A 47,429-nucleotide genomic window follows, 5' to 3' on the forward strand; every position below is an offset into this window, starting at 1 on the left:
CGTAGCCAGGAGTCTCCGGGGCGAGCGCGGCGAGCCCGTGCAGGTACCACGCCGTGGCAAGGGTCTCATCCTCGATCTCCCGCTCACCGCGGAAGGCCGCGACCTCTAGCTCGGTCATCGCCGCCAGCAGGTCCTGTGCGCTGGGCAGCACCCCGCCCGCCCGGTGCTCGCCGAGCGCGGACGCGAGTACCTCCGGGTCTAGAGTGCGCTCCACACGTACCTCCTCACGTCCTTCGCGAAGTCTTCAAGATCCTCGATCGCCACCACCACGCCCTGCAGCGCGCCCGGGTGGGTGTGGGTGGTGAAGTGCTGGTGCGAGCGCTCGAAGGCCGTGTCCGGGGTGTATGCGGCGTCGAGCGCGATACTGACCCCGCCGTTCCCCGACGCCTTCGCGTCCACCCATTGCCTAGCCATTGAGGCGACGAACTCCCGGGTGTCGGGGGCCAACTCCCGGCCTCCCCACGAGATCTGGCCCAGGTACCGCGCCCCCCAGGTGTTCAATTGCTGCCATGCCTTGCGGATCGTGTCGCTCGGCTTCGTCTTTTCCGCGGTGAATTTCTTCATCTCCCACAACCGGAAGACGAACCCCAGCTCGCTGCCGGGCACTCGGTGGATCACCAGCCCGTCCGGCCCGCTGTCCGTCACCGTCGATGAGGGCGGGTCCAGGATCTCCACGCTGCGCCCAGGCTCGGGGGGAAGGTCGCGGGTGGAGAGGTACCAGAGCCACTCGCCCACATAGCCAGTGACGCCGGTGGGGTCGTTGGCCTCGAATACCGGGCCGGCGTAGAGCAGGACGTGCGCGCGATCGGGGCCGGTCAGCGGGGTGCCGGCCAGGGCACTGTCGCGCCAGAGCCGGTATGCGAGGTCGTCCAGGTCGGTGCGGGCTCGCATGATCTCGTCGGCGATGATCCAGGCTGCCGCATCACGGTCCTCGGGCTCCGGCCCGATGGTTACCACCAAGTCCCACGGACACACCTGTCCGATGCCGCGGCTCTCCCGCTGAGTGAAGTCCACGAGGCGACCTCCGGCGGCCCGGGCGCGCTCCATAGCCTGCAGTGCGGGTATCGACATCCGTCCCCACCTCCGCTCCTGACTCGGTGCCGAGCCCTGCGGCAACACGGATCACCCTACCCAGCAAGATCCGGCCTGTGAGGGGGGTTCTGCGTGCGCGTGGCCGTGGGCCTGCTGCGGGCGCGGCTGTCCGGGAGCCGGGCTCGCGTGGCAGCGGACCTGGGCGCGGCGGCCACCGGCCGTACGGCACAGCGACTGAACGGCCATGATCGGTGATGGCTACCCCCCCGTCACCGCCGACTACGGGCCAGACCTACATCTCGAACAGTTGCAGCTGCCCTTCAGTGTCGACGTCGAGTGCCTCCAACTCCAAGTTCGGCACAGGCTGTTCCACCGGCGATGCGTCCTGCGCGTCATCCCAATCGTCCGAAGCACCGGATTGGACCGCGGCCCCTGCGTCTCCCGTTTCCGCCTCGTCGTCCTTCGGTGTCGGCAGGACGTACTCCTGTGCCAGGCCGGCTAGGTGAAGTGGCAGGGGCAGGGCAAGGGCCTGGTCGTAGTCCGAGGGCTGGCGCAGGATATGGGTGAGAAGCGCGAGGGACGTCGGGTCGTCGCCGTCGTCCCGATGGCAACCGACGACGGCGATCTCCAGCAGCCCCGGCATCCAGGCCGCCTGGCCGGTGTCGATGGTGGGTTCTCCCTTGCGCTTGCCCTGAGCGATCGGCCGGGGCGAGAGCTTGTCGGCGGTCACCGCCGCGTGCTTGAACTGCACGGGCTTGGCCGTCGTACTGAAGAACACGCGGGCGTCTTCAGCGGCATCCTCTGGCACCCACAAGCCCTGCTGGATGCCGTTCGCCTTGCCCTTCGGGGCTCTCCCCCACCACTGCGGAGTCTCGTTCCGGGCGCCTGCGCGGACTCGGACCATCCGCAGGTCGGGGTCGAGGCGACGAGCGGGAGCGAGGCCGTCCTGCAGGCGATCCCGTTCGATCCGGCCGTCCTGGAGCCAGGTCCAGTGCGAGCGGGCGTTGTGGGCCTCGGCGAACAGGACGGTTGGTGCGGTGCGCAGGGAGGCACGCAGACCCTGAAGCCACTCGGCGGCCTCACGGCGCTGCCGTTCGCGTTCTTGGTAGCGTTTCGGGCGCTCGGTCCCACTTTCCGTCTGCACCTCCGAGGTGTCGGCCTCGTCGTCCTGTGAGCTGCGCTGGCTGGGCAGAACGGGCTTGACCTCAGCTTTTGTGGTCAGCCTCAGCAGGAGTTCGGGGTAGGGGACCCAGGCGCCTGCGCCGGAGCGTGCCTCGGGGTCCCAGCCTTCGACACGGGCCGCGTCGGTGCCGGCCGGATCGGGGGTGATCATGACGCCGACCGGGAGGTACGCGGCCCAGCGATTCCGGGTCGTACGGTTCTTACGGACCATCCACAGTGCGGCATGCCGTAGTCCGTCGGGTAGTCCGTCGTGCTCAGCGAGCCGGGGGAGGGTGCGCGCGCCGAGCTGCCGCAGGCCGTCGTTCCAGGCACTTAGCGTGCGGTGCCGCAGGCTGGACGCTGTTTCCGCGCCCTTGCCGTTCCCGTCGCCTGCTTCGGGCACCGTGGTGAACTGTGTGACGAAGCCTGCCTTGGCACAGCCGAGTCGCATGGCGAACTTCGGGTCGTGCAGTCTGCTTGGATATGACGCGACGCGGCCGATCTCTACAAGGGCGAGGGCCGGCGCTTCGCTAGTGCGTTCCGCGGCCAGCCACTGTGCGGCGCTGTCGCGGCGGGCCACTGTCGCGGCGGTCACCTGGACGTCCTTGATATGGGTGCCGGTGGGCAGGTCGAGCGGGGCAAGGAGGCTGTCGGCGGTACGGTCACCGAGCGCGACGAGGGGGCGCATGCAGCGGACCCGCACGGTCAGCTCCGGAGCGGACCACTCGTGCACGACCGGCGCGCCGGCCGTGGCGTCGTCGTACTGCTGCGCGGTGAAGGACCCGCCGTCACCCTTGAGGCCCAGATGCTCGGCGAGGGAGGCCAAGGCGGCGTCGCGCAGCCGCGGCGACTGCCACAGCAGCCGTGCCTCAAGCACGGGAGTGCCGCCCTGGCGCGCCACGCCGTCGAGAGCGTCCAGCGCGTAGGCCGTCGCCAGTCGGCGCTGAGCGCACCGTTCCGCTTCGACCGTCTCCTTGTCGCCCTTGGGGATGTTCGCGGGCGTGCCACGGTCGATCAGCGAGAGGTCCGGGGCACGGCGAAGTTCGGAGGTGAGGGCGCCTTCGGCCCATGCTGTGAGCTGCGAGAGCTGGTGTGCCATGAAGCCGGAGCCCACGTCGTGCCGGCCCATCGCGGTGCGGTACAGAATGCCAGCTCGGGCGTCGTCGCGCAGCCAGGACGCGGGGGCGGTCAGGATCGCGTCAGCGTCCGGGAAGGGCTCGCCCAGGGGCAGCCCGGCGAGCATCGCTGCGGGGCCGCCCGCGCGCCATCGGTTGGCGAAGTCGCCCTTCTCGCCCAGGTCCTTGTCCCAGTAGCGCTCCAGAGCGGCGACGGCGAACCGCTCGCTGCGGGGGGTGCCCGGCAGAAACGGCCTGCGCGGACGCAGCAGGACGGTGGTGCTCGCACCCCAGGGCAGGCGCAGGCGGCCCGTCTTGGCGCTGGTACGAGTGGCCCAACGGCGAACCGACCAGCGGAGGTTGAAGCGCGGCAGCGGGTCGAACGGCACGGTCTGGAGCGTGATGGACAGCGTCACCGACCACCAGGAGTCCTGCTTCTCGTCCGGCCCGGGGAACCGGATCGGCTCGGAGACAAGTTGGGCACCCTGGTCACGCGGTCCGCGTGGCATGGCCCGGAAAGTGAGCTGCCCACCGTCGAACAGGTATGGGCCCAGGGCGAGGATCCGGCGCGCCAGCCAGTCGGAGCTGAGGCTGTACTGGTGCGGTGACGGACGTGCGGTGCCGCCATCGGTCGGGGCGTCACGCGGCATGAGTTCATGGTGGACGGTTTCCCAGCGCGGCGGATGGGCGGCCAGTTCTGCGATGGTCTCCTTCAGCAGGCTGCGGTACTCGGGCTCGGGCCGCAGGTCACGCAGCCAGTGCTGGAGCACGGTGTCCAGGACCGGGCCGGGGAGCGGGTCGGGGAGGTCGGCGGGCGCACACAGCCAGTGGGCCGGCGCACCCGGGTCGCGGTCGTGGAAGGGGCGTGGCAGCGCGAGGACGTCGGGTGCGAAAGCCTGCAGGACCTGTTCCAGGCGCCAGGTCGGTGCTGTCTTCCACGGCTCCTTGCCCGCTGCCACCCGGGGCGCGTTGCACAGGGTCAGAACGGCATCCCGCCACTGCTCGGGGAAGGGCAGGACACGGTAGGGCGCGGTGTGAGAGGCCAAGGCGTCAGCCGGACGCCAGGCCGTGGTGCGGGCGGAGCGGTAGACGGGTGGCATGGGACGGCTCCTCGCGAGCAGAGTCGGAAGTCAGCGATGGGTCATTGTGCGCAGGGCGTTGTAGAACGGCTGGTACAGGAGACGGACCAGTGAGCGAGCCGCCGGGTCGGGGTGGGGTGGGGCGGTGTCGGGCCGGTCCGTCAGGTAGGGGTCGAGGATGCCGGCGAGGGCGTGGAGCAGGCCGTCGGTGCCCGGCACATCGGTCCCGGAGGACGGTTTGGCAGTGCTGCCGGGTGCGAGCTGTCTCGCCAGGCGAGGCGAGAAGGCGGCATCGACGAACACCACGCGGGCGGGCACTCCGCCGCGTACCAGACGGCCAATGACCTGCCAGAGCGTGACGAGTTGGTCCCAGGCGAAGGCGCGCTTCTCCCAGGCGGGCAGTGAACTGTAGGCGTATCTGCGGTTGAGCAGCCGACGCCATTCGCGGCGGCCCTGTTGGCGCAGGGCTCCGGCCGCTTCGTCCAGCGATCCCGCTTTCTCCATGAGTTCGGTGAGCGTGTGCGGGCCGTCGAGGGTGTCGCGGCGCGGCTGGTCGCGCAGCATGCCGCTCAGCCAGTCGTTGACGGCGAAGACGGACAGGTCAAGGTCGTCGGGGCGGGGGTGCGGGCGGACCAGGAACAGGGCTGTGCCGAAGGCCGCTTTGCCCTCCTCGTTGAGGATGTTGTGGCCGCGCTCGACGGCCAGCAGCGGAGCGACCAGGACTTCTGCGGTGTCATCGTCGGCGAATCGGGCGACGTCGCCACGCCGTAGTGTCGCCGGAGTCTCGTCCTGCTGCCCCGGTGCGGTGCCGGCCGGTACGCCGCTGCCGCGGGCCTCGTCGTCCGGGATCAGCGCGCTCACCTTGCCGCGCCAGGCGTCGAACCGGTGCAGGGCCTCGGCCACCGCAGCGGCTTCCCGGTAACTGCCCACAAGGATCAGCGCTCTCCGCCGCGTCATCTCAGGGATACGGCTGATCTCCTGACCCAGCACCGAAGAGCCGCCCGGGCCCGGTTCACCGAGCCGTCGGGCCATCGCGACCGCCTGGGCGAGCCGGTCGCGCGGCGGTGTGCCGGAGAGGCTCATCGGGCGCTCGTCACGGTCGTAGAGGAAACGGGTGGCGAACGAGGTGCGCGCCACGGCAGCCAGGGACGCGTCGGTGGGCTTGAGGACGAGGCTCACCGGGACGCGGACGTGGGCGCGGCTGGACTCGCCAGCCCAGCTAGTGCCGGACATCAACACGACGTGCGGGCCGCCACGGCCGGTGGCCGGGTCGGCGCCGAGGCTGTTCAGGTTCAGCAGCAGCTCGCGCCCGACTCCGGCACACCGGAAGAAGCGCAGGGTGCCGCCGCGGCGGCCAGCGTCGTCGCGTTCCTCGCCGTCCGGGAGGTATTGGTAGCCGAGGATGTTACCCATGGGCGCCTCGGGCACCAGCGGGGCGTAGTCCAGCGGGACGCGCCGGGCCAGCTCCCTGCCCTGGGAGTCCAGTCGCAGGGCGGCCTCCACATGTGGCCATAGGAAGGTGAGCCGCTCCAGCCTGTGGTGGAGGGTGCTGAGCAGCAGGAGGAAGGAGAGCCGCAGGCACAGGACGTCCCACCAGTCCTTCGTTGGCTCGGGCGGGGGCGTGGCGGATGCGGGCTGTTCGGCTCGTACTTCCTCCGTCACCCGGTCGACGAGCTGACCGGCCAGCTCACGCACCCGATCCCTCGTGCGGCCTGCTGCCATGTGGTGCAGGAGGGCGTCGGCCGTGTCGGCGAGGACGCCGGTGAGCGGGTCGGTGGTGTCACCTTCTCCGAACGGATCGTCGCGGAAGGCATCCCAGGCCGCCTCGAGCAGGCGGCGGACCGGGGAGAGCGCGAGGTGCGGGGAGGGGCCGGGCTCGTGCGCCACGTCGTCATAGCCCTCGTAGAGGTCAGCGCTGTCCTCAGCCATGTCGGCCGCGGCGGACGCCTCCCGTTCCGCCTGGTACTGCTCGCCTTCGCGGTGGCGCCGCGACACATCGCGGAACAGGTCGTCGAGCAGGTTCTGCTGGAGGGTCCACGGGCTGAAGTAGGCGGGATCAGCCCACTCCCTGAGTTTCTCGTCCTTGATCAGCAGAGCGCAAAGCGGATCGACGGCAAGGGTGACGGTTCCCAGGGCCCTGTTCCACTGAGCGACCTGGCCGTCGGTCAGCGGCAGGCGGGCGCGCCTACTCAGCTCCTCGATCTTGTAGCGGTTCAGCTGGTCGAGCCAGGAGTCGGTGTCGGGGCGAACCAGCGTGCCGGATGGTGTGAAGAGGCGGTCCAGTGACATCTGGACGCTGTCGGCCTCGTCCACGAATATCAGGTCGCTACGCAGACAGGCCAGTTCCAGCTGTCGCAGCCGCTCGTCGTTGAGGTGCGTGGGCACCTGGCTCTGTACCAGGCTGGCCGGGTTGGCCACCCAGATCAGAGCGTCGACCTGCGCGCGGGCAGCCGCATGGCGCGGGCACTCGGCCCACAGAGGGCAACCGTGCGGGCGACCGGGCAGGCGGTCCGGGGCGTGGGCCTGGCGGGGTGCGGTGTTCCTCCGGTCGGGATTCCATTGCTCCAGGACGACCGATTCCGGTTCCTTCGGGTCGCTCTGTGGCTCGGGATGCAGCCGAGTGCATGGTGCGTCGCGGTATTCCAGCGGATCGCCGTCGACGCCGCGCAGACCGCTCACTGCGCAGGCGGTGCTCAGCAGGTCGAAGCCGGGGTCGTCGTGGTCGAGGAGGTTGTCGAACCCTCGGGCGGAGAGCCGCCGATGCGACCGCTGGACGTGCTGCTCGCGTGTGGTGGTGCCGAGCACCGGCGCGACGGCGATGTCGAGTGCCTCGAAGAGACCGCACAACCGTAGCTGTTCGGCGACGTCTCCGACGACGAGCGTGGTGCGCAGCGGGATCTCGCGTCGGGCGGCCCAGACCGCCACCAGAATCATGAACGTACTCTTGCCGGCACCGACCATGCCGGCCAGGTGCACCATGCCGGTCAGTTCGACCTCGTCGGCCTCGATGTAGTCCGTTCCCGCGGCATTGCGGGGCGCGAACCTGACTCCCTCCAGCCGCTGTTCCCAGCGACCGGGATGCGGGACCTCCGCCTCGCGCTCGCGCTTGTCCATCCACCGGGCTGTTGCCTGCAGTTCGGCGCGGCACACGCTGAGTGGCTCGCTGCCCCCGGGCCGTCCTGCGGCGAGGTCGTGGCCGGGTGGGTTGGCGCGGACGAGTTCGTCGGGAATCGAGACCGAGGCGTTGCGGCGGCGTTCCTGGAAGGAACTCGTGCCTGCAGGGGCCAGTTTGAGGGTACGGGTAACCAGGTCCGGCAGCCGGCTGAGGGCCTGGTCGTAGACGTCCATCCGACGCCCGGCCACCATCGGCACCACGGGTCGGGGGCCGCCGGGGGTTCCGGCTGGCGGGAGCTCGTAAGCCCGCAGCCTGTTGGCGACCGACCGGTAGGCGTCCAGCGCCTGCCGCCAGGCGCGCCGCCGCAGCGGCCACAGGAGGTGCCGGGCGGCGGTGAGGGCCGTGCGCTGCCACGGATGTTGCGCCAGCCCGGCGTGTTGCGCGAACGGGTAACCGCCGAACAGCGCATAGGCGTCCACGGCATCCGCCGTAGGTGCAAGCCGTTCGAGCAGCCGCAGCCCCAACTCGACGCGGCACAACTCGACCGGGCCGAACCCGTCCGGGGCTCCGGCCTCGGGCCATTCGGGCCTCAACTCCCCCGCTACCACCTCGCACCAGGCTTTCTCATCACGCATCTGTGTCCTCCTGGCTGTCGGCGCGGGTGCCACGGCGCGACTCGGCCAGCCGCTGCCGGGCAGCCCGGATCAAATCGTCGTCGGTGAGCAGGCGTACGGCAGCGGCCGCCGCGGGCCGGGCTCGCTGAAACGCCTGCTGATATCCGGGGCGCTCGCGTACCCGGTAGACAGGCACCACCCAGAACGCCTCGTCGTACGGAGGCTCGGGCCGCACGGGCCGGGCGGCTCGGCCGAGGAAGGCCGGGTGCGCCCAGTCTTTGACGTCGACGGCCCAGCGGTGGCCGTCAGGGAAGACCACCAACAGGTCGTAGGCATCGAAACCGGGCCACATGGTGACGTCGAGGCCCAGACCGGTGAGCCGGTCCTCCAGTTCCACCTCCGCCAGTCCGGGCCCGGTGACGTGTCGGCGCAGCGGGCGCTCCAGCTGGTACACAGTGCCGGCGTGAGCCGCTTCGATCAGACGGCCGACCGGCGGGTCTCCCTGTCGTCGGCAGCGATCCCGCTCGCACCACCACTCTCCGCCCGCAAGCGGCGTCAGCAGTGTTCCGCAGCGACCGCACACCGCGTAGCAACCGTCCCGGCTCCAGGAAAGAGGGACCTCCGGGTAGATCAGGTCGATGAGCTCCCAGACCGGCTCCAGCGTGAAGTCGCCGTGCAGGGCGAAGAGTTCCTGGGCAGTCAGCACCGGCCGTCGCACCAGCAGGCTGCGGAACTCGGTGTATGCGCCCTCCTCTCCGTGGCTGCGGCAGCGGTCCAGAGCGGTCCGCATCACCTGCTGGTCGCGATGCCGCACAGCCGGGTCGGGCGCCGAACGTTCCCATTCGCTCCACTCATGGCACAACTGGGTGGGGCGATGCGAGTACGGGTCGAGCAGAACGTCATCCGGGCCGACAGCGTCCGACGGCAGCGACAGCGGCCAGTCCTCCAATGGGATGTCGGCACACCGCTGGACGAGTTCGGCGAGTGAGGCGGGCGGCCGGAGTCCACCGCGCAGCCAGGCGACGACCGCCCGGTCCAGGGCGAGTTGGACGACGGGAGGGTACGGAAGGCAGAAGGCATCCAACCCAGTGGTGTGGTCCAGGACGCACAGGGCACGGGCCACGGTGGCCAGTAGCGGCACGCCGTCATGGGCAGCCCAGGCATCGAGCGTTTCGGCGGACGAATCGAAGGTGGCAAGGGGACTCGCGGGCACGGTTTCCACTCCAGGTGGTGCGACGAGCGACATGACGGCGACATGACGGCGACATGACGGCGACAACGGGAACTTGCCTCAACCTGCGGAAGCCACGCGTTCTTTACCAGTGGCACACCAGGACAGTGCCTCGCAGCCCGTGCAGTCGTAACCGGGCCGGGGCACCGCGTCGTAGCGGGTCTCGATGGACCAGGGCACGGTGTACGAGGCAAGGACGGTACGGGCGTGCTCGACCGTGGCCTCATCGCCCGGGTCGAACTCTTCAAGGGACACCCCGTCCGGGCGCAGGACCTCCAGTTCCACGCGGGACCGTCGCGAATCGCCGCCGAGCACGCCGGCCGCCAGAAGCAGTACCGAGAGGGCGAGCTGCGGATGCTTTTCCAGCAGAACGGACCGGCCGCCCAGTGGAAATGCGCTGGTCTTAGTCTCGCGAACGACTACGCCGCCACGTTCCTCGTAGACCAGATCGCACGAGGCGATGACCACGACGTCGGACTGCGGGTCGTGGGCCATCACTCGATGCTGCGGGCGGAAACGCGTTGCCGCCGGATTGTCGAGCGGGCACCTGGCCCGGTGGGCCCGGAGCATGCCGAGGGCGGGGGCCAGTTCGTCGTCTGCGAGGCCGGGCAGGTGCGCGGGCAGAGGCACTTCGCGGCACGGCGGGGCGTCCGCCGAGGCGTGCCGGGCGTTGAGCCAGCTGTCGACGGCCCGGCCTCTACGCACGGCCTCGTTCTCCTGAACGGGATTCGGCAGCTTGAGTACGCGGGTCAGGTGGTAGCGGGCGGGGCAGTCGTGGTGTGCTCTCAGGTCGCTGACCGATACCGTGCGCCGCTTGCGAGGCCGCATGGGAGGTGGAAGAGCGAGGAGAGCAGGCGCCCGCGGTACGACGGAGCACTCGGGTAACACCTTGCAACCCGCGCAGTGGGCACCGGCGATGCGTTCGCGGCTGTCGAGGACACGGCCGAGCCGGGGCACGACGTGCTGCTCGTGCAAGGCCGTGATCTCTTCAGCGGTCCAGTCCGCTAAGGCGTCGGTCTCCGTTGTGCGCAGAAGGCGGACCCGGCCTTCGGTGAGGCCGGCGGAGTAAACCCGGACGCGTTCTGGCCGCGGCGGTGGCGCCGGGTGCCTGAGGGCTGGGGAGTGATGCTCGAAGGAAGGGATGCGGGCCGGAGTCCCGTAATACAAGACAGAGGCGACAGCGGCGAGTTCGGGCAGCGAGAGTCGCTCCTTGGCATTTCCTTTGGTGGGAATCACGAGTTCACGCAGCCTTGCGTCGTCCGAGACGTACGGCCTCCCCCAGACGGTGCGCTCGTAGTCGGTGATGCCGCGCTTGTCGGGTTCCTCGATCGTGCGGAACGCGATCCATGCGTCCGGGGCGCGGAACGTGCGGGGGAGGTCGGCGCCGTTGCGGTTTTCCTGGTTCCTGCTCCAGGCGTCGAGGTAACGCTCGGCGGCCGCCACCGACCAGGTCACGTGCTGCGGCAGGCACCGGGACCGCGTCGGGCGACACCGTTCCAGGGCCTCTTCGATGCTCTGCGCCGCGCTGGACTCCAGTTGGTCGAGCAGTTCCTGCACGAGCGCGAATGGGAACTCCTCGCGTGGGGTCTTGGACGGAACCCGCTTCGCAGCGAACACGTCGCGGCGGACACTGAGAGCACGGTTCATCGGACAACCGGGCTCCTCGTCGCGCAGGTGCCGGACCGGGATGCGGGCCAGGCGCCCGACGCCGACCGTACCGGGAGGGTTGTCCCAGGGCTGCACGGTGCCGACTCCTTGCAGTCTCGACGGTGATGGCATCACCGTGACAGAGCCCTGTGAACAAAGTCAAGGCACACAAGAATCTCCTGTAGCTTGATGTCTGACGGTTCGCCAGGAGAGGCAGGGAGTGTGCGTGGTGGAGCCATGGCCGGCGGGGAAGAAGCTCGCGGGCAGATTCAGCCGCGCCGGCGAAGGCGCCTGGGGTGGCATGGGGGTCGTCTATCGGGCGACCGACGACAGGCATGCCGAGCGGGCTGTCGCGGTGAAGTTCCTGTGGCCTCGAGATCCGGAGGCCACCCTGCGCGGGTACCGGACTCCCATCCCACAAGAGTTACGACGTTTCGACCGCGAGTGCGAAATGCACCAACGCTTCGGTGGCCGGGGCGTACCAGCCTTCGTCCATGCAGATCTCTCCCTGCCGCGCCCGTACCTCGTCACAGAGTACGTCGATGGCGATGACCTGCATGCTTTTCTCACTCGGAACAGACCCACCCTGTCGGCCGCGGCGTGTGTGATCGTCCCGCTGCTGGAAGTGCTGGGGCGGGTGCACGGCGCGGGCGTGGTGCACCGGGACGTCAAGCCAGCCAACATCCTGCTGGCCCGACGCGACGGCGTCATATACCTCACCGACTTCGGCATCGCCCTGCCGAAAGATCCGGCGGCCACCCGGTACACCAACGGCCGGACGCCCGGCACGATCGGCTACATGGCCCCGGAGATCCACCGCGGCGAACGCAACCCGGGCCCGGAGGCCGACCTCTACAGTGTCGCCTGCATCGCGTTCCAGATGGTGACTGGACGGCTGGTCTTCGAGGCCGGCCACTCCGACTACGACTTGGCCCGCCTGCACTGCGAGGAGCGGCCGCCGCTACTCAGCGACGATGTCCCCGGCCTGCCGTCCGAGATCGTGGACATCACTGACCGTATGCTCGCCAAGTCCTCCGCCGATCGGCCGCCTCTGGAACTGGCGCTTGAGATCTGGCGGCCCCTGCTGCCCTCGCCGGGCGACCCCGCTCCCCGCCCCGCCCTCGACCCGGACCCGACGCTGCCCCATCGCGCCCCGGAGACCGCTGTGGCCCCGCTCTCGGAAGCACCACCGACGGGTCCGCGCCGCCCTCGGGTACATCGCCGACCCGTCGGCGGTACCACCCGGTCCGCGCTACGGAATCTGTGCGCCGAGGCCGAGATGGAAATCGAACGCGGCGAACCGGACAAGGCCGTCGACGAGCTGACCGCAATGCTGGTGCGCGCCGAGCAGTACCTTCCTGGGGCGGTGCGCGAGGTGCAGGGCGCGCGCCTCGTCGTGGCTCGTGCTCAGATGCTGCGCGGAGAGACTGCCTCCGCAGGCCGCATCTGCCGGGATGTCGCCAGGCGGCTCGCGGACGCATCGGCCGGCACGGATACCGGTGAACTGCGAGCCCGGGCACGGCTCGGCGCGGTCCAGGTGATGACTGCAGAGGGGAGCCCGGTCCAGGCGGTGGCCGAGACCTGGCTGAATCTGGCCGAGGAACTCGCGTCCTGGCCCGGGACGGGACCATCCCCCCAGACCGTGGAATTCTGCCGAGAAGTGGGAGTCGAAGTGAAGGAACTTGTTCTGGACGCGAGGAAAGGTGAAGTGTCCCCGGCGCTGCCCGAGGCAATCTGCAAGCTGCTGGACCGCCTGCCAGGGCCAGCTTGACGAGCTCTGCGGAAACTGGGGCCCGGCCTCTGCCGGACCCCGCCCCTCACTTCTCCGTCAGCCTGCCCTGGGCCAGCAGCTCCGACAACATGGCGGAGAGCACATCACCGTGCCTGCCCAGGTCGGCCACCGCCTCCCGGAACCGTACGAGTCGGCGGTGGACCTCACCGATCCGCCGCTGCTGCGTCGCCGGCGCGCGCAGGACGCGCAGTCGGCGTACGTCGACCCGAGAGGAAGAGGAGGCACGCGTCCCTGCCCGCTGGTCGTTACCTGGCGCGCTCAGACACGCGGCGAGGAAGAACGGGTCAAGCAGTGCAGGGTCGGTCCGCAGCCGGACGGTATGGGCACCGAGCAGTCGCGGTCCGGCCGTCTCGACCCAGACGTCGAATCCGCTGGCCGCGGTCACGACCACGACATCGCCGAAGGACGTCAGAACCCCCTGCCCCTCAGCCTCCAACTCGGCGGCCTGCGCCGCGGCAACCCATGGCTCCTCACCCCGTACGGCCCATGGGGTGACGACGCGCAGAGCATCCTCGGCCTGCGCTCCCTGCTGAATCAGATCGTCAGCGAGAACCTTGCCGGGCGTCACGTCCAGAGCACCGGAACGCTCCAGATCACCCACGAAGATGTAGCCGAAGTCGTCCGGCACTGCAGCGCTCGCCTCGTGCTCGCGAACGGCCTTGGCCGCATCGTCCACGTCCATCAGCGCCCTGTCCCAGCCGGTCCAGGCGCGGCGCAGTTCCACCGGCCCCAAGGACCGGTCGGTCACGGTACGGCGAGAGGGCGTCAGGTCGGTCCTGTCACTGAGCAGTTCCGCGGTCGGCACCCGCGAGACGCCAGGTAGGTCACTGCCACGCAGGGCCGCCACGGTGCGCTCACGCAGACCGTCCCAGTCGACGGCCATGCCACGACCGGTGAGCGCGGTCGTCCGGCAGTCCGCAGCGTCGACGAAGATCACCTCGTGCGCGGGGTGTTCACGGGGCGTCGCCAACAGCCACAGATGCAATCCCACCCCATGCGGCGGCGCGCTCCCGGGCGGCAGCGCGACTACGGCTCGCACGGCTCCGGTGCGCACCAACCCCGCCCGAATTCGCCGTCCGGCCCGCCGCGAAGCGACACCCGGCGGTAGAACCAGCACTGCGACTCCCCCAGGTTCCAGCACGGACAGACAGTGCTGCACCCACGCCAGCTCAGGCTCGGTCCGTGGTGGCGTGCCATACGTCCAGCGAGGATCGGTCGCCAGTTCGTCGTGCCCCCAGGAACGCTCGTTAGACGGTGGATAGCTCAGAACCACGTCTGCGCGGGAGGCGTGCCACAGGGGGGCATCAAGCAGTGTGTCCCCAGACTGCACGTGTCGCTCACAGCCCGGGAACTCCAGAGCCAGCCTGGCTCGGGTCAGGCGAGCCACAGCAGCATCATTGTCGACACCTGCCAGCGCAGGCGAAGGTACCTGCCCCGACCATCGCCGACCGGACGCAGCCAGGAGCGAACCCATTCCGCACGCAGGGTCCAGCACCCGGCGCACCGGCGCACTGCCGTCACGGAGTTCGGCCGCCAGAGCCACCATGGTGTCGGCCAGTTGGCGGGGAGTGACGATCAACTGACGTACGTGGACAGCGTGCCAACGATCCAGCAGCACGGCGAAGGCTTCCTTCGACGACTGACGAAGGGCCAGCCGCACGACCTCGTCCGCCAGCTTCCGGTCGACAGCACTGGGTTCCGGGGCTCCACGCGGCGGGTTCATCGCCGGGATCGCCAGGCGCTCCCCCGCTGAGGCCAGTAGATGAGCCATCCCGTCCCGGTCGCCGAGGTCCTCGATCCGCGGCCAGAGACGGTCCCAGCCACTGGAGGACTCGTCGATCTTGCCGTGTCGTAGAAGCCAGGACTCCGCATCCGCCAGGGAGAACATGGGGCTGGCGTCAGTGCCGCCGACCGGCTTCGGGAAGTCGCTGTGCCGCCGCCTCCAGTTGCTCACGGCGGCACGACCGACTCCGGCAAGCCGCGCGATCCCTGCAAGGCTGAGCGTGACCGGTTCATCGTGCTGCTCCATGGTCTCTCGTTTCAGGGATGGTTTAGCTGGATATGGCAGGCAACGATGCACCCGAGGCACGGTGCAGCCGGCGAGCGAAGCCTACGCGTTGACTCTGTCAATGTACTCAGGCTCAGGGTGCACGAGAGCCGTGCCCAGCAGCGAGGCGCACGCACCGCTGTCATTCCCGACGCCATGCCCGCTCCAAAGCAGATGCCACAGCGGAAGGGCAGTGCCTGGATTCGGCGGGCTCTCCGCCTGGACAGCTCAGTGCGTGGGTCCCCGGCTACTCCCCCACCAAGCTGCTCGTGCCGTGGCGCTCCGGGGGCCCACGGAACCCTCGTGCGGTTCGTTCCGGCCGTGCGTACGTTGAGCGTGCCGAAGGCATGACCAGGTCCTCGGCTTCGGCTGGATGAGCGGGGCCCGGCAGCAGCGCCCGCTGGCCGACCCTATCGTCGAGGCCACCGGGGACAGCCCCGTGGACAGCTTCGCCTCAATCATCGTCACGGCCTTCGAGAACATCATCGCGGTCCCCTTAGCCGCCCGTTCAAGAGTCGCCACTCACTGCACATGATGCGTCATCGGCAACACGTCGGCCCGCTGCTCACGCGGGCGTCACCGTCCGCCTAGACGCTCCGGTCCATCGGGACTCCAACCCCTGAGAAATGGCTTGAGTTCCTCACGCGTGGGCTCATGGGTGTGCGGCAGTCCTGGAAGCGGAGTCAAGGGGTCGATTGACCTCACGTACTCCCTTGCCCACTCCAGCCACAGTCGAGCTGAGTCCAGAGCCGACTCGTCCGCAACACCGTTCAACTCGCCGATGCGACGTTCCAATGCATTGCAGTACGCACTGAGGGCAGCGGCCTCCTGCCAGCGCGCAGCCTCTTCACACAGCGCCTGGGCAAGCTGTTCACGGACAGCTTGTTCCTTCGCCACATCCATGCCCGCTTGCCAACGAAGTTCGCGTGCTACGTGGGCCTGCTGCTCCTCCTGCCTACGCCGAGCGTCCTCTACCGCCCGCGCCTCGATCTCTCCAAGGATCACGCCCAAGGCTTCCTCGAGCGTCCGGGTCTTCCGATCCCGCCAGCGACCGGGCCGACCGGTCAGGCCATGGGCCAGCTCCACGACAAGACGAACGGAACGCTCCGGATCTGTGGACTCCGGGAACTCCTGTCTCACGGTGACGGTATAGGCGAAGCCGTCGACAGCGACGTCCACTCCGCCCTCGCGCGGGTAGAAGGACGACCCGGCCTTCCGCACCTCGTACCCTCGCCGGACCGCCTCAGCCGCCAGTCCCTGCAACAGCAGGAGCGACCTACGGCGCAGCGCAGACGGCATGACGAGTCGACGCTCGTCGTCTTTGAGCGCGGTCACGATCGGATGGAGGTTCCCCAGTCGTGAGGGAGCGGGAACCGGATCCCCGCCCGCCTTCGGCCGTTGACTCCGCGCATTGGGATGCGGGCCATCCGCAAGGAACAGCTCCAGCCCCGGCCCACCGTACGGAACCTTCTCAATGCGCTTGCCCGCTGGTTCCAGGCCGTGCCGTTTCGCGTAGTTGACGACGCGCCGCCACTCCGCGACTTCGTCGTCATCAGGGTCGGTGATCCGAACGCGGCCCTCGGCGACGAGCCGCTCGATCAGCTCTTGAGCCTTCGCCCGCCGGGCCCGCGCGACGGGCCTCTCGCTGTAGGGCGTCCGAGGGTTGGCGGGCACTGCCGGCTCACTGCCACCAGCGACCGCAGAGTCGTCGATCATCAGGACCCCACCATCCCGCAAGGCATCGGCCGAGCGCCAGTCACTCGGCATCTAGGCTCCACCGCCCTCGCTGGAATCGAGGCCGTTCGACGAGCCCGTACTGCCGTATAGAGCCGAAAGACACCCGTCAGCAGTGGGAGTCCTCTGGGACTTTTCTGGGACTTCCGGCCCCATCAAGCGGCACGAGCGTGAAACAGCCGAAAGGCCATTCGCGCAGGTCAGCGACCATCAGCCATTCATCGGGGCAGGTCACCGCATTCCCTGATCTCTTCCGCGACATCTGATTGACCGTCCGCCGGCCCAGAGCCCTCCGGCGAGGCGCTGTTCGGTACGGCGGCCGGCGTGTATGCCGGCCGCCGGCCGGGCATACGCGCCGGACGCAGCCGTCCGCCTCCTCGCCGCGACCTTGCACGGGGTGCCCGCACCGGCCCTGCCGGACCTGGGAACCGGGGCCGCTCAGGTACGCCGCGCGCTGCTCCCTGCCGTCCCAGGCATGGCGCACGGAGACCTGGCCGCCATCAACCAGCAGACGGCAGGACGGCGGTGTCTCACCGGGCCGGGGTGCGTCAGTCATGGCTGTTCATGGCGGCACGTACCTCGGCAAGGGTGCCATCGCCCACGGCCCTGGCGCGCTCGTTGCCATCGTGGAGCGTCTGGCGCAGGTAGGTGCGGTCCTGCGCGTACTCGGTCCGGCGCGCCCTGATCGGGGCCAGGTACTCGTTGACCGACTCGGTCACGGTCTTCTTCAGCGCCGCGGCTCCCGCCGAGCCGATGCCCTCGGCCACCTGCTCGGGGGTCCGGTTCTGGCAGAGGGCTGCCAGCAGGAGGAGGGAGGAGACCTCGGGGCGCGTGGCCGGGTCGTAGGTGATGTGGCGCCCGGCATCGGTCTTGGCACCCTTGATCAGTCGGGCGGTCTCGTCGGCGTCGGCCGCCAGGGCGATGGCGTTGCCCCGGCTCTTGCTCATCTTCGTGCCGTCCGTCCCGAGCAGGAGCGGAGCGCTCGACAGCAGGGCGTCGGGCTGCGGGAACACGGCGGTGCCGTTCCCGTAGCGGTCGTTGAAGCGGCGGGCGATGGTGCGGGTGACCTCGAGGTGGGGGAGCTGGTCCTGGCCGACCGGGACCAGAGTGGCCTTGCAGAAGAGAATGTCGGCGGCCTGGTGGACGGGGTAGGTGAACATCAGGCCGCTGACGGCGGACTGACGCGAGTGGGTGATCTCGTCCTTGACCGTGGGGTTGCGGTTGAGCTCCGCGACGGAGACGAGGCTGAGGAAGGGCAGCATCAGCTGGTTGAGCGCGGGGACGGCGCTGTGCGTGAAGATCGTGCTGCGTGCCGGGTCCACCCCGATGGCAAGGTAGTCCAGTACCAGGTCCTCGACGTGTCCGGCCGGGTTGTCCGCCACATCGCGGTCGGTCAGGACCTGGTAGTCCGCGATGACCACGAACATCTCCACACCGAGGTCCTGGAGACGTACTCGGTTGTGCAGCGTTCCGAAGTAGTGCCCCAGGTGCAGGCGGCCGGTGGGGCGGTCGCCCGTCAGCACACGGAATCGTCCGGGGTCCTTGAGGATCTGCTCTTCCAGCGCCGCACTGCGGGTCTGCGCGGCAGACGTCCCGAGCGTGTCGGCAAGAGGAGCTGGGGCGAAGGCGTCGGGGGCCACGGTCGGAGAAGTGGTGTTCACAGGGTCTCCCTGGTGCGTCGGCTCGCCGTCAGGAGGGCGCGAGCCCTGGTCCAGGGGACACGAACGGGCCGTCCATCCGAACGGCCCGGTCATGCATGAGATGCGGCCGCTCCTACGAGGAGCGCCACCAGCTCAGACATGAAGAAAGATGCATGAGCCCATCATAATGTCCGCCGCCTGGACCCTGGCGACATTGCCGGACGGCGCCGCGCCGGCGCCTTGTCACCCAGTCACTCCGAACTGCGGGACACCTGCCCATCCGCCGGCAACCGGGCCCGGTGGGGCCAGGGAGCGCCCCGGCTCGACTGCGTCCGGCACGGACGGCGAGCCGGTGGGTGGTCGCGCCCACGCGCCGGGGCGTCCGGTGCGACGGTGGGGCGGAGTCGGCTGTTTCACGCCAATGACCAGCGGGTTTTCGGCAATCGAGCAGCCTGCTGTCGGAGGCGTTCGTTACGCTCGCCGGTCCGTGTGTCCGCCGCACGGGGAAGTAAGGGGGACGAAGTCCTGTGAGCACCATCCACACCGGCCCGGCCGACGCAGGCCACCGCATCACCGTCGTCGACGAGGACCCGCTCCGCGCCCGCCGTGATGCCCGCGAGTTGCTCGCCGCCCTGAGCGAGGCCGACCGCACGGCCGCTCTCGACGCCCCGCGCCCGAGGACGGGCGACGGCAGTGCGAAGGGCGGGCCGGTCGCCGACGTCATCGGCCTGGTTTTCAGCGGAGGTTCACTCGTCGCCGCCGCCGTCCAGGTCTGGCTGGCCCGGGTACCGCAGCGGACCATCGTCGTCACTCGGGCCGACGGGGCGACGCTGCGCGTGTCCGGCAAGCAGGCCCGTGCCGACGACGGGCTGATCGACCGGTTCCTCGCCGGCGACCCGGCCCCGGACGGCACCGAAGGGGACGGCGAGGCGGGACCGGACGCGGAGTGAGTGACAACGACCGGTACGCCATGCTCATCGGCGTATCCACGTACGACAGCGAGCACTACCACGACCTCCCGCCCGTCCGGGCCGACCTGCACTACATGCGGGCAGTGCTGGAGAGCACCGAGATCGGCATGTACAACGACTGCGCGATGGTCGCCGAGCCGACCCGCGCCGAAATGCTCCACGCCATCGAGGAGTTCCTGGAGGAGCGGCAGCCCAGCGAGACGGCGCTGCTCTACTTCAGCGGGCACGGGGAGTTCTGCGAGGCCGACGGGCAGCTGTACTTCCTCACCAGGGACGCCGACCCGGACGATCTGCCCGGGACCGCCGTGCCGGCCGAGTTCCTGGAGCGCATGCTCCAGTCCTGCCGGGCCGCGTCCAAGCTGGTGCTGCTGGACTGCTGCTCCAGCGGATCCGTCGTCCAGGGGTGGACGGCCAAGGGCGGCCCGGCCAGCGGCGGGCGGCCCGCGCCCAGCACGCTGCTGCGACCGACCGGCGTGTACTTCATCACCGCCTCCGACGCCCTCCAGGAGGCGTCGGCGATGGCACCGGACGGTTCCTCCCTCGGCACCTCCCGGTTCACCGGCGAGATCGTGGAGGGGCTGCGCACCGGGCGTATCAAGGAGGGCGGCTGGATCACCCCGGACGATCTCTTCGCATACCTGACCGCGCAGATGGTGCGTAAGGGCGTCCCGGAGGAGCAGCGGCCGACGAAGTCCACGATCCGGGCCACGCACTCGCTGCCCTTCGCCCGCTCGGTGGCCCGCCCCGTGCGCCTTCCCGATGCACCACGGGACGCGTCGGCCCTGTCGGCCCGGCCCTCCCCCGCGCTGCTGAAGGCCCGGGAGCTTGCGGGGCTGGACGCCCACGACGGCGTCGACTGGCAGCGGCTGCTGCGCTACTACGCGCACTGCCTGGGTGCCCAGGCGGCGTCCGGCATGCGTCCGGACCGCGGCAGCGGGCGCGGGTCCGCCTATTTCCTGCTCGGCCAGGGGGCGGAGACGATCCAGTCCGGACTCGGCCACGCCTTGCCCGCCCCCACACAGCTGCCGAAGGCCCAGAACAAGGGCGCCCAGGCCGACGGGGCGGGTCTTCAGGAGTACTGGTACGGATATCCCGCGATCACCCTCCCCGAGCGGGGTGGCGGCGGGCGCCGACGGGCCGCGGTGCGGATCGCGCCGCTGCTGGTCCAGCCCATGGAGCTGGGCCCGGACGAGAACGGCCGGGACCTGCTGCGCCCGAGCGGCGTTCCCTCCCTGCACACCGGCGTGGTCACGGAGCTGCTGTCCGACGACGAGGCCGCCGAGCTGCTGGGCCGCTGGCAGCCGAGCTGGCAGGAGGGCAACAGCACGCAGATGGTCAAGGCGGTACGGGAACTCCTGACGGAACTCGGTGTGCCGGAGCTGGAACCCCTCGACCTCTCGTCGCTCAGCGAGCGGTCCGCGATGGAGTCGCTGCGGCTCGGCGCGCACAACGCCGCCGTGCTGCTCGCCCCGTCGGGCATGGAGCGGGTGGCCGCCGAGGGCCTGGTGGACAACCTGCTCCAGATGTCGACCCGTACCGGGCAGATCACCGGCACCGCGCTCGACGCCCTTCTGACCGGGGGTGGTGATCGCGGCGAGTCGGGCCGTGACGTGCCGGTGGTGGTCGCGCCGGGGCCGTGCAACGAGAGCCAGGAGCAGGTGATCGTGTCGGCGATGACCCGTCCGCTCACCGTCGCCACCGGACCGCCGGGTACCGGCAAGAGCGAGGTCGTGACGGCCGTGGTCGCGACCGCCGTCGCCGCCGGGCAGTCCGTCCTGGTGGCGTCCACGAACAACGAGGCCGTCGACGTGGTGGCCGAGCGCTGCGACGAGATCTCGCCCGGCCTGCTCATGCGGACCGGGAACGTGGAGGCGCGGGAGCGGGAGGCCGAGAAGCTGGCCGGCCTGCTGGCGGAGCCCGCCGCGGCCCCGGACCGCGGTGCGGCGACCGTGGCCGGTGAACTCCGCAACCGGCACGCACAAGCGGCCGCGCTGCGGGCGGAGGCGGCACGACGGGTCGGCGAGGAGACGCGGCTGCTGGAGCTCGTACGGGAACGCTCCCGGCGGGCGGACGGAGTCGGGCTGCCCGTGGAGCTGCTGGAAGCGGTGTGGGCGGGGCGGGAGGCGTCCGCACTCACCCGCTGGGAGGACCGGGCCCGCAGGGCGGCCCGGGCCGGGTCGTTCACGCTCGGACGGTGGCGCCGCGGACGGGCCCTCGCCGCCCTCGTCGCCTCGGCCACCGCCCGGGAGACCGCTGCCTGGCCCGCCTGGGCGACGGAGCGTCCGGCCCCGCCCGAGCTGCTGTTCGGGCTGGCGGATGCGGTGGCGGTGGAGAGGGACGTGCGGGAGCTCGTCCCCGGGCACCTCGCCTGGGACGAGGAGGCGCTCCGGCGAGCACGGCTGGAGAGCGCCGAAGCGCTGTCCCGGGTGTCGGGCGAACTGGCCCGTGCGGCCGCCGCCGAGGCACTGGTGCGGGGGCGTTCGCTGATGAACCAGCGGCTCCAGGCACTGCGCCGGAGGTCCGGTTTCCAGAAGAGCCAGCGCAACCTGATGGCTCACCTCAAGGGATGGGCCATCAGCACGCACTCGGTGCGACAGCTCGAACTCGTCCCGAAGCTCTTCGACCTGGTCGTGATCGACGAGGCGAGCCAGTGCTCGATCCCGTCGGTGCTGCCGCTGCTGTTCCGGGCGAAACGGGCGCTGGTCATCGGCGACCCCATGCAGCTCGGACACATCCCGGGGATCAGCGCCGAGCAAGAGCGGCAGGCCCGGGTGCGGGCGGGACTGAGCGCCGCTCAGCTGGAGGACCACCGGCTGGCCTACCACGTGTACGCGGCGTACCACGCGGCGGCGCAGCACGGTGAGGCGGCACTGCTGCTCGACGAGCACTACCGGTGCCATCCCCGGATCGCGGAGGTGGTCAACGGTTATTGCTACGCGGGGCAGTTGGAGGTCCTCACCGATGTCCGGCGGCAGGTCCCGCCGGTCGACCCGGCGGGGGCGTCCGATCCGGCTCCGGTGCTCGGCTGGGTGGACGTGCCGTACGGCGAGTCCGCGCAGGGTGCCGACGGCAGGTCCTGGCGCAACCGGGCCGAGGCGGACCAGGTGCGCCGGACGGTGGACGAGCTGCTGGCACGGACGCCCGAGGACGCGACGATCGGGGTGGTGACACCCTTCCGCGCGCAGAAGGACGCGCTGGCCCGGGTGTGGGCCGGGAACGACCGGGTGCGAGTCGGTACCGTCCATGCCTTCCAGGGCGGGCAGCGCGACATCATGGTCCTGAGCCCGGTGGCGACCGGCAACACCCCGCCGAGGACGACGCACTGGGTGGCGAGCCAGGTCAACTTGTGGAACGTCGCCGTCACGCGGGCGAAATCGCAGCTGGTGACGGTGGGGAGCCACGGGTTCTGGCAGGGCCGGGCGGGGCTCCCCGCGCTGCTCGCCGAGCGGTCGGCGGTGCTGGGCGCCGGACCGTCCGCCGACCGGGGCGCGCCCCTCGGGCCGCGGGCGGCGACCGGGCTCCGCGAGGAGCTGGCCGATCGGCTCCAGGCGTACCTGGGCTCCCGCGGCATCACCGACGTGGAGCGGGACGCGGTCGTCGGCGGGTACACCGTCGACCTGTTGTTCACGGCGGACGGAGCCAACACGGTGGTGCTCATCGATCCCGGCCCCGAACACGGCCGGGACGCCGGCCGGCACCTTCGGCTCACGAACGCCCGCGGTGATCTGCTGACAGGACAGCCGTCCGGCGGCCGGGGCGCGAAGCCGGGGCCGGTGGCTCGCACGGTTCGGGTGCCGGCCTGGCGGGTCGTGACCGGGGAGGCCGTGCTGGACCCGCTCTTCGTCTGACGGCATCGGTACGGAGGGGAAGCCGCATGCGTGCCCGAGTGCCGGGGCACGTACGCAGGGCGCGGGCGACGCACGGCAGGTGCCGGCCGGCAGGGGGTGCGGCGGCACGTTGCCCCTCCGGGCCGAACGCCCCCCTGTGGGCGCGAGGTTGTGGCTGCCGTGGGTTGGTCGGGGACAAGGGAGTCCACCAGCGGGGCGGCGCATGATGGACCCGACCCGACGCCGGAGGGCTGCCGAGGCAGCCGGCGTCACCGCCGCTCTGGCCGCCCGCCGCGAGGCCGCCATCGAGGCGACCGACGAGCTGGTCGTCGCCGCAGGGCGCGCGATGGCCTGACGACAGGCGCTGGAGTGGCATGCGTCCACCGGGGGACGGAAAATTCTTCCTGGCCCTGCACGACCGGTTCCCACCGGAGGTGGCATGACGGATCCGCGCACGATCCTCTGGCAGGCGCGCCAAGGCCCCGTACCGGTGCATTGGCGGGTGTTCACGAAGAAGCGAGGGAAACTCTCCGGCTTCCTGCGCGGGACATCGGACGATCCGGACCCGCTGCTCGTCATCACGCCCGACGGTGCCGTTGAATACACGAGCGATGGCAAGCCGCTGACGGTCGTCGACTTCCACGATCTGGCCCGAATAACGCTACGCGTGTCCGGACAGAGCTTCTCCGACAGCTCCCTGGTGAGTCTTTCCGTGTGGGTCGACCTCACCTACCGCGACGGCCGCAACGCCAAGTGGCGGTCCGCGTCCTTCGCGGACGACGTGCAGACGGTTCAGAGCTTCATCGAAGCGTACGGTGCCCACCGGGCCCTGCAAGGCCGCTGAGGCGCCACCGCCGACGGCGATTTCCGAGCGTTCCCGGGGCCACTGCCGCGCACATCGGCGTTTCGTGGCGCGGTGTGCCCTTCTTCCAGCGGCAGAGCTCCCGCGCCGGCTCATCAACCGTCCCTCCCACTGCATACAACCGGCGGCTCAGCACCAGGCAGCGGGCACCGGGGAAACATCCGCGTCATGCCCGGCGGTGGCCGAATCCGCTCGGGTGACCGCCGACCCTTCCCTACGCTCACACGCGCAGTGTTCGAGAAGTGAAGGGATCATGCACGATGCGTCCGTTTTTTCGTTCAACTATCCGCGTTACCGCGGTCGGCCTGACCACCATGGCCGCATGCCTTCTCCAGGCGGCCCCGGCGGGGGCGGCCACCACGGGGGCAGCGGCGCCGTCATGTGTTCAGCACTCGACGAGCTGGCGCTACACGTTCGTCACCAACACCTGCGACTCGAGCCAGCGGGTCACCGTCGAGTACCGCGACGGCAGCACCGTCCCGTGCCGCACGGCGAGCCCCGGCGACACGGTGACCTTCCCGGGGTACGGCACCGGCGACAACGCCGTCCTGGGCGTCGCCCTGTGCCCCGCCACCGCTCCGTGAGTACCCGCGACGGCGTATGTCAGGTAACCTGACATACGTACGTTGCCGTCTCGTGCCCGGAGGGTTCCCATGACCATGGAGTTCGCGCGTCGCCATCGACCGCAGTCACAGATACCCGCCGAGCCCGGCAAGCCGTACGTCATCGAGAAGGGCATGGGGGACCGGGCACACCTCTTCGGCGACCTCGTCACCGTCTACGCGGGCGGCGAGCAGACCGAGAACGGCTTCAACTTCTTCACCGTCGAGGGCCCCAAGGGCGACGTCATCCCCGCGCACCTCCACTCCGACACCTACGAGGTCTTCTACATCACCGACGGCGCGGTGCGGCTGTTCGTGGAGGACCTGGAGGGCGAGCAGTTCGAGAAGGTGCTGACCGTCGGCGACTTCGGCTTCGTACCGAAGAACTGCCCGCACGCGTACCGCATCGAGCGCCACCACAGCCGGGTCGTCGGAGTGGCCGCCGGGCCGGGCGGGACCTTCGAGCGGTTCTTCGAGAACCTCGGCGTCCCGACCGACGAACTCGGCCTGCCGCGGGAGCCGTACGTGCCGGAGCCGCACAAGTTCGGCACCGTGCCGCAGCGGTACGACGTGCAGTTCCTGCCCGACCACCAGTGGCGCACCGGGAGCCGGCCCCGGTGACGTACGTGCACATGCTGCTGACCGGGGTGCTGGTCGGTGTCCTGTACGCGGTGCTGCGGGTGAAGGCCCCCGCGCCCCCGCCCGTCGCCCTGTTCGGCCTGCTCGGCATGGTCGCCGGGCAGGCCGCCCTGCGGGCGCTGTGACGGCCGTGGCACGGCGCCGCCGCCTGGTGGGGTTCGCGCGCCGGGCCACGGTCTCGTTCGCGGCGGGGCTGGCGATGGGCGCGGTGTGCTGGGCCCTGGGGCTCACCGCGCCCGCACCGACCCTGCTGGGCCTCACCGGGCTGCTGGGCGTCGGCCTCGGCGAGCGCGCCGCCGCACTCCTGGGCGCCCGGCCGGCCCGCGGGCCCGGCGAAGGCCGCCCGCCAGGACACCCGAAGCCCCGCGCCGACGGCGCCACCTGACGCACGTCACATTCAACCCGAGGGAGCCCCCATGCCGGCGACGCCCGACCTTGCCGCGTTCCTCGCCCCGCCCGCCCCCACGCTGCTGCCGCTGCCGCCCGCCGCCCACCCCGAGCCGGGTGTTCAGCTGCTCCGCGGCGTCCCGTACGCCTACCGTGCGGGCCTCCGCCCCCTGGAACTCGACCTGTGGTCGCCCGACGAACCGCGGGGCGGCCCGCTGCCGGTCATTGTGTACGTCCACGGCGGCGGCTGGCGCGCGGGCACGCGCACCGAGCTGGGGCCGGCCTTCCGCCACTGGCGGCCCGGCCCCTTCGCCCGCCTGGCGCGGGCCGGGTTCGCCGTCGCCGCCGTGGACTACCGGCTCAGTGGCGAAGCCGTCTACCCCGCCCAGTTGGAGGACGTCACCGCGGCCCTGTCCTGGCTGACCGCCCGGGCCGGCGAACTCGGCCTGGACACCGGCCGGACCGTCGCCTGGGGCGAGTCCGCCGGCGCCCACCTCGCCTCGCTGCTCGCCCTCACCTCCCCGGTGAGCGGCTGCGTCGCCTGGTACGGGCCCATGGACCTGACCAGCCTGCCCGCCCAGTCCCGGCCCGGTACCTACGACGCCGCCGACGCCACCACCCGCGAGGCCCTGCTGATCGGGGCGCCGGTCGCCGAGGCGCCCGAGCTCGCCCGCGCGGCCAGTCCGGTCGCCCACGTCACGGCCGGCGCGCCACCGTTCCTGGTTCTCCACGGCACCGACGACGCGCTCATCCCCCTCGCCCAGGGCGAGCAGTTCGCCGCCGCGCTGCGCGAGGCGGGCGTCCAGGTCGACTTCCGGCCCGTCCCGGGCGCCGACCACGGGTGGGCGGGGCTGCCGGACGCGGACGTCGAGCGGTGCTTCGCCACCTCGGTGGAGTTCGCCCACGCCCGCACCGCGACACCGTGACACCGTGACACCGTGACACCGCCAGGGTGTCAGAGCGCGACCGCTTTTCCGGGTGGCTCAGTCGCTCGGCTGAGCCCACAGCGTCCGCACGTGCCCCACGTGCCGGGCCATGCAGGCCTCGGCCGCCGGTGCGTCACCGGCGAGCATCGCGTCGAGCAGCTCGTGGTGCTCCTGGGCGGAGGCGACCAGGAGGCCGCGTTCGGCGAGCGCCGTCAGGCCGTAGAGACGGGCGCGCTTGCGGAGGTCACCGACCGTTTCGACCAGGCGCTCGTTGCCGGAGAGGGCGAGCAGGGAGAGGTGGAAGCGCCGGTCCGCGTCCAGGTACCCGATGAGGTCGTGGTCGCGGGCGCTGGTGACGATCTCCTCGGCGAGCGGACGGAGCTCCTCCAGTGCCCGGCGGTCGGCGGAGCGGGTGATGGCACCGATGGTCGGCACTTCGATCAGTGCGCGCAGTTCGGTGTACTGGTCGAGGTCGCGCTCGCTGACCTCGGTGATCCGGAAGCCCTTGTTGCGTACGGGCTCGACCAGGCCCTCGCCCGCCAGGTCGAGCATCGCCTCGCGCACGGGCGTGGCGGAGATGCCGAAGTCGGCGGCGAGGGCCGGGGCGGAGTAGACCGTGCCGGGGTGCAGCTCACCGGCGATCAGGGCGGCGCGCAGGGCGTGCGCCACCTGGTCGCGGAGGCGTTCCCGGCTGGTGATGAGGTTCTTCAGGTGCTGGCCGGCCATGGCGCTGCCTCCGGGAGTCGTTTCGGTGGTCGTAGGGGATCAGAGGAGGAAGCCCGCGGGGAAGGGGTCGTCCGGGTCCAGGAAGTACTGGGCGGTGCCGGTGATCCAGGCACGGCCGGTGATGGTGGGTACGACGGCGGGCAGGCCGCCGACCGTCGTCTCGCCGGTGAGCCGCCCCGTGAACCTCGTACCGATGAACGACTCGTTGACGAAGTCGCGCCCGATCGGCAGTTCACCGCGCGCATGGAGCTGGGCCATCCGGGCGGAGGTGCCGGTGCCGCACGGTGAGCGGTCGAACCACCCCGGGTGGATGGCCATGGCGTGCCGGGAGTGGGTGGCGTCGGAGCCGGGGGCGGTGAGGTAGACGTGTTTGACGCCGCCGATGGACGGGTCCTCGGGGTGGACGGGGCGCTCGGTGGCGTTGATGGCGTCCATGACGGCGAGCCCGGCGGCGAGGAGGTCGTCCTTGCGGGCGCGGTCGAAAGGGAGTCCGAGAGCGTCCAGTTCGACGAAGGCGTAGAAGTTCCCGCCGTAGGCGAGGTCATAGGTGACCTCGCCGTGTCCGGGCACCTTGACCGTACGGTCGAGGGCGGCGCAGAAGGCGGGGACGTTGGTGAGGGTGACGGACGTCGCGGCGCCGTCCTCCACCCGGACGTCCGCGGAGACCAGTCCGGCGGGGGTGTCGAGGCGGACGGTGGTGACCGGCTCGGTGACGGGCACCATGCCGGTCTCGACCAGGACGGTCGCCACGCCGATGGTGCCGTGGCCGCACATCGGCAGCAGCCCGGAGACCTCGATGAACAGGACGCCGTAGTCGGCGTCGGGCCGGGTCGGCGGTTGCAGGACGGCACCGCTCATGGCGGCGTGGCCACGCGGCTCGTACATCAGCAGGGTGCGGACATGGTCGAGGTGGTCGATGAAGTACCGGCGCCGTTCCGCCATGGTGGCGCCGGGGACGGTGCCGATCCCGCCGGTGATGACGCGGGTCGGCATGCCTTCGGTGTGCGAGTCGACGGCGTGGTGGACGTGTCGGGTCCGCATGGCTAGGCGAGTCCTTCCGCGAGTGCCTTTTCGGTGGCGGCGCGGACGACGGCGGCCTGCGCGTCGGTGAGGGGCGTGCGGGGCGGGCGGCACGGTCCGCCGTGGAAGCCCGCGAGGTCCATGGACAGCTTGATCGCCTGGACGAACTCGGGCTTGGAGTCCCAGCGCAGCAGCGGGTGCAGGGCCCGGTAGAGGGGCAGGGCGGTGTCCAGGTCGCGGGCGGTGGCGGCGCGGTAGAGGGCGACCGAGGCGGCGGGCAGGGCGTTGGGGTAGCCGGCGATCCAGCCCACGGCACCGGCCAGGGCCAGCTCCAGCAGCACGTCGTCGGCGCCGATCAACAGGTCGAGGTCCGGCGCCAGTTCGGCGATCTCGTACGCGCGGCGCACATCGCCGCTGAACTCCTTGACGGCGACGATGCTGCCGTCGGCGTGGAGCTGCGCGAGGAGCTCGGGGCCGAGGTCGACCTTGGTGTCGTAGGGGTTGTTGTACGCGACGACCGGCAGACCCGCCTTGGCCACCTCGGCGTAGTGGGCGCGCACCGAAGCGGCGTCGGCGCGGTACGCGTTGGGCGGCAGCAGCAGGACGGACCCGGCGCCCGCCTCCGCCGCCTGTTCGGCCCACCGGCGGGCCTCGGCGCTGCCGTACGCGGCGACGCCGGGCATGACGCGGGCGCCGTCGCCCGCCGCCTCGACGGCGACGCGAACGACACGGGCCCGCTCCTCGCCGGTGAGCGTCTGGTACTCGCCGAGCGAGCCGTTGGGCACCACGCCGTCGCAGCCCTGGGCGACGAGCCGGGCGACGTGTTCGGCGTACGTGTCGTGGTCGACGGTCAGGTCGTCACGCAGGGGCAGGGCGGTGGCGACCATGACGCCGTGCCAGGGGTGGGTGCGGTGGTCCATCATTCGGCTCCTGGTGGTTGTGCCAGCTGGCTGAGCGGTACGGGGCAGGAGAGCGGGCGCCGGTCGGGCGCCTGTTCCTCCCCCGCGAGGCGGGCGACGGCCGGTCCGCACATGCGGCCCTGGCACCAGCCCATTCCGGCGCGGGTGAGCAGCTTGACGGTGCGGGCGTCCCGGGCGCCCAGGTCGGTGACGGCTTCGCGGACGCGGTCGGCGGTGACCTCCTCGCAGCGGCACACCTGGGTGGCGCCGTCCAGCCAGTCGGTCCAGCCGGGGCCGGGCCGGTGGGCGGCGGCCATCGCGTCGGCGAAGGCGCTCAGGCGGGCGCGGCGGCGGGCGAGGGCTCCGGGCGGGTGGTGCCCGGCGATGGACAGGGCGGCGATCTCGCCCTGCGCCCGGGCCAGTTCGGCGCCGCCGATACCGCAGGTCTCTCCGGCCGCCCAGACGCCCGGCACCGAGGTGCGCTGCTCGGTGTCGACGTCCAGGGCGGGGGTGCCGTCGGGGGTGCGGCGGGTGGCGCAGCCGAGGCCGGTGGCGAGCTCCAGCTGCGGTACGAGGCCGTGGCCGACCGCGAGGGCGTCGCACGGGATGCGGCGTTGGGTGCCGGGGACGGGGCGCCAGTCGGCGTCGAGCCGCGTGACGGTCACGGCTTCGACCCGGGTGGTGCCGTGGGCGGCGGTGACCGCGTGGCGGGTGAGCAGGCGCGTGCTGTGCCGGAGGAGGGCGCCGCCGTGCAGGGCGCCCTGGGCGAGCTTGGCCGGGTTGCGTACGAGGGTGGCGGTGTGGCGGGCGTACGCGGTGTAGTCGGCCGCCTCGACGAGGGCGGGGACGCGGGCTCCGGCGGCGGCGAGCGTGGTGGCGACGGCGAGCAGCAGGGGGCCGCTGCCCGCGACGACGATTCTTCCCCGAGCTCTCGGCTTCGCTCGAGCGGGGGATATCCCTGTGCCGGGGAGGACGCCCCCGGACTTGAGCATCGCCTGGGCGCCGCCCGCCCCGACGACACCGGGCAGCGTCCAGCCGGGGAAGGGGAGCTGGCGTTCGTACGCGCCGGTGGCGAGGAGCACGGCGCGGGCGCGGACGGCGGCGGGGGCCTCGTCGGGGCCCACGACGGCGTGCAGGAGCCAGGTGTCACCGTCGGGTACGACGCTCCAGACGTGGTGGCCGGGCAGGTGGCGCACGCCGGTCAGCCTGCGTACGAGGGGGCGCACCGCGCGGGGCACGGGGCCGCCCGCCGGATGGCGGTAGATCTGGCCGCCGGGTCGTTCCGCCGCGTCCAGCAGCGTGACGTCCAGCCCGAGTCCGGCGGCGGTCGCGGCGGCGGCGAGCCCGGCGGGTCCGGCGCCGACGACGGCGAGGTCAGTGGTCATGGCCGGTGCCCTCCTGGGTGGTGACCGTGTCCCCGGGACGGGCCGGCAGGAGGCAGGCGCGCTGGTTGGGGCGGCCGTTGACGGTGGCCAGGCAGTCGTAGCAGGTGCCGATCCCGCAGAACGCGCCGCGCGGGGCTCCGCCGTGCCGGGTGGTGCGCCAGGCGAGGATGCCCGCCGACCACAGGGCGGCGGCGATGGACTGGCCCGGCAGGGCGGTGATGCGACGCCCGTCGAAGGTGAGCGTGAACGGCGCGGGTTTCCTCGGGCGGCTTCTCACCGGGCAGCTCCTTCCGTGTCGTCGAAGCGGTCGGGACGGAACGGCCGTATGTCCAGGGCCGCCCGCTCACCGCACAGCGCGGCCGCGACGAGCAGCCCGGTGGCCGGGGCGAGGCCGATGCCCGCGCCCTCGTGGCCGCACGCGTGGAACAGGCCCGGCACGCGCGGGTCGGGGCCGATGGCCGGCAGGTGGTCGGGCAGGTAGGGGCGGAAGCCGTGGTACGTACGGATGGCCCGTACGCCGCCGAGGACCGGGAACAGGGCGATCGCCTGTGCCGCCAGCCGCCGCAGCGCCTCGGTGGACAGCGTCCGGTCGAAGCCGACGCGCTCGCGGGTGGCGCCGATGAGGACCGTCCCGGCGGGGGTGCCCTCCACGACGGCGGAGGACTGCAGGTCCGCCGAGCCGCTGGCGACGTCGGCGATGTAGTCCGCCGCGTACACCTTGTGGCGCACCAGGCGCGGCGGCAGGGGTTCGGTGACGAGGACGAAGCCGCGCCGGGGCAGTACGGGCAGGTGGACGCCGGCCAGTTCGGCGAGGGCTCCGCCCCAGGTGCCGGTGGCGTTGACGACACGGGGGGTGTGGAGGTCGCCCTGTGTGGTGCGTACGCCGCGGACGGCGCCGGACCGGTCGGTGAGGACGGCCGTGACCTCCGCGCCGAGCCGCACGTCCGCCCGGGTGGTACGCAGGAGTTGGGCGGCGGCCATGGCGGGCTGGACCTGGGCGTCCTGGGGGTAGTGGAAGGCGCCGGCGAGGCCGGGCGCGAGGTGCGGTTCGAGGTCGCGGAGGCCGTCGCCGGGGATCTCGTACGCCTCGACGCCCGCCTTCGCCTGCCCTGCGGCGAAGGCGCGCAGTGCGGTGAGGGCGGCCTCGTCGGGTGCGACGACGAGACCGCCCTTGCGCTCGTACTCGGTCTCCGGTGGGAGCGTTTCGGCCAGTTCGCGCCACAGTCGGGTGGACAGCAGCGCGAGGTCGAGTTCGGGGCCCGCCTCCTTGTCGGAGACGAGCAGATTGCCTTCTCCGGCACCTGTGGTGCCGCCCGCGACGGGACCGCGGTCGACGACGGTGACGGTGAGGCCGGCGCGGCTCGCGTAGTACGCACACGCTGCTCCGGCCACTCCGGCTCCGACGATCACGGCGTCCGGCAGATGACTCACGTGTCTCGTGGGCACGGCAGTAATATTTCACATGTTACTGCCGCTGTACAGGCCTTCGACCGGGGCCAAATCCCTTGCGGGCACGGCTTGTTCAGCTCCGCAGGGGCCCTTCGCACACATAGTCCGAGGTGCCGCCGAGGCGGTCGGCCCAGATCTCCACCTCGCCGAACGAGCAGTTCATGTCGGCGAGGTTGGTGGAGGCGCCGGTGGTCCGGTCGAGCAGGAAGTGGTCGACGGTCTCGGACATGTCCGTGAAGACCTGGTCGGCGCTGCCGGCGTCCGCCAGGCGGGCGGTGACCCGGCCGGTGCACAGGAACCGCCGCATGCCCGGGTCGCCGTTGTCCGTGCAGACCGGCGCCGCCCCCGTCGCGGCCGCGAAGGAGGAGCGCACCGCCTCGGCGGTGGTGTCGCGCAGCCGGTCGTTGGGGGTGTACGTGGTGTCCGGCACGAACAGCTCGTCGACCTTGGCGATCTGCGCGTCCAGGAAGGCGTCGTACGCCCGCTGGATCGCCGCGTCGCCACCCAGCCGGTCGCGCCAGGCGTCGAAGGCGGCCGGGTCGTCGGCGCGCAGGTGACGGTACATCTCCCGCAGCAGGGACGGGCGTTCGGTCCACAGGTAGGTGAAGAAGGTGCCCGCGTAGGCGTAGAAGCGGAAGCCGTCGCCGTCGTAGGTGGCGTGCAGCAGCCGGTCCACGCTCATCCGGGGGCGGCCGTTCGCCGTGTCGGCGATGATGCTTTTGACCAGGGACTTGCGGACGGCGACGCCGTCGTCGCGGGTGGCGCCGTCGAAGAACTCGGCCGTCCCCTCGTCCATGGCCGTGGTGCGGTCACCCTGGTACCAGGGGCCCTCGCCGAAGTAACCGGGCACGGCGAACCGGCCGTTGAGGTAGTGCACGTACTCGTGCCGGAACAGTTCCTCCAGTGTGAGCGAGGAGTCCTGCGGGACCCGGCGCTGGTACGTGTAGAAGGTGGCGCCGCGCTCGATGTAGATGCCGCCGTTGTCGGTGCCCATGCCGGTCAGGAGCGGGTGGTAGTTCTCGTAGTCGGCGCGGGAGGCGTACAGGACGATGGTGAGGCTGGTGTTGGTGTCCCCGGCGAGCGGCTGCTGCGTGCCCAGGACGCGGTGGAACTGCGCCTTGACCTGCTTGCTCGCGTAGTAGAGCTGGTCGACGGTGGTACGGGGGAGGCCGGTGCGGACCTTGATGGCCGCGTTGTCGTAGCGGTACGCCTGGGGGAAGATCTCCCGCTCGATGTCGTCCTTGCAGACGGCGTACGGCTTGCACGCCTCGTAGAAGTTGAGCCAGGACGCGAGGCGCGACCAGGGGGCGCTGCCGCGGCCGAAGTCGCGGACGACGGGGGCCAGGAGCGCGCCGAGGTCCGGCACGATCGTGGACGCCAGGGAGGTGATCTGGCCGAAGCGGCCGTACTCGGCGAGGGCGTCACGCACGACCCACTCGTTGGGCGTGCCCGTGAGGTGCGTGTACGTGGAGAACTTCCGGAAGGCGTCGCGGTAGGGGGCGTTGCGGGCGACGAGCGTGTGGAAGGCGGTGTCCTTGTTGCCGGGGTAGACGCCCAGGTAGTTGACGGACAGCGCGGCGAGGGCGGCGCCGCCCCAGACGGGATCCTTGTACGTGGTCGTGTGGTACCGGTCCATGGTGGCCAGCACCTTGCGTATCAGGTCCAGCTGGGAGTGGCGCAGCCCCTTGGCGCTGCCCGCGTAGAGCGCCTCGCGCAGGGACTCGGCGTTGGTACGGGTGGCGTCGAAGGAGCGGCGTGCCGTGCCGAAGGCGTGGATGGCGCGGCGCATGGCCTCGGTGGTGGGCGGGTCGGTGACATCGATCTCGCCGCGTGAGAAGTCGTGGTACGCCACCGCGTGCAGGTAGGTGAGCATCTCCAGCAGGTGGCTGCCGTTCGTGCCGTCGTGGGCGGGGGCGAGCGCGGATATGCGGCGGGAGACGGCCTGGACGTGCGCGTCGGACATGACCGGGGCGAGGCGCGCGTCCCAGGTCCAGACGAGGTCGCGCAGGCAGCCGTCGGCGGTGACGGCGGGATCGGCGAGGAAGTCGGCGAACTGCTCGGGCGCGAGGCGTGTGACGTCAGCGAGCGCGCACGGGACGGCTGTGGCCGCCGGGTACGCCGGGGTCTGCGGGCCCGGGACGCGGGCGTCGGTTCGCCCACCGGGCGCGGGTGCGGGCTTCGGGCCGGTCTGGGGCGCGGTGGCGAGGCGTTCGACCTCGTCGTGGGGGTGGTCGCCGACGGGTGCGGGGCGGGCCTGCTGCGTGCGGGCCTCGGCGGCGGGTGCGGGGGCGGCGAGGCGCGGTCGCGGCGCCTGGGCCTGGGCGGTTGGGGCGAGTTGGCCCGCCGCGCCGAGCAGCGTCACGGTGACGACGGCCGCGGCGAGGGCTCTGCGTACGGGGCGGGGACTGCTTGTGGATCGCTGGGACACCTGCGGCTCCTGTGTCGGAGGTGGGGAGTGGTCCGTTCAGCGGTGCGACGACCGGCGGCAAGCTTGATGGGTGCATGCCACTGCCGTGTGACGTGCAACATAGTAATGTGACATTGCACTGACAACCCTTGTGCGCCCGGAGGATCAGGAGCACAGGCTTCCGGGGGTACCTCACACGTCGGCGATCAGGGCGTACCGCTCATCCGCCACCGGCCCGCCCCACAACTCCGGTTCGTCGCCGAGCGGTTCGACGCGGACCCCACCGCCGACCAGCGGCCCCACCGCGGCGGCGAGCTCGGCGGCCCCGATGCCGCCGCTCCACGGCAGCGCTTCCGCGCCGGCCACGTACGGCACCCCGCGCCGGCCCGCCTCACGCCACCGGCCCTCGATCAGCACGAGCCGGCCGCCCGGACGCAGGCGGTCCACCCAGTTCCGCAAGGCCGCCCGAGGGTCGGGCAGCGTCCACACCAGGTGGCGGCAGAGCACGGCATCGAACCGCTCCTGCCCCGTGGGGGGTTCCATGGCGTCGCCCACCAGGAAACGGCCCGAGCGTCCGGCGGCAGCGACCTTGGCGCGCGCCCGCTCGACCATGCGCGGCGCCAGGTCCACACCGGTCACCCGGTGTCCGTCCTCGGCGAGCAGCAGGGACAGCGATCCGGTGCCGCAGCCGATGTCGAGGACGTCGGCCGGTTCGGACGGCATCCACGACCGCAGCAGCCGCGCCCAGGCGGCGCGGGTGCGGGCAGCACGCAGACCGTGGTCGGGCTCGTCGTCGAAGGACGCGGCGGCGGCGTCCCAGTAGGCGGTGATCAGGGCATGGCGGTCGGTCATGTGCCGATGCTGCCACCCACCACTGACAGTCGATCACTGACGATCAGTCCAGGGCGGCGAACCCGTCCAGCTCCACCAGTGCCTGCTCGTCCCAGAGGCGGACCGTGCCGATCACCGCCATCGCCGGGTAGTCGCGGCCCGCGAGGCGGCGCCAGATGCGGCCGAGTTCGGGGGCCCGGGCGCGGTAGTCGGCGACGTCCGTGGCGTACACCGTGACGCGGGCGAGGTCGGCAGGGGTGCCGCCCGCCGCCTTGAGGGCGGCCAGGAGGTTGCCGAGTGCCGTCTCGAACTGTTCCGGAAGGGTCTCCCCCACCACCCGCCCGGCCCCGTCGAGGGCGGTCTGGCCGGCGAGGAAGACCAGGCGGGAGCCGGTGGCGGTGACGGCGTGGGAGAAGCCGGTGGGCGGGGAGAGTTCGGCGGGGTTGACGCGTTCGAGGCTCATGAGGCGTACAGCTCCTTGGCGATGATGGTCCGCTGGACCTCGGTCGCGCCCTCGTAGATGCGCGGCGCCCGCACCTCCCGGTACAGGTGCTCCAGCAGGTGGCCGCGTTGCAGGGCGCGGGCGCCGTGCAGCTGGACGGCCGCGTCGACGACGTACTGCGCCGTCTCGGTGGCCAGCAGCTTCGCCATGGCGGCCCGTTTGGGGACGTCTGCGGCGCCCGCGTCGTACGCCGCTGCCGCCGCGTACACGAGCAGGCGGGCGGCCTCCGTGCGGGTGGCCATCTCGGCGACCTGGTGGGACACGGCCTGAAGGTCCTTCAGTACGCCGCCGAAGGCCGCCCGTCCGGCCGTGTGGGCGAGCGTCGCGTCCAGGGCGGCCTGGGCCATGCCGACCGCGAAGGCGCCGACACTGGGCCGGAAGAGGTTGAGCGTGGTCATGGCGACACGGAAGCCCCCGTCCACCTCACCGAGGACATCGGCCCGGGTGACAGGTACGGCGTCGAAGTGGAGCGCGCCGATGGGGTGCGGGGACAGCATGTCGAGCGGGCTGCCGGTGAGGCCGGGGCGGTCGGCGGGCACCAGGAAGGCGGTGATGCCCCGCGCTCCGGCGCCCGGGGTCGTGCGGGCGAAGACGGTGGAGAAGTCGGCTTCGGGGGCGTTGGAGATCCAGCGCTTCTCGCCGCTCAGCCGCCAGCCGCTCCCCTCCGGCGCCGCTTCCAGGGCCAGCGCCGCCGCGTCCGACCCCGCGTCCGGCTCGCTGAGCGCGAACGCGGCGACCGCGCGGCCCGCCGTCACCTCCGGCAGCCACCGTGCCCGCTGTTCGGGTGTGCCCGACGCGGCGACCGGGTGGGCACCGAGGCCCTGGAGAGCGAGGGCGGTCTCCGCCTCCGTACAGGTCTGGGCGAGGGATTCGCGCATCAGGCACAACTCCAGCGCACCGGCCCCGAACAGGCGTTCCAGCAGCCCCAGTTCGCCGAGCGCGGCGACGAGAGGGCGGTTGACATGGCCCGGCTCGCCCTTCTCGGCGAGCGGCCGCAAGCGTTCGGCGGCGAGGGTGCGCAGCTCGGCACACCAGGCGGTTTGGGCCGGATCGAGTGAGAATACGGGCATTCATGCCCCCTCAAAAGACATCTATCGCGGGCCGTTGACTGTCGTCACATGAACGATACGCTCGATGAGCGTTCCCACCACGACAAGGGGGCGAACCATGGAGCTCACGCCTTCGGCCCATCGTGACACCTTCGCCCGGGACCATCTGCCGCCGCGCGAGCAGTGGCCGGAACTGGTTTTCGACCTCCCGGAACTGCGCTACCCCGACCGGCTCAACTGCGGGACGGAACTGCTCGACCGCACGGTGGATCGGTTCGGCCCGGACCGGCCGGTCTTCCGGGACGGCGCCGGCCGGGTCTGGACGTACGGCGAGCTGCGCGCCCGCGTCGACCGGATCGCCCACGCGCTCACCCGCGACCTGGGTGTGGTGCCCGGCAACCGGGTGCTGCTGCGCGGACCCACCACGCCCTGGCTGGCGGCCTGCTGGCTGGCGGTGATGAAGGCGGGTGCGGTCGCCGTCACCGTACTGGCGCAGGCGCGCGCGCAGGAGCTGGCCGTGATGTGCGAGATGGCCCGCGTCGGCCACGCGCTGTGCGACGTCCGCGCGGTGGACGACCTGGTGAAGGCCGAGGTGCCCGGGCTGCGGATCACGGCGTACGGCGGTGACGCCCCCGACGACCTGCTGCACCTCGCGGCCCGGCACCCCGGCGCGTACCAGGCGGTCGACACGGCGGCCGACGACGTCGCGCTGATCGCGTTCACGTCCGGCACCACCGGACGGCCCAAGGGGTGCATGCACTTCCACCGCGATGTGCTGGCCGTCGCCGACACGTTCTCCGCGCACGTGCTGCGGCCCGGGCCGGACGACCTGTTCGCGGGCAGCCCACCGCTGGGGTTCACCTTCGGGCTGGGCGGGCTGGTGATCTTCCCCATGCGGGCGGGCGCCTCGGCGCTGCTGCTGGAGCAGGCCGGTCCGAAGCAGCTCCTGCCCGCCGTGGCCGAGCACCGGGTCACGGTGCTGTTCACCGCGCCGACCGCCTACCGGGTGATGCTGGACGACCTCGACGGGTACGACACCGCCTCGCTGCGCCGCTGCGTGTCGGCCGGCGAGAACCTGCCCGCGGCCACCTGGCACGCCTGGCACGAACGCACCGGGCTGCGCCTGATCAACGGCATCGGGGCGACCGAGCTGCTGCACATCTTCGTCTCCGCGGCCGACGACGCGATCCGCCCCGGGACGACGGGGGTGCCGGTTCCCGGGTGGCACGCGCGCGTGGTGGACGATTCCGGGGAGCCCGTCCCGGACGGGCAGGAGGGGTTCCTGGCCGTACGCGGTCCCGTGGGGTGCCGGTATCTGGCCGATCCGCGCCAGGGCGAGTACGTGCGGCACGGCTGGAACATCACGGGCGACACCTACGTACGCGACCCGGACGGCTATCTGCGCTATGTCGCCCGCGCGGACGACATGATCATCTCGGCCGGGTACAACATCGCCGGCCCCCAGGTCGAGGAGGCGCTGCTGGCCCACCCCGATGTGGTGGAGGCGGCCGTCGTGGGCCATCCCGACGAGGTGCGCGGCCGGATCGTGGTCGCGTACGCGGTGCTCCGCGACGGCCTGCCCCGCGACGACTCCACCGCCGAGACGCTGCGCGCCTTCGTCAAGGACCGCCTCGTCCCGTACAAGTGCCCTCGCCGGATCGTGTTCCTGGACGCGCTCCCCCGTACGGCCACCGGGAAGTTGCAACGGTTCCGGCTCCGCGCCCAGGACGAGCACCGGACACGCCCGTAAAGTGATCACGTGGCCGAGCAGCACACTCCGCGTTCCCTGATCGTCTCCCTGTACGGCGCGTACGGGCGGACGCCCGACAACGCCCCGCTGCCGGTGGCCGAGCTCATCCGGCTGCTGGCGGCGCTGGGCGTGGATGCGCCGTCCGTGCGTTCCTCCGTCTCGCGGCTCAAGCGCCGCGGGCTGCTGGAGCCGCGCCGTACGCCGGACGGGGCGGCCGGGTACGCCCTGTCCGACGACGCCCGGCAGCTCCTGGACGACGGCGACCGGCGGATCTACGCGGCCGGCGAGCCGCACCAGGACGACGGCTGGGTCCTCGCCGTCTTCTCGGTGCCCGAGGTGGAGCGGCACAAGCGGCACCTGCTGCGCTCACGGCTGGGCCGCCTGGGCTTCGGGACGGCGGCCCCGGGGGTGTGGATCGCGCCCGCCACGCTGTACGAGGAGACCCGGCACACCCTCCAGCGGCTCCAGCTCGACCCGTACGTGGACCTCTTCCGCGGCGAGCACCTGGGCTTCTCGGCGACGGCGGAGGCGGTCGGCCGGTGGTGGGACCTGGCGGCGATCGCCAAGCTGTACGAGGAGTTCCTCGACCTCCACGAGCCGGGCCTGCGCGCCTGGTCGACCCGCGAACCGTCGCCGGAGGAGGCCTACCGGGACTACCTGCTCGCGCTGGACTCCTGGCGCCGCCTCCCCTACGCGGACCCGGGCCTGCCGACCGCGCTCCTTCCGGCGGGCTGGCCGGGTGGCAGGGCGGCGGCGGTCTTCGGCGGCCTGCACGGGCTGCTGCGGGACAAGGGCGAGCAGTTCGTCAGGGGCGGGGAGCCAGGCTGAGGCGCGGTTTGGGGGCGTCCGTGCGGCCCGTGGGGGGTTTGCGGCTGCCCGCGCGGTACGGGAGCGGCCAGGGGGCGCCGGGGCCCTCGTAGCCTTGGTCGGCGGCGGCGTGCAGGGTCCAGTGCGGGTCGTAGAGGTGGGGGCGGGCCAGGGCGCACAGGTCCGCGCGGCCGGCCAGCAGCAGCGAGTTGACGTCGTCCCAGGACGAGATCGCGCCGACCGCGATGACGGGGATCCTCAGCGCGTTGCGGATCTTGTCGGCGTAGGGGGTCTGGTACGAGCGGCCGTACTCGGGGCGTTCGTCGGGCACGACCTGGCCGGTGGAGACGTCGATCGCGTCGGCGCCGTGCGCGGCGAAGGCGCGGGCGATCTCCACGGCCTCGTCGGGGGTGGTGCCGCCGGGCGCCCAGTCGGTGGCCGAGATGCGCACGGTCATGGGCCGCTCGCCGGGCCAGGCGGCCCGTACCGCGTCGAAGACCTCCAGCGGGAAGCGGAGCCGTCCGGCGAGGGAGCCGCCGTAGGCGTCGGTGCGGCGGTTGGTGAGCGGCGAGAGGAAGCCGGACAGCAGGTAGCCGTGGGCGCAGTGGAGTTCGAGCAGGTCGAAGCCCGCGCGGGCGGCGCGCCGGGCGGCGGCGGCGAACTGTTCCCTTATGTCGGTGAGCGCGGCCCGGTGCAGTTCGTGCGGGACCTGGTTGACACCGGGGCGGTAGGGGATCGGGGAGGCGGCGACCAGGGGCCAGTTGCCGGAGTCGAGGGGCTGGTCGATGCCCTCCCACATGAGCTTGGTGGAGCCCTTGCGGCCGGAGTGGCCGAGCTGGACGCCGATGGCGGTGCCGGGCGACTGCTGGTGGACGAAGTCGGTGACCCGGCGCCAGGCGGCGGCCTGGCCGGGGGTCCACAGCCCGGCGCAGCCGGGGGTGATGCGGCCCTGGGGGCTGACGCAGACCATCTCGGTCATGACGAGCCCCGCGCCGCCGAGGGCGCGGGCGCCCAGGTGGACGAGGTGGAAGTCGCCGGGGACGCCGTCGACCGCCGAGTACATGTCCATGGGGGAGACGACGACCCGGTTGCGCAGGGTCAGGCCGCGCAGCCGGAAGGGGGTGAACATCGGCGGGGTGCCGGGCGGGCAGCCGAAGTCCCGTTCCACTGCCTCGGTGAAGCGGGCGTCGCGCAGCCGCAGGTTGTCGTGCGTGACGCGGCGGCTGCGGGTGAGGAGGTTGAAGGCGAACTGGCGGGGCGGCTGGTCGAGGTAGCCGGCGAGGTCCTCGAACCAGCGGAGGCTCGCGGCGGCCGCGCGCTGGGTGGACTCGACGACGGGGCGGCGTTCGGCCTCGTACGCGGCGAGAGCCTGGTCGAGGCCGGGCTGCTCCTCGACACAGGCGGCCAGCGCCAGGGCGTCCTCGACGGCGAGTTTGGTACCGGAGCCGATGGAGAAGTGCGCGGTGTGGGCGGCATCGCCGAGGAGCACGACGTTGCCGTGCGACCAGCGGTCGGTCACCACGGTCCGGAACGCGGTCCACGACGAGTGGTTGGAGGCGAGCGGCCTGCCCTGGAGCCCCTCGGAGAAGATCTTGGCGCAGCGGGCGATGGACTCCTGCTCGTCGAGCTCGTCGAAACCGGCCGCCCGCCAGACCTCCTCCCGCATCTCGACGATCACGGTGGAGGCGTCCGCCGCATAGGGGTAGCCGTGCAGCTGCATCACGCCGTGCTCGGTCTCGGCGATCTCGAAACGGAACGCGTCGAAGGCGAAGTCGGCGGCGAGCCAGATGTAGCGGCAGCGGTGGGAGGTGAGGTGGGGCGCGAACACGTCGGCGTGCGCCTCGCGGGTCCGGCTGTGCACACCGTCGGCGGCGACGACCAGGTCGTAGGAGGCGGCCAGCTCGGCGGCGGGCGGGGCCTCGGTGCGGAAGCGGAGCCGTACCCCGAGGTCGGTGCAGCGCTCGTGGAGGATCTCCAGGAGGCGGCGGCGGCCGAGGGCGGCGAAGCCGTGGCCGCCGGAGGTGAGGACACGCCCGCGGTGGACGATGTCGATGTCGTCCCAGCGGACGAACTCCGACTGGAGGGCGGCGTAGACGGCCGGGTCGGCGTGCTCGATGCCGCCGAGGGTCTCGTCGGAGAGGACGACACCGAAGCCGAAGGTGTCGTCGGGGGCGTTGCGCTCCCAGACGGTGATGTCACGGGCGGGGTCGAGCCGCTTGAGCAGGGCGGCGGCGTACAGCCCGCCGGGCCCGCCGCCGACGACGGCGACGCGGAGCGAACGCGGGGGCCGGGAGGCACGGGAGACACGGGAGGCACCCATGGCCGGTCACCGCCCCTGCCACTTGGGCGGCCGCTTCTCGGTGAAGGCGGCGTGGAACTCGGCGTAGTCCGCGCCGTTCATGAGGAGGGCCTGGGTGGCGGCGTCGAGTTCGACGGAGGCGGCGAGCGGCATGTCGAGCTCGGCCGTCAGGAGCGCCTTGGTCTGGGCGTACGCGAGGGCCGGCCCGTCGGCGAGGTGACGGGCGAGCTCGGCGGCGCGGGCGTCGGCGGCACCCTCCTCGGTCAGCTCGCTGATCAGGCCGATGCGCTCGGCCTCGGGAGCGCGGACGGGTTCGCCGAGCATCAGCAGCCGGGTGGCGTGCCCCAGGCCGACGACGCGCGGCAGGAGGTACGCGGCGCCCATGTCGCCGCCGGAGAGGCCGACCCTGGTGAAGAGGAACGCGAACCGGGCGGAGGGGTCGGCGACCCGGAAGTCGGCGGCGAGCGCGAGGACCGCGCCGGCCCCGGCGGCGACCCCGTGGAGGGCGGCGATCACGGGGAAGGGCGCCTCGCGCAGCGCCCGGACGACCTGGCCGGTCATCCGGTTGAAGTCCAGGAGCTGGGCGGTGTCCATGGCGAGGGTGGCGCCGATGATGTCGTCGACGTCGCCGCCGGAGCAGAAGCCCCGCCCTTCACCGGCCAGGACCAGGGCGCGCACGGCGCGCTCCCGGGACAGCTCGGCGAGCAGGTCGCGCAGATCGGCGTACGCGCCGAAGGTGAGCGCGTTGAGCTTGGCCGGGCGGGAGAGGGTGACGGTGGCGACGCCGTCGTCGATGGCGAGCCGCACATGCCGCCATTCCTCGGTGCGGGGCGCGGAGCTGGAGAACGGACTCATGAGGTGCGGCCTCCCTCGGTCTGCCTGCGCAGATGCCTGCCCCTCGAAGCTATCACTTGTACGTGACTTCCGTCACGTAGGCGCGATACGCTGAACGGTGACCATGTAACAGCTGTCCGTAACCGACGCAGGTCCTGTCTCAGCTGTGGCACAGGTCTCCCGGTGGGTGGGCGGGGACCTCTGGTGCGGCTGAGTGCCCTACGTAAGGTTGTGGGCAGACCTCACGGGTCTCTCCTGTCCCACCGCTCTCTTCCCGGCTCTTCCCTCCCCGCATTCCCCGCTGTCCTCGTCGTACCTGACTGCCCCCACGTCCCCCTCCGGCTGTCCGCCGCTGCTCGTGCCGTGGACGCCGCCCAGCTCTTCCCGCCACTTCCCGCCCCTCCCTGCTCCCGAACGGAACCGGCTTCACCGAACGGACCCCCGCCTTGCTCGAAGCTTCCGGCCCCTCTTCCTGGCGCATCGCCCTGCCGCACACCACGGCCGCGGTGCCCATCGCCCGTGCCCTGATACGGACGGCACTCGCGGATCTGGACGCGTCGGCGTACCGGGACACCGCCGAGCTGCTGACGGCCGAGCTGGTGGCGAACGCGGTGGAGCACACCGCCGGCAAGGGCCCGATCGAGCTGGTCGTGCGGCTGCTGCCGAGCGGCTGCCAGGTCGAGGTGCACGACCGGGACCCGGAGCCGCCCGGCGACCTCGTGCCGGAGCACGACACCCCGCCCGATCCGTGGCAGGAACACGGGCGGGGCCTGCTGCTGATCCGTACGCTCAGCGCGGCGTGCGGGCACCGGCGCACCGACCGGGGCAAGGCCGTGTGGTTCACGCTCCCGGGGCTGCAGAGCCCGTGACCGGCACGGTGCCGGCGGCGAGCCGCGAGTTGCGGCGCCCGTACAGCGCGTACACCAGCGCACCCACGACCAGGAAGACGGCGAACTGCACCCACGTCGTCCAGCCCGTCCCCCAGATCAGGTACACGCACATGGCGACGCCCAGGACGGGGCTGAGCGGATAGAGCGGCACCCGGAAACCGCTCTCGGTGTCCGGGTAGCGGCGGCGCAGCGCGATGACCGCGATGTTGACCGCCACCATGATGGCGAGGGTGCCGATGGTGGTGAGGTTCAGCACCACGTCGAGCGGGACGACGGCGGCCGGGACGGCGAAGACGGCGGCCACGATCCAGGTGTTGGCGACCGGGGTGGCCGTCCTCGGGGAGACCTTCTCGAAGACGTGCGGGATGAGCCCGTCGCGGGACATCGACATCAGGATGCGGGTCTGGCCGTACATCACCGCCAGGACGACGGACGCGATGGCGACCACCGCGCCGAAGGCGATGATGCCGCCGCCGACACCGGTCTCGGTCACCCGGTCGACGATCAGCGAGAGCGCGGCCGGCTGGTCGGCGACCTCGTCGGCCGAGAGGGCGCCGATGGCGGCCACGGCGACGAGGCAGTAGAGCAGCGTGACGAGCCCGATGCAGATCATGATCGCAAGCGGGACGTTCTTTCGCGGGTTCTTGACCTCTTCACCGGCGGTGGTGATCGCGTCGAAGCCGATGTACGAGAAGAACGCCACCGAGGCGCCCGAGGTGACCCCCGCCGCGCCGTGCGTGGCGAAGGGGGTGAGGTTGCCGCCCTCGAAGGCGCGGAAGGCGATCGCGCAGAACAGGACCAGGATGGCGATCTTCACCACGGCCATGACGGCGGTCGCGCGGGCGCTCTCGCGGATGCCGCGGACCAGGAGCGCGGCGGCGAGCCCGATGACCACGACGGCCGGGATGTTGACGATCCCGCCGTCGCCGGGCGGGTTGGAGAGCGCGGCGGGCAGCTGCCACCCGACGAGGCTGTCGAGCAACTCATTGAGGTACTGGCCCCAGCCGACCGCGACGGCCGATACGGACACGCCGTACTCCAGCAGCAGGCACCAGCCGACGAGGAAGGCGATGCGCTCGCCGAGGGTGGCGTACGCGAAGGAGTAGGAGCTGCCGGAGACGGGGATCGCACTGCCCAGCTCGGCGAACGAGAATGCCGTGAAGATGCAGGTGATCGCCGCGAGGATGAAGGAGACGACGACCGCGGGACCGGCCTCGGCGACACTGTCGGACAGCCCCACGAAGATCCCGGTGCCGACGATGGCACCGACGCCGAAGCACACGAGCTGGAAGAGGCCCATGGTGCGCTTGAGGCCGTGGCCCTCCAGGTCCGCACCGGACTCGGCGATCAGCTGGGCGGGACTTTTGATGCGACGCGGCGGTCCGGTGGGACGCATGGGGTGGTTCTCTTCTCTGGGCCATGGCGTGGAGCACAAGCGAAGTGGGGTTCGAGCGTGCGAGCCCGAACCCCACCATGTGTCCCGATATTAACCGCCACACCGCATATTCACCCTATCGGGCGTATTGCTATGCCGTCGCGTCCACGAGCGTGGCGACCATGACCGCCTTGATCGTGTGCATCCGGTTCTCGGCCTCGTCGAAGACCACCGAGTGCTCGGACTCGAAGACCTCGTCGGTGACCTCCAGCTCGGTCAGCCCGTGGCGCTCGTGGATCTCTCGACCGACGGCGGTACCCAGGTCGTGGAAGGCCGGCAGGCAGTGCAGAAACCTGACCCCGGGGTTTCCGGTGGCCCGCAGCACGTCCATGGTCACGGCGTACGGAGCGAGGGCGGCGATGCGCTCGTCCCAGACCTCCTGGGGCTCACCCATGGAGACCCAGACATCGGTGGCGACGAAGTCGGCACCCCGCACACCCTCGGCGATGTCCTCGGTGAGCGTGACGCGGGCGCCACTGGCCCCGGCGAGCTCATGGGCGCGGGCGACGATCTCGTCGGCCGGCCAGTACGCCTTGGGTGCCACGATCCGGACGTCCATGCCCAGCAGCGCGCCGGTGATCAGGTAGGAGTTGCCCATGTTGTAGCGACCGTCGCCGAGGTACGCGAACACGACGCTCTCCAGCGGCTTGTCGGTGTGCTCGGTCATCGTGAGCACGTCGGCGAGCATCTGGGTGGGGTGCCAGTCGTCGGTGAGGCCGTTGTAGACGGGAACACCGGCGTGGGCGGCGAGCTCCTCGACGGTGGCCTGGGCGTCACCCCGGAACTCGATCGCGTCGAACATCCGGCCGAGGACGCGGGCGGTGTCCTTGGCGGACTCCTTCTTGCCGATGTGGGATCCACTGGGGTCGATGTAGGTGGTGGAGGCACCCTGGTCGGCCGCGGCGACCTCGAACGCACACCGGGTCCGGGTCGACGACTTCTCGAAGATCAGCGCGATGTTCTTGCCGCGCAGCCGCTGGACCTCGGCGCCCGCCTTCTTGGCCGCCTTGAGTTCGGCGGCCAGATCGAGCAGGCTGCGGAACTCCTCGGCGGTGAAGTCCAGCTCCTTGAGGAAGTGGCGGCCGGTGAGGTCGGTGGCCATGGGTGCTCCTGGGTTCCGAATACGGGGACCATGGAAGTCTATACGAGGCTCCACATTCCTATACGGGCGACCGGCTGGACCGAGCGCGGTCGTGCCTAGCCGGGCACGGCGTCGCGCTCCACGGGGCAACTCATACAGCGAGGCCCACCCCTGCCCCGGCCCAGCTCGCTGCCGGGGATCTCGATCACCTCGATGCCCTCCTTGCGCAGATGGGTGTTGGTGGTGACATTGCGCTCGTACGCGACGACCACCCCCGGCTCCACCGCCAGGACGTTGCACCCGTCGTCCCACTGCTCGCGCTCGGCCGCGTGCACGTCCTGCGTCGCGGTCAGCACCCGGATCGCGGGCAGGTCCAGCGCCGCGGCGATCGCGCTGTGCATGTGCTGGGGCGGGTGGTCGGTGACCTTCAGCGCGCGGTGCCCGTCGCCCGGCTCGATGGTGTACGAGCGGAGCATGCCGAGCCCGGCGTACTGGGTGAACGTGTCGTGCGCGACCATCGTCATGACCGTGTCCAGGTGCATGAACGCCCGGCTCTTCGGCATGTCCAGCGCCACGATCGTGCGCGCCGAGCCCGCTGCGAACAGGCCGCGCGCCAGCATCTCCACCGCCTGCGGAGTGGTGCGCTCGCTCATCCCGATCAGCACCGCGCCGTTGCCGAGGACCAGGACGTCGCCGCCCTCGATGGTGGACGGGTAGTCGTCCTGCCCCTCCGACCAGTGGTGGAAGGAGCCCGCCTCCGGGCCGGTGAAGAGGGGATGGTGCTTGTAGATGGCCTCGAAGTGGACGGTCTCGCGCTGCCGGGCGGGCCAGCGCATGGCGTTGATGGAGACGCCGTCGTAGATCCAGGCCGACGTGTCGCGGGTGAAGAGGTGGTTCGGCAGCGGCGGCAGCAGGAAGTCGTCCAGGTCCATCACATGGAAGCGGACGGACGTCGGCTCGGAGTGACCGGCCAGGAAGTCACGCTTCGTCATGCCGCCGATCAGCGCCTCGACCAGCGTGCCGGTGTCCATCGCGTCGAACACCGCCCTTATGTGGTCGGTGGCGAGCGGCCCGTACTCCTTCTCGTCGAAGACCCGGTCCAGGACGAGCTTCCTCGCCGCCGGGATCTCCAGCGCCTCGCGCAGCAGGTCCCCGACCAGGTGCACCTCCACGCCCCGGTCGCGCAGCACATCGGCGAAGCCGTCGTGCTCCTGCCGCGCCCGCCGCACCCACAGCACGTCGTCGAAGAGCAGCGCGTTCTTGTTGGTGGGCGTCAACCGCTTCAGCTCCAGATCGGGCCGGTGCAGGATGACGCGGCGAAGCCGCCCGGTCTCGGAATCGACATGGAATCCCATGTCTCCATCCTCACCGCGAGAGCCCCCGTTCACCCGCGAACGGCCGGACATCCCTGGAGCCCCACGGTCCCCGCCCGGAGGAGGAGCCGGCGAACCGGGCCGAGGAAGGCCGCGCACCGGGCCGGCGGAGGGCCGGGGGTGGGGGGTTCGGGCGGCGGGGTGGCCGACGGGGGGTTGGCGGACCGGGCGACGGGGTGGCCGACCGACGGGGGTCGGTGGACCGGGCGCAGGTCCAACCCGGCCTTCACCAAGATGACCGATGTCATCGCGGCCGTGGACAAGGCCAAGG

Annotated in this window: 37 protein-coding genes; 13 read left to right on the plus strand and 24 right to left on the minus strand. The window is 71.5% G+C overall.

What is annotated here, in order from left to right; genetic code table 11:
• From ABT360_RS24725 to ABT360_RS24750, 6 genes are all read right to left on the minus strand, one after another.
• Positions 1–214, minus strand: a 214-nt coding sequence (locus ABT360_RS24725; protein ID WP_351820466.1) for a hypothetical protein, incomplete at its 3' end; no start/stop codon positions are given.
• Positions 199–1,014, minus strand: a complete 816-nt coding sequence (locus ABT360_RS24730) for a hypothetical protein (RefSeq protein ID WP_351820468.1) — start codon at positions 1,012–1,014, stop codon at positions 199–201. The genes ABT360_RS24725 and ABT360_RS24730, both read right to left, overlap by 16 nt.
• Positions 1,015–1,324: 310 nt before the next feature.
• A complete protein-coding gene (locus tag ABT360_RS24735; protein WP_351820470.1) occupies positions 1,325–4,408 on the minus strand; it encodes a pPIWI_RE module domain-containing protein in 3,084 nt (1,027 codons plus the stop codon).
• A 30-nt stretch (positions 4,409–4,438) separates the two neighbouring features.
• Positions 4,439–8,137, minus strand: a complete 3,699-nt coding sequence (locus tag ABT360_RS24740) for a hypothetical protein (protein ID WP_351820473.1) — start codon at positions 8,135–8,137, stop codon at positions 4,439–4,441.
• Positions 8,130–9,329 carry a restriction endonuclease-related protein gene (locus ABT360_RS24745; RefSeq protein ID WP_351820476.1) on the minus strand — a complete coding sequence of 400 codons (1,200 nt, stop codon included), beginning with the start codon at positions 9,327–9,329 and terminating at the stop codon, positions 8,130–8,132. The genes ABT360_RS24740 and ABT360_RS24745 overlap by 8 nt, the downstream gene beginning before the upstream one ends.
• A gap of 78 nt (positions 9,330–9,407) precedes the next feature.
• On the minus strand, positions 9,408–11,090 hold the full coding sequence (locus tag ABT360_RS24750; RefSeq protein WP_351820479.1) for a PD-(D/E)XK nuclease family protein: 1,683 nt from the start codon (positions 11,088–11,090) through the stop codon (positions 9,408–9,410).
• A gap of 130 nt (positions 11,091–11,220) precedes the next feature.
• Here ABT360_RS24750 and ABT360_RS24755 point away from each other — a divergent pair, with 130 nt between their 5' ends.
• Positions 11,221–12,765, plus strand: coding sequence for a serine/threonine-protein kinase (locus tag ABT360_RS24755; RefSeq protein ID WP_351820482.1), 1,545 nt, complete (start codon positions 11,221–11,223; stop codon positions 12,763–12,765).
• A gap of 46 nt (positions 12,766–12,811) precedes the next feature.
• On the opposite strand, the gene ABT360_RS24760 is transcribed toward ABT360_RS24755, so the two are convergent.
• The 3 genes from ABT360_RS24760 to trpS all read right to left on the minus strand — a co-directional run bounded on the left by ABT360_RS24760 (position 12,812) and on the right by trpS (position 18,228).
• Positions 12,812–14,815, minus strand: coding sequence for an N-6 DNA methylase (locus ABT360_RS24760; protein ID WP_351820485.1), 2,004 nt, complete (start codon positions 14,813–14,815; stop codon positions 12,812–12,814).
• A 594-nt stretch (positions 14,816–15,409) separates the two neighbouring features.
• Entirely contained in the window at positions 15,410–16,549 is a 1,140-nt protein-coding gene (locus tag ABT360_RS24765) for a hypothetical protein (RefSeq protein ID WP_351820487.1), read from the minus strand.
• A gap of 566 nt (positions 16,550–17,115) precedes the next feature.
• Positions 17,116–18,228: a tryptophan--tRNA ligase gene (trpS, locus tag ABT360_RS24770; RefSeq protein ID WP_351820489.1), complete on the minus strand. Its 1,113-nt coding sequence runs from the start codon at positions 18,226–18,228 to the stop codon at positions 17,116–17,118.
• A gap of 506 nt (positions 18,229–18,734) precedes the next feature.
• On the opposite strand from trpS, the gene ABT360_RS24775 reads away from it, so the two are divergent.
• The 9 genes from ABT360_RS24775 to ABT360_RS24815 all read left to right on the plus strand — a co-directional run bounded on the left by ABT360_RS24775 (position 18,735) and on the right by ABT360_RS24815 (position 26,421).
• Complete coding sequence (locus ABT360_RS24775; RefSeq protein ID WP_351820492.1) at positions 18,735–19,157, plus strand: effector-associated constant component EACC1; 423 nt, start codon at positions 18,735–18,737, stop codon at positions 19,155–19,157.
• The gene (locus ABT360_RS24780; RefSeq protein WP_351820495.1) at positions 19,154–23,026 is read left to right on the plus strand and encodes a caspase, EACC1-associated type; all 3,873 of its coding nucleotides are present in this window, start codon (positions 19,154–19,156) and stop codon (positions 23,024–23,026) included. Before ABT360_RS24775 ends, ABT360_RS24780 begins: the two co-directional genes overlap by 4 nt.
• 202 nt (positions 23,027–23,228) lie before the next feature.
• Positions 23,229–23,360: a hypothetical protein gene (locus ABT360_RS24785; protein WP_351820498.1), complete on the plus strand. Its 132-nt coding sequence runs from the start codon at positions 23,229–23,231 to the stop codon at positions 23,358–23,360.
• 84 nt (positions 23,361–23,444) lie between these two features.
• Positions 23,445–23,849, plus strand: a complete 405-nt coding sequence (locus ABT360_RS24790) for a hypothetical protein (RefSeq protein WP_351820500.1) — start codon at positions 23,445–23,447, stop codon at positions 23,847–23,849.
• Positions 23,850–24,181: 332 nt separating this feature from the next.
• On the plus strand, positions 24,182–24,451 hold the full coding sequence (locus ABT360_RS24795; protein WP_351820503.1) for an alpha-amylase: 270 nt from the start codon (positions 24,182–24,184) through the stop codon (positions 24,449–24,451).
• A gap of 69 nt (positions 24,452–24,520) precedes the next feature.
• Entirely contained in the window at positions 24,521–25,090 is a 570-nt protein-coding gene (locus ABT360_RS24800) for a quercetin 2,3-dioxygenase (protein ID WP_351820506.1), read from the plus strand.
• Positions 25,087–25,233: a DUF1427 family protein gene (locus ABT360_RS24805; RefSeq protein WP_351820509.1), complete on the plus strand. Its 147-nt coding sequence runs from the start codon at positions 25,087–25,089 to the stop codon at positions 25,231–25,233. The genes ABT360_RS24800 and ABT360_RS24805 overlap by 4 nt, the downstream gene beginning before the upstream one ends.
• 5 nt (positions 25,234–25,238) lie before the next feature.
• On the plus strand, positions 25,239–25,493 hold the full coding sequence (locus ABT360_RS24810; RefSeq protein WP_351820512.1) for a XapX domain-containing protein: 255 nt from the start codon (positions 25,239–25,241) through the stop codon (positions 25,491–25,493).
• A 31-nt stretch (positions 25,494–25,524) separates the two neighbouring features.
• Positions 25,525–26,421, plus strand: a complete 897-nt coding sequence (locus ABT360_RS24815) for an alpha/beta hydrolase (RefSeq protein ID WP_351820514.1) — start codon at positions 25,525–25,527, stop codon at positions 26,419–26,421.
• 57 nt (positions 26,422–26,478) lie between these two features.
• Here the strand turns inward: ABT360_RS24815 and ABT360_RS24820 are convergent, their stop codons facing one another.
• The 10 genes from ABT360_RS24820 to ABT360_RS24865 form a co-directional block, all read right to left on the minus strand.
• Positions 26,479–27,147, minus strand: a complete 669-nt coding sequence (locus ABT360_RS24820) for a GntR family transcriptional regulator (RefSeq protein WP_351820517.1) — start codon at positions 27,145–27,147, stop codon at positions 26,479–26,481.
• Between the two features lie 39 nt (positions 27,148–27,186).
• The gene (locus ABT360_RS24825; RefSeq protein ID WP_351820519.1) at positions 27,187–28,188 is read right to left on the minus strand and encodes a proline racemase family protein; all 1,002 of its coding nucleotides are present in this window, start codon (positions 28,186–28,188) and stop codon (positions 27,187–27,189) included.
• Between the two features lie 2 nt (positions 28,189–28,190).
• The gene (locus tag ABT360_RS24830) at positions 28,191–29,087 is read right to left on the minus strand and encodes a dihydrodipicolinate synthase family protein (protein ID WP_351820522.1); all 897 of its coding nucleotides are present in this window, start codon (positions 29,085–29,087) and stop codon (positions 28,191–28,193) included.
• Positions 29,087–30,451, minus strand: a complete 1,365-nt coding sequence (locus ABT360_RS24835) for an FAD/NAD(P)-dependent oxidoreductase (protein ID WP_351820525.1) — start codon at positions 30,449–30,451, stop codon at positions 29,087–29,089. The genes ABT360_RS24830 and ABT360_RS24835 overlap by 1 nt, the downstream gene beginning before the upstream one ends.
• Positions 30,441–30,728 (minus strand): (2Fe-2S)-binding protein, encoded by a 288-nt coding sequence (locus ABT360_RS24840; protein ID WP_351820527.1) that lies wholly within the window; start codon positions 30,726–30,728, stop codon positions 30,441–30,443. Before ABT360_RS24840 ends, ABT360_RS24835 begins: the two co-directional genes overlap by 11 nt.
• Entirely contained in the window at positions 30,725–31,897 is a 1,173-nt protein-coding gene (locus tag ABT360_RS24845; RefSeq protein ID WP_351820529.1) for an NAD(P)/FAD-dependent oxidoreductase, read from the minus strand. Before ABT360_RS24845 ends, ABT360_RS24840 begins: the two co-directional genes overlap by 4 nt.
• 76 nt (positions 31,898–31,973) lie before the next feature.
• Positions 31,974–34,328 (minus strand): collagenase, encoded by a 2,355-nt coding sequence (locus tag ABT360_RS24850; RefSeq protein ID WP_351820532.1) that lies wholly within the window; start codon positions 34,326–34,328, stop codon positions 31,974–31,976.
• Positions 34,329–34,499: 171 nt separating this feature from the next.
• Complete coding sequence (locus ABT360_RS24855; protein ID WP_351820534.1) at positions 34,500–35,159, minus strand: class I SAM-dependent methyltransferase; 660 nt, start codon at positions 35,157–35,159, stop codon at positions 34,500–34,502.
• A 43-nt stretch (positions 35,160–35,202) separates the two neighbouring features.
• Positions 35,203–35,601, minus strand: a complete 399-nt coding sequence (locus ABT360_RS24860; RefSeq protein WP_351820536.1) for a RidA family protein — start codon at positions 35,599–35,601, stop codon at positions 35,203–35,205.
• A complete protein-coding gene (locus ABT360_RS24865; RefSeq protein WP_351820538.1) occupies positions 35,598–36,710 on the minus strand; it encodes an acyl-CoA dehydrogenase family protein in 1,113 nt (370 codons plus the stop codon). Before ABT360_RS24865 ends, ABT360_RS24860 begins: the two co-directional genes overlap by 4 nt.
• 97 nt (positions 36,711–36,807) lie before the next feature.
• Here ABT360_RS24865 and ABT360_RS24870 point away from each other — a divergent pair, with 97 nt between their 5' ends.
• The gene (locus ABT360_RS24870) at positions 36,808–38,439 is read left to right on the plus strand and encodes an AMP-binding protein (RefSeq protein ID WP_351820541.1); all 1,632 of its coding nucleotides are present in this window, start codon (positions 36,808–36,810) and stop codon (positions 38,437–38,439) included.
• A gap of 9 nt (positions 38,440–38,448) precedes the next feature.
• A complete protein-coding gene (locus ABT360_RS24875; RefSeq protein ID WP_351820544.1) occupies positions 38,449–39,267 on the plus strand; it encodes a PaaX family transcriptional regulator in 819 nt (272 codons plus the stop codon).
• On the opposite strand, the gene ABT360_RS24880 is transcribed toward ABT360_RS24875, so the two are convergent.
• Together ABT360_RS24880 and ABT360_RS24885 are read right to left on the minus strand one after the other, a co-directional pair.
• Positions 39,245–41,566, minus strand: a complete 2,322-nt coding sequence (locus ABT360_RS24880; protein ID WP_351820546.1) for a bifunctional salicylyl-CoA 5-hydroxylase/oxidoreductase — start codon at positions 41,564–41,566, stop codon at positions 39,245–39,247. The two genes, ABT360_RS24875 and ABT360_RS24880, sit on opposite strands and share 23 nt — an antisense overlap.
• A 6-nt stretch (positions 41,567–41,572) precedes the next feature.
• Positions 41,573–42,400 carry an enoyl-CoA hydratase family protein gene (locus ABT360_RS24885; RefSeq protein ID WP_351820549.1) on the minus strand — a complete coding sequence of 276 codons (828 nt, stop codon included), beginning with the start codon at positions 42,398–42,400 and terminating at the stop codon, positions 41,573–41,575.
• A 425-nt stretch (positions 42,401–42,825) separates the two neighbouring features.
• Here ABT360_RS24885 and ABT360_RS24890 point away from each other — a divergent pair, with 425 nt between their 5' ends.
• Positions 42,826–43,248 (plus strand): ATP-binding protein, encoded by a 423-nt coding sequence (locus ABT360_RS24890; RefSeq protein WP_351820552.1) that lies wholly within the window; start codon positions 42,826–42,828, stop codon positions 43,246–43,248.
• Here ABT360_RS24890 and ABT360_RS24895 read toward each other — a convergent pair.
• From ABT360_RS24895 to ABT360_RS24905, 3 genes are all read right to left on the minus strand, one after another.
• Positions 43,220–44,665, minus strand: a complete 1,446-nt coding sequence (locus ABT360_RS24895; RefSeq protein WP_351820555.1) for an amino acid permease — start codon at positions 44,663–44,665, stop codon at positions 43,220–43,222. The genes ABT360_RS24890 and ABT360_RS24895 overlap by 29 nt on opposite strands.
• 130 nt (positions 44,666–44,795) lie before the next feature.
• On the minus strand, positions 44,796–45,806 hold the full coding sequence (gene argF / locus ABT360_RS24900) for an ornithine carbamoyltransferase (RefSeq protein WP_351820558.1): 1,011 nt from the start codon (positions 45,804–45,806) through the stop codon (positions 44,796–44,798).
• 95 nt (positions 45,807–45,901) lie between these two features.
• The gene (locus ABT360_RS24905) at positions 45,902–47,140 is read right to left on the minus strand and encodes an arginine deiminase (protein ID WP_351820560.1); all 1,239 of its coding nucleotides are present in this window, start codon (positions 47,138–47,140) and stop codon (positions 45,902–45,904) included.
• Between the last annotated feature and the right edge of the window lie 289 nt (positions 47,141–47,429).

The organism is Streptomyces sp. NPDC000229 (assembly GCF_040300825.1).
In the GTDB taxonomy this organism is placed as follows: Bacteria; Actinomycetota; Actinomycetes; order Streptomycetales; family Streptomycetaceae; genus Streptomyces.

Bases quoted from the DNA above. Each gene is read 5' to 3' on its own strand.
- ABT360_RS24735 (WP_351820470.1), bottom strand. From the start codon at position 4,408: ATGCCACCCGTCTACCGCTCCGCCCGCACCACGGCCTGGCGTCCGGCT.
- ABT360_RS24740 (WP_351820473.1), bottom strand. From the start codon at position 8,137: ATGCGTGATGAGAAAGCCTGGTGCGAGGTGGTAGCGGGGGAGTTGAGG.
- ABT360_RS24760 (WP_351820485.1), bottom strand. From the start codon at position 14,815: ATGGAGCAGCACGATGAACCGGTCACGCTCAGCCTTGCAGGGATCGCG.
- ABT360_RS24765 (WP_351820487.1), bottom strand. From the start codon at position 16,549: ATGATCGACGACTCTGCGGTCGCTGGTGGCAGTGAGCCGGCAGTGCCC.
- ABT360_RS24785 (WP_351820498.1), top strand. From the start codon at position 23,229: ATGATGGACCCGACCCGACGCCGGAGGGCTGCCGAGGCAGCCGGCGTC.
- ABT360_RS24790 (WP_351820500.1), top strand. From the start codon at position 23,445: ATGACGGATCCGCGCACGATCCTCTGGCAGGCGCGCCAAGGCCCCGTA.
- ABT360_RS24795 (WP_351820503.1), top strand. From the start codon at position 24,182: ATGGCCGCATGCCTTCTCCAGGCGGCCCCGGCGGGGGCGGCCACCACG.
- ABT360_RS24800 (WP_351820506.1), top strand. From the start codon at position 24,521: ATGACCATGGAGTTCGCGCGTCGCCATCGACCGCAGTCACAGATACCC.
- ABT360_RS24815 (WP_351820514.1), top strand. From the start codon at position 25,525: ATGCCGGCGACGCCCGACCTTGCCGCGTTCCTCGCCCCGCCCGCCCCC.
- ABT360_RS24820 (WP_351820517.1), bottom strand. From the start codon at position 27,147: ATGGCCGGCCAGCACCTGAAGAACCTCATCACCAGCCGGGAACGCCTC.
- ABT360_RS24825 (WP_351820519.1), bottom strand. From the start codon at position 28,188: ATGCGGACCCGACACGTCCACCACGCCGTCGACTCGCACACCGAAGGC.
- ABT360_RS24830 (WP_351820522.1), bottom strand. From the start codon at position 29,087: ATGGACCACCGCACCCACCCCTGGCACGGCGTCATGGTCGCCACCGCC.
- ABT360_RS24835 (WP_351820525.1), bottom strand. From the start codon at position 30,451: ATGACCACTGACCTCGCCGTCGTCGGCGCCGGACCCGCCGGGCTCGCC.
- ABT360_RS24855 (WP_351820534.1), bottom strand. From the start codon at position 35,159: ATGACCGACCGCCATGCCCTGATCACCGCCTACTGGGACGCCGCCGCC.
- ABT360_RS24860 (WP_351820536.1), bottom strand. From the start codon at position 35,601: ATGAGCCTCGAACGCGTCAACCCCGCCGAACTCTCCCCGCCCACCGGC.
- ABT360_RS24865 (WP_351820538.1), bottom strand. From the start codon at position 36,710: ATGCCCGTATTCTCACTCGATCCGGCCCAAACCGCCTGGTGTGCCGAG.
- ABT360_RS24870 (WP_351820541.1), top strand. From the start codon at position 36,808: ATGGAGCTCACGCCTTCGGCCCATCGTGACACCTTCGCCCGGGACCAT.
- ABT360_RS24880 (WP_351820546.1), bottom strand. From the start codon at position 41,566: ATGGGTGCCTCCCGTGTCTCCCGTGCCTCCCGGCCCCCGCGTTCGCTC.
- ABT360_RS24885 (WP_351820549.1), bottom strand. From the start codon at position 42,400: ATGAGTCCGTTCTCCAGCTCCGCGCCCCGCACCGAGGAATGGCGGCAT.
- ABT360_RS24895 (WP_351820555.1), bottom strand. From the start codon at position 44,665: ATGCGTCCCACCGGACCGCCGCGTCGCATCAAAAGTCCCGCCCAGCTG.
- argF (WP_351820558.1), bottom strand. From the start codon at position 45,806: ATGGCCACCGACCTCACCGGCCGCCACTTCCTCAAGGAGCTGGACTTC.
- ABT360_RS24905 (WP_351820560.1), bottom strand. From the start codon at position 47,140: ATGGGATTCCATGTCGATTCCGAGACCGGGCGGCTTCGCCGCGTCATC.